We start from the raw sequence: 56,932 nt of genomic DNA, 5'->3' as shown, positions 1-56,932 counted from the left end.
TCGTCCGCAGATCCCGGCGCCCTGTCACGGGCACGGATCATTCAGAGAAAGAACGACATGTCCGGACGACTCACGCTCAGCCGCCCGTCGAACCTCCGATCCCACCGACGAGCCCACCGCCAGGCCGGCCGGCTGCGCCTCGCCGCCCTCGGCACCACGCTCGTCACCGTGCTCGTCCCGTCCCTCGCCGCGTGCGGCGGTGACGCCGCCGGCTCGGGCGGGGCCGCCACGCTCAAGTGGACCTCCTCCTACTTCCCGACCCACTGGGACCCGGTGGTCGGCGGCAGCGGCGCCCAGTTCCGCGAACTCGCCCTGGTCTACGCCTCGTTGACACGCACCGACGAGAGCGGCAAAGCGGTCCCGGATCTCGCCGAGAGCTGGGAGTACAACGGCAAGGGCGACCGCATCACCTTCCATCTCCGTCCCGGCCTGAAGTTCAGCGACGGCGAACCCCTGGACGCCACCGCGGTCAAGGCCGCGGTCGAACGGGCCAAGGAGCAGCAGGACTCGGCCCTCTTCGGCGACCTGACCTCGATCGAGTCGGTGGAGGCCGACGGGCTGGACGCGGTCGTGAAGCTCAGTCAGGTCGACTACCAGATACCGCAGTTGCTCGGTCAGCGGGTGCTCCAGATCGCCAGCCCCAAGGCGGCCGGGTCCCCGAAGGAGCTGGACCGCGCCCCGGTCGGCGCCGGGCCCTTCGTCGTCACGCAGTTGGTACCGGGCACCAAGGCGGTGCTGAAGAAGAATCCGGACTACTGGGACGCGAAGAACATTCACATCGACAACGTCGAGCTGACGTCCGCGCCCGACGCCTCCACCGTCGTGTCCGGCCTCCAGACCGGCGTCTACAACTTCGCGGACATCGAGCCCAGCCAGGCGGACGCCGCCAAGAAGGCCGGTCTGGACGTCTTCGTCCAACCCGGCTTCAACGCCTCGAACATCAGCCTGAACGTCAACAAGGCCCCGTTCGACGACAGCAGGGTGGTCGACGCCGTCCGCCATGCGGTCAACCGCCAGGAGTTCGTCGACAAGATGACGTTCGGCTACGGCGAGGTGACCAACCAGCCGTTCCCGGAGAGTTACGTCGCCTACGATCCGGGGTCCCGCGACGCGTACCCGTACGACCCCGCGAAGTCGAAGAAGCTCCTCGCCGACGCGGGTCACCGGCCCGGTGACATCAAGCTCGACCTGGTCATCCCCGCGGAAGACCCACAGGCCGAGATCGTCCAGTCGCAGTTGGCCAAGGTCGGTATCACCGTCAACATCAAGATCGACAAGAACTGGGCAACCCCGTTCTTCGCCAAGGACCTCACCTTCTCGCTCTACGGCACCACGGGACGTGACTCCGCCGCGCAGACCCTCACCGCCCACTTCGGTCCCGACGGCCCGCTGAATCTCAGCTCGCCCTACGAGCCGGCCGGCTTCGACGCGGCCATCGCCAAGGTGCGCCAGACGCCACTGGAGGCACCGGAGTACCCGAAGGTCCTCCAGGCGGCGACCCGGGCCGGTCTGAAGAGCGAGGCGCTGGTCTTCACGTACTCCTCGCCGAACCTGATCGCGAAGAGCAAGTCGATCTCGGACCTGCCGCGGAATCCGGCCCATATCGACTGGACCGGCGTGACCGTCTCCGGCTCCAACTGACCTCTGTCCGCAGCGGATCAGCCCCATCACAGAAAGGAGGCAGACCCATGACGAAGACCGCGGTCGAGCCGGCGCCCGACCGGCCGCACGAGGTCGCCGCCGCCAGGACGCGGCACGCGCTGCGCCGCGTCGTCGGCGTCGTCGCCCGGTCGGTCGCGATCTTCGTGCCGGTCTTCCTGGTCGCGACGTTCGTGACGTTCGCGCTGCGCTCGCTGAGCGGGCTCAGCCCGGCCCGTATCCAACTGGGCGAGAAGGCGACGCCCGAGGCGATCGCCAGGGTCGAGGCCCAATGGGGCCTCGACCGGCCCTTCCTGGTCCAGTACGGGGACTGGCTCGGCGGTGTTCTCCACGGTGAGCTGGGCACCAGCTGGACCAACGGCGCGGACATCTCCACACTCATCGGCCTCGGTCTGGGCGTGAGCCTGTCGATCGCGACGTTCGCGCTGGTCATCGGTGTGGCCGCCGGCTTTCTCCTCGGTACGCTGGCGGCCCTGCGACGCACCACCTGGATCGACCGGGCGATCACGGGCTTCGTCACCGTCATCTCGGTGATGCCCGCGTTCGTGGTCGGCATCGTGCTGGTCGCGGTCCTCGCTGTCGGGCTCCATCTCTTCCCGGCCGCCGGCTATGTCCCGGCCGAGCAGGGCGTCGGGCCGTGGCTCGCGCACATCACCCTGCCCGCCGTCGCGCTGAGCTTCGACGTCATCGCGGACGTCGCCCGCCAGTTGCGTACGAGTCTGATCGCCGCCTACTCCGAGAACTATGTGACGGGCGCGGTGGTACGGGGGCTGAGCCCCCGCCGGATCTTCTTCGGCCATGTGCTGCGCAACGGTCTGGGCCCGACGCTCGCCACCCTGGGTCTGAAGTTCCCGTCCCTGGTGGGCGCCTCCGTCGTGACGGAGTGGATCTTCGGTCTCCAGGGCTTCGGGCGATTCGCCAACGACTCCGCGCAGGCCGGTGACGTACCCGCCGTCCAGGGAGTTCTCGTGGTGTCGATCGTCCTTGTCGTCGGCTTCAACCTGATCGTCAACCTGATGCTGGCGCGCGTGACGCCCGCGTCCCAGCGGGGAGTGTGAACCATGGTGCGCCGCGTCCTCTCACTCACCTCCGGCCGGATCGCCGTGGTCATCCTCACCGTGATCGCCCTGCTCGCCGTACTCGGGCCGTTCCTCGCTCCGCAGGACCCGCTGGCCACCAGCGACAACACGCTCGCCGCCACGTCCGGTGCCCACTGGCTGGGCACGGACTACCTCGGCCGTGACGTGTTCAGCAGGCTGCTCGACGGATCGCGCGTCAGTGTGCTCGGCTCGCTCGAAGTGGCCCTGGTGGCACTGGTGGTGGGCGCTGTCCCCGGCATCCTGTCCGTCTATCTGGGCCGGGTCTTCGAGTGGCTCACGCTGCGGCTGGCCGACACCCTGGTCGCCCTGCCGTTCCTGTTGTTCGCCGTCGCCGTGATCGCGCTGCTCGGCAACGGGATCACCCAGGCCATGCTGGTCACGGGCGCGCTGGTGTCCCCGCTGTTCTACCGGGTGGCCCGCGCGGCCACCCTCTCCGTGGCCCGCTCGCACTACGTGGAGGCGGCGCTCATCTCGGGGGCGTCGCTGGGCTGGGTCGTACGCCGCCATGTCTGGGCCAAGGTGCTGCCGCCGATAGCGGTCGCGCTCGCCCAGACGATCGGCGTCGGCTTCGTGATCGTCGCGAGCCTCACGTTCCTCGGCATCGGCGTCCAGCCGCCAGCGCCCACCTGGGGCGGGCTGCTCGCCTCCGACCTCGGCTATCTCAGCCACCGGCCGTGGGCGCCGCTGCCTCCCGCACTGCTGATCATGGCCACCGTATGGGCCGCCAATCTGCTCGCCGACGCCATCCGTGACGTGTCCGGCGAGGCCGGCCGCGCGCTGGTCAACAACCGCGAGGCCCGCGCCGGCCGCATCGACAAGGCCGGCCCCGCGCCCGCCGGAGGTACGTCATGACGACGCTGTCCGAGAACTTCGCCCCGAGGGGTCGGCAGAGCCCGCGGGCCCCGGAGAACACCGCGAGGGCCAACTCACCCGACACGGCCGGTCCCACGGCCCCGCCGGTGCTCGCCCTGCGCGACGTACGCGTCGGCGACCGGGCCGGCCACCGCGAGATCGTCCACGGGGTGAGCTTCGAACTCACGGCGGGCAGCACGGTCGGGATCGTCGGCGAGTCCGGCAGCGGCAAGACCCTCACCTGCCGCGCCGCGCTGGGCATCCTGCCCCCGCACTTCGAGGTCACCGGCGGATCGATCGCGATCAACGGCACCGACATCAGCACGCTGACGCCGCGTCGGTGGACGGCTCTGCGGGGCGGCACGATCAGCGCCGTCTTCCAGGATCCGGCGTCCTACCTCAACCCCTCGATCCGTATGGGCGCGCAGATCGCCGAGGTGATCCGGGTCAAGAAGGGGCTGAAGCGGCGCGCGGCCCGGCGGCTCGCCCTGGATCTGCTGCGGGCCGTCCAACTGCGTGACCCGGAGCTGGTCTACGGCCAGTACACCTACGAGCTGTCCGGCGGCATGCTCCAGCGCGTGCTGATCGCGGCGGCCATCGCGGCCGACCCGCAGCTGCTGATCGCCGACGAGGCCACCACGGCACTCGACGTCACCGTCCAGGCCGAGATCCTCGATCTCCTCGCCGACCTGCGCGAACAAGCCGGTCTGGCCCTCGTCGTCGTCTCCCACGACCTGGCCGTCGTTGCCCAGATGTGCGACGAGGTCCTGGTGATGAGGGAGGGAGAGGTCGTGGAGCACGGTCCCACGCGTGCGGTGCTCCACGATCCGCGGCACGAGTACACCCGGCTGCTCATCGCCGGGCACGAGGAGTACGGCCTGGAGAAGTTCCTCGCTCCGCGGACCCCCGCGCTGTCCAAGGAGGCGTCGTGATCACCGGATCGCCGGCCTGGGAGCCGGTCCTGGAGGTCACCGGCCTGGAGGTCCACTACGGTTCACGTCGCCGGCGCCGGCGCGCCCTGGCCGGAATTTCGCTGAGCGTCGCACCCGGCGAGACCGTCGGCGTCATCGGCGAGACGGGATCAGGCAAGTCCACCTTCGCGCGGGCCGTACTCGGCCTCGTCCGCCCCACGGCGGGTTCGGTCGTCATCGGCGGTGAGGACGTGAGCGCGTACGGCAAACGGCAGTGGCGCGACCTGCGCCGGCGCGGGGTGATCCAGTACGTCTTCCAGGATCCGCTGCGCAGTCTCGACCCGGACCTCACCGTCGAGGACTCGCTGACCGAGCCGCTGCTCGTCCAGGGTGTCCCGGGCCGGGAAGCGGCCGGGCGCGCCCGTGCTTTCCTCGCCCGGGTACGCCTCACGGAAGAGCTTCTCGGCAGGCTGCCGGGAGAGTTGTCCGGCGGACAGCGCCAACGCGTCGCGGTAGCACGCGCGTTGATCACCGAACCCCGGCTGGTCATCCTCGACGAGCCCGTCAGCGCCCTGGACTCCGCCAACCGCGTCCAGATCCTCGGGATCCTCAAGGAACTGCGCGCCACCGGGGTCTCCCTCGTCTTCATCTCCCACGACCTCGGCTCCGTCGCCGGGACCGCCGACCGTATCGCCGTCCTCCACCAGGGCGAACTCGTCGAGGTCGGAGAAGCCCGCGACGTCGTCAACCAGCCGCGACACCCGTACACGCGGCTGCTCGTCCGCTCCGCTCCCACCCTGCGCACCGCTCCGGCGGACAGGGCCGAGCGCCAAGCCCTGCGCGCGCTGCTGAACCCCTGAGCCCACGACAGACAGGAAGAGCCATGTCCCGCACGATCCATCTCGCGCTGCACCCCTACGGCGTCGGCGGCCCCGGCCAGCATGGTCTCTGGAAGGACCCGCGCGTCGCCAAGAACGCCAGCATCGACATCAATTACTACATCCGGCAGGCCCAGGCGGCCGAACACGCGCTCTTCGACGCGCTGTTCGTGGTCGACAGCCAGTTCATCAACGCCACCTACCCGGCGCACTACCTCAACCGGCTGGAGCCGCTGACCCTGTTGTCCGCGGTGGCAACCCACACCCGGCACATCGGGCTGGTGGGCACGGCGAGTTCGACGTACAACTCACCGTTCAACCTCGCCCGCCGCTTCGCCTCGCTCGACCACATCAGCGGCGGACGAGCCGGCTGGAACGTGGTGACCAGCTTCGACACAGGCACGTCCAGGAACTTCGGGCTCGACGAACACCTCGACTACACCACCCGCTACGGCCGCGCCCTGGAGTTCGTGCAGGTCGCCCGCGGTCTGTGGGACTCCTACGAGGACGACGCCTTCCCGGCCGACGTGGCGGGCAACGTCTTCCTCGACCCGGCCAAGCTGCACGCGCTCGACCACATCGGTGAGCACTTCGAGATCGCGGGCCCGCTCAACCTCTCCCGCTCGCCGCAGGGCCAGCCGGTGATCTTCCAGGCCGGGGTCTCCGAGGAGGGCCGCGATCTCGCCGCGCGGGTCGCCGAGGGCATCTACGCGCCGGGCGGCCCGCTGGAACAGGCACGCGCGTACTACGACGACATCAAGCGTCGCACCGCGGCGTACGGGCGCGACCCCGACCACATCAAGATCTTCATCCACGGCGGTCCGGTCGTCGCCGGTACCGACGAGGCGGCCCGGCGCCGCGAGCGGGAGATCTTCGACGAGGACAACGACTTCGACCGCAATCTCGCGCTTCTGGGCCGCTCCTTCGGGGCGTACGACTTCAGCCGGCACGATCTGGACGCGGCGTTCCCCGACGTGGCCCATCTCGCCGAGAAGGGCGGCCGTACGGGCGCCGCGAGAATCATCGAGCGGGCCCGGACCGAGAATCTGACGCTGCGTCAAGTGACCGATTCGCTCGGGGAGTTCCGCCGGTCGCCGTTCGTCGGCGCGCCCGAGACCGTCGCCGCCACCATCGAGGAGTGGTTCGACGCCGGCACCTTCGACGGCATCAACCTCGCGTTCCGCACCGACGACGACCTCGCTCTCTTCGTCGACGGTGTCGTCCCGATCCTCCAGAAGCGCGGTCTGTTCCGCACCGAGTACGCCTCCGACACCCTGCGCGGCAACCTCGGCCTGCCGGTTCCCGCCAACCGCCACACCCACGAGCCCCAGCTCGCCAACGACTGAGCCGCCACTCCCCCGGCCCAGTCCGGTCTCCGAAAGGCACTCGCCATGACCACCGAGACAGCGCGCTTCAGACTCGGCTTCCTCACCCACGTCCAGGGCCGCGGCAGCGACCAGGCCCGGATCTACCGCAACGCGCAGGACCTCTTCGTCGCCGCCGACGAACTCGGCTTCGACGTCGGCTGGGTCGCCCAGCACCATGTCCCCGCCGGCGGGGGCGGTCTCTCCTCACCGTGGACGTTCCTCGCCCACGCGGCGGCGAGGACCACCCGGATCCGGCTCGGCACCGCCATCACCGTCCTGCCGCTGGAGGACCCGGTCCGCCTCGCCGAGGACGTCGCCACCGTGGACGCCCTCAGCGGCGGGCGCGTCGAGATCGGGGTGGGCAGCGGCTACAACGCGCAGGAGTACGCCGCGTTCGGCCAGGACGTCGCCCGTAAACGCGAGTTGACCAGCCAGAACCTCGATGTGCTGCGCCACGCCCTGGCAGGCGACGAGGTGCGTACGCCCGGCTTCCGCATCCAGCCGGCGTCCACCGGGTTCTCGGACCGGATCTGGCAGGGTGTCTTCGGCGAGAGCGGGGCGGCCTACGCCGCGGCCGGTGGCTCGAACCTGCTGCTCAACCGTGCGGCGTACGGATTCGACGCCCCCACCGACGAGGTGCAGCGCCCCTGGGCGGACGCGTACCTGGCCGCCTGGGACCGGCCCCGGCGCCCGCGGATCGGGCTGTCCCGGTTCGTGTTCCCCGCGAAGGACAGGCGCACGGCGCTCCGGCAGATCAGCGACGACGTCCACGGGGCGGCGCTGCGTATGTCGGAGGGCGGCGCCTTTCCGAAGGGCCTGTCCGTGGACGAGGCGCTGCGTCGCTTCCACTCCTTCTACGGCGCGCCCGAGGACATCGTCGAGGCGCTCCGGCGGGAGCGGGTCCTGCCTGTCGCGACCGACCTGATCACCCAGTTCAACCCCGCCGTCCCGGACCAGGACGCCGCGCTCCGGGCGCTCGAACTCATCGCGACCGAGGTGGCACCCGCCCTGGGCTGGCAGCCCGCGCCCGCCGCCGGAGCTGTCCCCGAACCCGCAGGAGTGTGAGATGACCGAGTACACCGATCATTACGGCCCCGAGGGCCTGCGCACGCGTGCCACCGTCATCGTGGTGCCCGGCCGTGGCGAGACCCGCGCGACCTACGCCAGGCTCGGCAGGCGGCTCGCCGCCGACGCGTACCGCGTGCGTGTCGTCGACGCCCCGGCCATCGACACTCGCGACCTGGCGGGCTCGCTGGACCGCTTCGGCGGCCGGCTCGCCGAGACCGTCGCCGGCACCACGGACTCCGCCGACTCCGCTGTCGTGCGGCCCGTCGTACTGGTGGGGGCAGACACCGGAGCCGTCGCCGTCGCCGCGCTCCTCGGTAGGGACGAGGCCCTGGCCGCTCTCCGGCCGGACGCCGTCGTTCTCGCGGGGCTTCCGGGCGGCGCCGTCGCCACCGCCGGTACCTGGGACGAGGAACTCGACGTACGCACCTCGTGCCCGGCCCATCGAGGCACGCTCACCGACGACTCACAGGTGCGCAGGGGCTCGCTCGGCGACGCGGTGCCGGACGTACTGCTCAGGGCCGCGTTCGACAGCGAGGCCGACGTCCCGGCGCTGTTCCTCGTCGGCGACAGCGACCCGCTCGCGGACCTGGACGCTGTCGTCCGCACGGCCAAGTCCCGTGCCCGTGCCCGCCTTTCGGTGGTCCGCGGTGCCCACCACGACGTCCTGAACGACGTACAGCACCGGTCGGTGGCGGCCGAGATCGTCACCTTCCTGGAGACGCTGCGCAACGAGCTGGTGCCGGTGGTCGCGGTGGAATCCAGCGCCTGGTGACAACCGCCGTCCGACAGTCGCGTCGCCGGCCTGACCGAACCGGCCGGTCCCCCGGCATCTCCGAACCCTCAACCCCGGAAGGGTCCTCATATGGCCGCCATCCTGTCCGTCTCCGGTAGTCCCTCCGCCACCTCCCGCACCGCGCGGCTCCTGCGCCATCTGAACGACCGGCTCCGCCGCCAGGGCCACGACGTGATCGCGCTGGACGTACGCACCCTGCCCGCCGATGCCCTGCTCGGCGCCGACTTCCGTCACCCGGCCATCATCGAGGCCACGGCACTGTTCGCGCGGGCGGACGGGGTGGTGATAGGCACGCCCGTCTACAAGGCGGCCTACTCGGGACTGCTGAAGTCGCTGCTCGACCTGCTGCCGCAGTACGCGCTGACCGACAAGACGGTGCTGCCGCTGGCCACCGGCGGCACCACGGCCCACGTCCTGGCGATCGACTACGCGCTGCGCCCGGTCCTCAGCTCCATGGGTGCCGGGCACATCACCCCCGGCTGGTTCACGCTCGACAAGGAGATCACCGTCGGCGACGACGGCACGCTGACGATCGCGCCGACCGCCGCCGAGGCCCTGACCGAGGTCACCGACAGGTTCTCCGCCCTGCTGGGGGGCTCAGATCCCGCTGCCGGACCGGGCCTCAGGTTGTCCACCGCGGACGCCGAACTCGAACCACGTAGTCTTGCCTCGCCCTGAGGGCGAGCTTCCCCAGGTCCGAGAGAGTGCCTCGACGATCAGGAGTCGTCGTCCGGACTCGGTGTTTTCGCTCGGTTCATAACCGGCCTCCATGAGCGGGCTGTTGCTTCGTTCGAGGACAGCGGCAGGAGCGCGCCCCTCCGCTTCGGGCAGATACGGAAGGCCGCGTGGCAGCAGACCGTGCTGGAGGGTGCGCAGCGGCGGAAACCCTGACCGTTGACAGACACATTCCCCCTGGTTAGATTGCGCCGGAACGATCCGGCACGCAGGGTGCGGAGCCGGGTCAGGCGCTCGGAGGGGAGCAGAATGGGGTTCTCGGCTGCGGACTGGCAGGTGCCGTCCATGGTTCCCGTCGACGACGCCACGGTGGCGGGCGTGCTGCGCGAACGGTTCGGGGTACGGGGGACCGTCCGCGATCTCGGCAGTCAGCAGGACCGCAACTACCGCGTACGCACGGAGTCCGGCGGCGACCACGTCCTGAAGATCGCGAACCCGGTCTCCGACCCCGCCACGCTGAGCGCCCAGGTCACCGCCTGCGAACATCTCGCCGACGCCCACCCCGCGCTCCGGCTGCCCCGGGCACGGGCGGGTGTCGACGGCGCCTTCGTCCAGCCCGTCACCGTCGACGGAGTCAGGCTGCACTGCCGGCTCTTCGACTACGTACCTGGCGAGCCGATCATGGACAGCCGCTATCTCTCGCCCCATGTCGTCGCCCGGCTCGGTGAACTCGCCGGGCGTACGGCCTCCTCCCTGGCCGCGCTCACCGTGCCGGAAACGGACCGGCCCCGGCTGTGGGACCTGCGCAACGCGGCCGACGTGGTCGAGGCGCTGGCCCCCTTCATGACCGACCGGGAGCGGGCCGCCCGGGTGGTGAGCGAGGCACACGCCGCCCAGGCCCGGCTGCGCTCCCTCGAAGGGGAACTGCCGGTCCAGCTGATCCACGGCGACCTCACCGACAACAACGTGGTGTGCGAGAAGAGCCAGGACGGCCGGCCCATGCCCGTGGGCGTGATCGACTTCGGTGACCTCGGGTACGGCTGGGCGGTCGCCGAACTCGCCGTGACCTGCGCGTCCGTGCTCCACCACCACGGCTGCACCCCGGCGTCGGTCCTGCCCGCGGTGCGGGCCTTCCACCAACTGCGCCCGCTGGACGGCCCGGAGACCGACGCGTTGTGGCCGCTCGTCGTCCTGCGGACCGCGGTCCTGGTCGTGAGCGGGCAGTACGACATCCTCCAGGACCCCGGCAACGAGTACGCGGGGACGGCCCTGGAACGCGAGTGGGCGATGTTCGAGGCCGCCGTGTCCGTTCCTGCGGAGGTCATGGCGGCCCAACTGCGCGCTGTCCTGAGCCACTTCGCCCCGCCGCTCGCCCCGCCGCCCGGCCCGCCGATGGCCGGGCACCCGCTCCTGCCCGACCTGACCGCAGACGTCGGGACACTGGACCTGTCGGTGGAGGGCGACGCCCTGCACGCCGGGCGCTGGCTGGACACCGGGGTCGAATCGGCCCTGGCGGCACGGGTGTTGGACGACGGCGTCACGGCCGTACGGACCCGGCACGGCGAGTACCGGCTGACCCGCTCCCGGCCGGACGCCCCGGACGCCCCCACCCTCGCACTCGGTGTCGAGCTGTGGGTCGCGGCGCCGACCCCGCTCCGGGCACCCTGGGCCGGGACGCTCGTACGGCACGCGCCGGACGGGGTGACCCTGCGCACCGACGGCGGGTGGAGCCTGGTGCTCGACGGCATCGAGGTCGTCGACGGCGCGTACGGCACCGCCAGCGGCGACAGCACCGACGGGTCCGAGAGCGCCGACGGCACCGTCCCCGCCGGGGCACTCCTCGGTACCGTCGCCGCCCGGCCGGACGGTACCGCCGCACATGTCCAGCTCTCCCGTCTGACCGGCCGCCCCGCGCCCCGCACCGTTCCCCCGGGACTGGCCGACGGCTGGCTCGCGGTCTGCCCCGATCCCGCCGCGCTGTTCGCGCCCGCCGGGACGGCCACCACGCCCGGTACCGGAGCCGAAGGCGCCCCGGCTCTTCTGGAGCGCCGTGACCGTTCCTTCGCCACCGTGCAGGAGCACTACTTCGACGCGCCGCCGCGCATCGAACGGGGCTGGCGTGAGCACCTCGTCGACACCGAGGGCCGCTGCTATGTGGACATGCTCAACAACGTGACGATCCTCGGTCACGGCCACCCGGCACTGAGCGAGGCCGTCCACCGGCAGTGGCAGCGCCTCAACACCAACTCCCGTTTCCACTACGAGTCGGTGGTCGCCCTCTCCGAGCGGCTGGCCGGACTGCTGCCCGACGGCCTGGACACCGTGTTCCTGGTGAACAGCGGCTCGGAGGCGGTCGATCTGGCACTGCGTCTGGCCTGGGCCGCCGCCGGGCGGCAGGACGTCGTCGCGGTGGGTGAGGCGTACCACGGCTGGACGTACGCCTCCGACGCCGTCTCGACCTCGGTCGCCGACAACCCCGGCGCGCTCACCTCCCGCCCCGACTGGGTGCACGTACTGCCCGCGCCGAACTCCTACCGGGGCCTCCACCGAGGACCGGACGCCGGGCGGTACGGCCCGCTCGCGGCCGATGCGATCACAGAGCTGGCCCGTTCGGGGCGCCCGCCCGCCGCGTTCATCTGCGAGCCGTACTACGGGAACGCCGGCGGTATGGCGCTGCCCGACGGCTATCTCCGGCAGGTGTACGAGGCCACCCGCGCGGCGGGCGGTCTGTGCGTCGCCGACGAGGTGCAGGTCGGATACGGGCGGCTCGGCTCGTATTTCTGGGGCTTCGAACAGCAGGGAGTCGTACCGGACATCGTCACCGTCGCCAAGGCGATGGGAAACGGTCACCCGCTGGGCGCCGTGATCACCCGTAAGGAGACCGCCGACGCCTACCGTTCCCAGGGGTACTTCTTCTCCTCGGCCGGTGGCAGCCCCGTCAGTTCGGTCGTCGGGCTCATCGTGCTCGACGCGCTGCGCGACGAGGGACTCCAGGAGAACGCCAGGACCGTGGGCGGCCATCTGCGCGACCGGCTGCTGGCACTGGCGGACCGGCATAAGCTGATCGGCGCGGTGCACGGGACGGGGCTCTACCTCGGGGTGGAGTTCGTGAGGGACCGGACGACCCTGGAGCCGGCCCCCGAGGAGACCGCGGCGATCTGTGAGCGGCTGCGCGAACTGGGAGTCGTCGTACAGCCGACCTCGGACCGGCAGTGCGTCCTCAAGATCAAGCCCCCGCTCTGTCTGACCCGTGAGAGCGCGGACCGTTTCGTCGCCGCGCTCGACGACACCCTGACCCACGGATGGTGAACCGGATGCCCCGTACGACACCGAGCCGGTCCGACGTCCCGGACGGGCACCGGGAGCCGGTCCCCAGCGCCCGGCCCCGCTCCGACGAAGCCCCGCCGCCGACCATCGCGGACGTGGCGCGGGAGGCGGCGGTCTCCAAGACGACGGCGTCGGACGCGTTGCGCGGGCACGGCCGGGTCTCCGGCGCGACCCGGGAGGCGGTCGAGGCGGCGGCCCGGCGGCTCGGCTACTCGCCCAACCGGAACGCCCGTTCGCTGCGTACGTCGGTGACCGAGACCATCGCGCTGCACATCCCGGAGTTCCTGACGAGCGCCGAGTACTACATGTCGTTCGTCTTCGGGGTGATCGAGCAGGCGACGCGCGCCAGTCTCAACGTCACGATGATCTCCTCCGGCCATCTGCCGCACCGCGGGGCGCCGCCCCAGGTCGACGGGCTGGTCCTGTGCGATCCGATGGCCGGGGACCCGGTCGTCGACGCCCTGATGAACTCCGGGCTGCCGGTCGTCACCGCCGAGCGCTACGTGGGCGACAAGGAGTCCACCGGGGTCGTCTGGTCGGACCACGAGACGACGGCCGTCGAACTGCTCGACCATCTGCGGGCCGCGGGCGCCACCCGGCCCGCCTTACTCGCCTCGGACAGCACCGCGGAGTGGGCCACGACGGTCCTCGACACCTACCGCCGGTGGTGTGCGCGCAACGGCCTGCCCGTCACCGTCCACAAGGCCCCCTTCGGTTCGCCTCCCGAGGTGCTGCGTACCGAGGTGGCCAGGATGCTCGCCGGGGCGCCGGAGACCGACGCCATCGTCTGCGCCGCCGACGGGGCGGCCGTGACCGTGCTCCCCGAGATCCGGGCGGCCGGCCGTACGGTCGGCAAGGATCTGCTCCTCGCCTCGTGTGTCGACAGCACCAGAATGCGGCTCTCGGACCCTCCGATCACGGCGATCGATCTGCGCCCCCGTGACATGGGCGCGGAGTGCGCGCGCCTGCTCTGCGAAATTCTGGCCGGCCGCGCTCCGCGTGGCACGGTCAGATCACTCCCGATCAGTCTCCACACTCGCGCTTCGACCGGCCTCTGACACCGCATTCCACGGGTCTTTCCGGACGACGGATTCACGTCGCCCGGAAAGACCCGTGCCCATTTCCCCGGGCCCCGGACGGATCGGACAACGCTTCGCACCAATTCGCCGTCATCCATTGACAATCGAATTTCGGACGACGTAACTTCCCCTTCACGCCGGAACGATCCGGCACTTGTCTCGTACAAGGCTCGTACAAGGAGGGGACCACGTGCGAAGAAGTACGGTCATCGCGTGTTCTGCCGTTCTGTCGGCCGCCCTGGTTTCCTGCTCGTCCCCCGCTTCCCAGGGCGGGCAGGACCGGGCGGGCAAGCAGGAGAAGCCCGGATTTCTCACCGTCGCCGACGACAGCCTCACCGGGCGCGGCTCGCTCACCGTCCAGCTCGACTACGACTCCGTCGAGGCCGACGGACTCAATCCGCAGACGGCCTCCAGCGCCCGTTCCTGGATGCTCGGCTCGCTCGTCTACGAACCGCTGGTCACCATAGGACCGGGCTTCGAGATCAAGCCCCTGCTGGCCACGGCATGGAAGCAGCCCACCCCGACCCGTTACGTCTTCACGCTCCGCGAAGGCGCCACCTTCTCCAACGGGCGCGCCGTCACCGCCGACGACGCCGTGGGCAGCCTGCGCCGGCTCCTGAAGTCCAAGGGCCCGTACGTGGGGCAGCTCGGGCCCGTCGAATCGGTGACCGCGTCCGCGCCGGGCGAGGTCACGGTCGAACTCTCCAAGCCCTACACGCCGTTCCTCGCCGCGCTCGCCAACACCCCCGCCGCCGTCCTGCCGATGAAGGAGATCGAGGACGGGTCGCTGGACATCACCAAGGAAATGCTCGGCTCCGGCCCGTTCACCGTGCGGGAGCACCGGCAGGACCGCGACTGGACGTTCGCGAAGAACGCGAAATACCATGACGCCGACCGGGTCGACATCGGGGAACTCAAGGTCGAAATCGTGCCGCAGGAGGCCGCCCGGCTGGCCGCCGTACGCAATGGCACATCCGGGTTCGCCTTCTTCAACAATGTCGACTCCATCGACCAGTTGAGCGGAACTCGGAACGCGAAAGTAGTCAACCAGAACAACAGCGACTTCTACTACCTCATCCAGAACTCGCGGAACCCGAAATCCCCGCTGGCGGACCAGAAGATCCGTTTCGCGCTGAACTCCGCCCTGGACCGGCAGCAGATGGCCGACGTCGCCCTCGGCGGACAGGCGAGGCCGACCGGCGTCACACCCGTGGTGCTGCCCGGCGCCTGCGACCCGGCGGACCTGCCCGGCGCCCGCGCAGCGGACGACGCGAAAGCCGCGCTCAAGGCCGCGGGAGCCGAGAACCTGACACTCCGTCTCGCCGTCTACACCTCCGAGCCGGCGCTCGGCCAGATCGCCCAGGTGATCCAGCAGCAGTACGCGGCCGTCGGCGTCACCGTCGAGATCGAGAAGCTGGACGACTCGACCTACAACGAACGGGTCTTCGCCCCGAAGGCCGACTTCGACATGGCGATCGGCTGGTTCGCCGGGTACGTGGACGCCGCCATGGTCTCCCGCTGGTGGAACCCCGTCGTCGCGGGCTTCTCCGCCGGCTTCATCGGCGACGACAAGGAACTCGACAAGCTGATCGACTCGGCGTCCGCCCAGCCCGCCGGTGACGCGCGCGAGCGGACGCTGCGCGAGGTGTGCGACCGCGTCGACACCAACGCCGAGATGCTGCCCCTGGTCACCCGCCCCGGAGCGATCGGCCTGCGCACCGACAAGGTCAGCCCGACCCTGTACGCGAACGAAGGCTTCGGCAACATCCTGCGGAACGTCACCGACTTCACGCTCCCGGCGGCGAAGTAGTCGCCATGGCCTACCTCCGTTGGGTCCTCGGACGTCTCACCGCCGCCGCGCTCACCATGACCGGGGTCTCCATCCTCATCTTCGCGGCAGTCCGCGCGATGCCCGGCCGCTACTCCGACCTGGTCCTCGGCCCGCTCGCCACCTCCGCCGACAAGGCCGAGGCGGCGCGGCGGTTCGGCCTCGGCGGCTCACTGCCCGAGCAGTACGGACACTGGCTGCTCAACGCGGTCCAGGGCGACTTCGGCATCTCGATGGCCAGCCGGTCCCCGGTCAGCGCCGAGTTCGCGGCCCGGCTGCCCGTCACCCTCACCCTGACCGGCCTCGCCCTCGCCTTCACCGTGCTCATCGGCATTCCCCTCGGGGTCTGGACCGGCACCCGCGGCAAGGGCGGCGGTCGCGCCGGGCGGCTCGTCGGCAGCCTCGGGCTGAGCGTGCCGGAATTCGTCCTGGGCAGTCTCGTGGTGTTCCTGTTCACCCGCTACAGCCTCGGTCTCACCGTCGGGGAGTACGTCCCCTGGTCCGAGGGGCCCCTCCCGTCGGCGCTCTCGCTGCTCCTGCCCGCCTGCGTGCTCTCCGTGTTCTGCGTCGCCGCCGTCGCCCGCACCACCCGCGACGCCGTGCTCGGGGTCCTGGTGGAACCGCACATCGCGGCAGCGGTGGCCCGCGGCGAGTCGGTCTCCTTCATCGTCCGCCACCACATGCTGCGCAACGCGTCGATCCCGGTGCTGACCCTGACCGCCACGCTCAGCGCCTATCTGCTCGGCGGAGCGGTCATCGTGGAGCGCCTGTTCAACGCTCCCGGCCTCGGCTCGTTCCTCGTGGACGGGCTCGACCGGCGCGACTACGCGGTCGTCCAGACGGGCGTGCTGCTCTCCGCCGCCGTGTTCATCACGACCAATCTGCTGATCGACCTCGTCTGCGGGCTGGTGGATCCCCGGATCAGCGCACTCGCCGGAAAGGCCCGGTCATGACAGCCGACACCACCCGGACACCGGTGCCGCAGGCACCGCCCGAACCTCCTCCCATCGCCAAGCCCCGTACCGGGGGCCGGACTTGGACCGGGCGGCTGCGCGGAGTCCTCGCGATGAGCGGCTTCGACGTGCTGTTCCGGATCGCCGCGTGGACGCTGGTGGTCCTCGTCGCGGCCACCCTGCTCAGCCATCTCACCGGCCTCGGCGGCGCTCCCGACGCGACCGTCGGCCGGCGTCTGACCCCGCCCGGCGAGGACGGACTCCTCGGCACCGACAACCTCGGCCGCTCCCTGCTGCCGCGACTCCTCCAAGGCATCGGCACCACCCTGCTGCTCTCCTCGGCCGCCGTACTGCTCGCGGCCCTGATCAGCACCGCCCTGGGCATCGTCGCGGGATACCGGGGCGGCCGAACGGCCGAAGTGATCACCCGGCTCGGCGACGTCCTCTACTCCTTCCCCACCATCGTGCTGGCCGTCCTGGTCTCCGCCGTCCTGAACCCCGGTCAGCCCGCCGCCCTCACCAGCATCGTGCTCGTCACGGTGCCCCTGATGACCCGCATGATCGCCACCGCGGCCCGGACGGTCGCCCGGCGGGACTTCGTCACCGCCGCCCGGATCAGCGGCGTACGCGCCACGACGATCATGCGCAGGCACATCCTGCCGAACGTCTCCGGGACCATCGCCGTCCAGGGCACCTACGCCCTGTCGGTCGGCATCCTGGTCGAAGGCGGGCTGGGCTTCCTCGGCTACGGCGTCCAACTCCCCGACGCCTCCCTCGGACTGCTGATCCAGGAAGGCAGCCTCTACATGGTCAACGCCCCCTGGCTGATCGTGGCGCCGGGTGTGGTGCTCGTGGCCGCCATCGTGTCGATCAACCTCATCGGCGACAGCATGCGCGACCGGTGGGAACCCAGAGAAGCGAGAGCACTGAAATGACCCCGCTGATCCAAGTCGACGACATCGTGGCCGAGTACCACACCGCACGGCAGACCGTACGGGCGCTGGACGGAGCCAGTCTCTCGGTCGAACGCGGCGAGCACGTGGGCATCGTGGGCGAGAGCGGCTCCGGCAAGACCACGCTCGGACTGCTGCTGGGCCGGCTGCTGCCCGCCGCCACCCGCTATCCGCGTGGCCGCGTGCTGATCGACGGTGAGTCCGTGCTGGACCTTCCGGCGGACCGCGTGGCCCGACTGCGCCGGGAACGGCTGGGCTTCATCCCGCAGGACCCGGTCGGCGCCCTCGATCCGACCCTCCGGGTCGGACGGCAACTCGCCCTGGCCCTGCGGGGAACCGGGGCCGCCACCGACCGGGCCGGGCTCCTGGCCCGGCTCGGCCAAGTCCGGATCCCCGAACCCGAACGGGTCCTGCGGCTGTATCCGCACGAGATCTCCGGCGGCATGGCCCAGCGCGTCACCATCGCGATGGCGATGGCCAGGGACCCGGACCTGCTCATCGCCGACGAGCCCACGGCCGCCCTGGACGCGCAGGTGCGGCAGGACGTCCTGCGCTTGCTGTTCTCCCTGGCCGAGGCAAACGGCACCACCGTGCTGTGGCTCAGCCACGACCTGGGCGGCGTCGCCCGGTGGTGCGGCCGGATCGCCGTCATGTACGGCGGACGCGTGGTGGAGGACGGCCCGGCTGCCGACGTGCTCGCGGCGCCCCGTCACCCCTACACCGCGGCCCTGTCCACCGCCGACCCCGCCCGCGCGGCAGCCGGCGAACGGCTGCGCGCCATCGGAGGAGTCCCGCCCGCGCTGCTCGGCTCCACGCCCGGCTGCGCTTTCGCCCCGCGCTGCGGCGCGGCGACGGACCTCTGTCACGACGAACGGCCCGCCCAGGCGGGCGAGTCGGGCCGGGTCGTGCTCTGCCACCACCCGGTGCCCCGGCCCTCCGCGCCACTGCCGCCCCAGCCGATGGAGACCCCACGATGAACGAGGAACAGGCGTACGGCGCCGGGCCCGCGCCCGGCCGACCCACCGGCGCCGCCGGCCAGCCCCCGCCCGGGGATGTCGTGCTGGAACTCGACGACGTGTCCGTGGTCTTCGCCTCCGGAGCCGGCCGTCGCCGCCGCACCCTGACCGCGGTCGACCGGGTCGGTTTCACCATCGCCGCCGGAGAGACCCTCGGCCTGGTCGGAGAGTCCGGCTCCGGCAAGTCCACCACCGGCTCCGTCGCGCTGGGCCTCCTGCGGCCCACCTCCGGCGCCGTACGCTTCCTCGGCTCGCCCCACGGCGGCAGGCGCTCCCGGGCCGGCCGGATCCAGGCCGTGCTCCAGAACCCGCACTGGTCCCTCAACCCCCGTATGTCCGTCCTGGACTGCGTGGCCGAGCCCCTCACCGCGACCGAGGGAGGTCGCCCGCGCGCCCACCACGCCGAGGCGACCCGGCTGCTCGACCAGGTGGGCCTGCCCCCGAGTTACGGCGACCGCCTCCCGCACGAACTCTCCGGCGGCCAGCGCCAGCGCGTCGCCATCGCTCGCTCCCTGATCACCCGTCCGCGCTTCATCGTCTTCGACGAAGCGATCAGCGCGCTCGACGTCTCGGTGCAGGCGCAGACCCTCAACCTCATCCACGACCTCCAGTCCCAGCACGGCTTCGGCGCCCTGTTCATCTCCCACGACCTCGCGGCGGTCCGCTATCTCGCCCACCGCATCGCCGTGATGCGCGAGGGCTCGATCGTCGAACTGGCCGACACCGCGCGCTTCTGGGCCACCCCCGAACACCCCTACTCACGAAGACTCCTGGAGACACTGTGACCAGCCCCGACCGTCCCGCGGACGACCGCGCCGCAGACGACCGCACCGCGAACGAGCGCCCGGCAGAAGACCGGCACGCGAACGACCGGCACGCGCTGGTCCCGGTCCCTTCCTTCGGCCCCTCCCTGAGCAATGACGACTACACGCTGCGGCCCGTCACCGCCCCCGGGGACCGGATCGTGGAGTTCGACTTCCCCGGCGTCGAGGTCGGCACGGCCGAGTACGCCGAGGGCCCCACCGGCGCCACCGTCGTCCATGTCCCGGCCGGTGCGCGGATGTCGATCGACGCGCGCGGAGGCGCCATCGGCCTCACGTACGGGGGCGACAACTACGCGCACGCCATCTGTCTGGCCGGCGGATCCCTGTACGGGCTCGGCGCCGCGCCGGGCGTCGCCACGGAACTGCTGCGCCGCGAGAAGAACAACGCGGGCTGGGAGCACCTCCAGTGCGTCGCCGGCGCGATCATCTACGACTTCGCCGCACGCGACAACGCCGTCTTCCCGGACGCCGCGCTCGGCCGCGCCGCGCTGCTCGCCGCGCGGCCTGGCAGGTTCCCCGTGGGCCGCCGGGGCGCCGGAGCCGCTGCGTCGGTGGGGAAGGTCGAGCACGCGCGCACCGAATTCGCCGGCCAGGGCGCCGCGTTCCGCCAGATCGGCGATGTCAAGATCCTCGCGGCCACCGTCGTCAACGCGGTGGGGGTGATCGTGGACCGGGACGGCACCGTCGTACGCGGCAACTACGACGCGGCCACCGGCACCCGGCGGCTCCCCCAGCTCGACTACGCGGACGCCTTCGCCGGGGGCGCCCCCACCACCGCGCCCGGCAACACCACCATCTCCGTCCTGATCACCAACGTCCGCCTCGGCGACCGGGAACTGGACTACTTCGGCCGCCAGGTGCACGGCTCCATGCACCGCGGCATCCAGCCCTTCCACACCAACCTCGACGGGGACACCCTCTTCACCCTCACCACCGACGAGGTGGACCTGCCCAGGAACCCGACGCGCACCGGGGAGGACTCCCTGACATCCGTCGCGCTCGGGTCCGTCGCCGCCGAGGTGATGTGGGACGCGATCCTCAGCAGCGTCCGTTGACCCCGGCCGGAAGCCTCCCCACAGACAGGTCCGAGATGCCCCTCCCCCTCTCCCGCAGCGACGAGACCGACCCCGCCCGGCGCGGTCTCGCGCTCGGCACCGCGTACGCGGTGCGTATACGGGACAACATCGCCGCCTACCGAAGACTCTTCGACGCCGTCCGGGTCCGCCCGGAGGACCTGCGCCCGTACGGGGAACAGGCCCTGTCCGAGATCGAGGGGTGGGCCCCGCACCTGGCCACCGAACTGGTCTCGGCCGCGGCCGGAGCCGGGGTGCGGGACTGGGAGCTCGCCATGGTCAACGCGCGTACCGAGATCCTGGCGACCGTCGGCGCCACCGCCGAGGGCGAATGCTCCACCGCCGTGTATGTGGGCGGGCCCGGCGCCCCCCACACCATCCAGACCTGGGACTGGCACGACGCCATGGCCGGCTCCAGGGTCCTGACCGCCTACCGTCCCTCGCCCGGCCATGGCGTCCGGGCCTTCACCGAGGCCGGTGTACTGGCCAAGATCGGCGTCAACGACGCGGGCCTGGGGGTGCACTTCAACATCCTCAGTCACCAGGACGACGGTGAGTCGATCGGCGTCCCCGTCCACACGGTCGCCCGCCGAGTCCTGGACGAGGCCCGCACCGTCGCCGAAGCGGCCGACATCGCGGACTCGGCGCGGGTCTCGGCCTCCACCGTGCTCACCGTCGTCACCTACGACGGGCGGCGGGGTGAGGCGGCGAGCATCGAACTGAGCCCACGAGGCTCGGCGTTGGTACGGCCGGACCCCGACGGCGTACTCCTGCACACCAACCACTTCCTCGACCCGGAACTCGCGCTCGGCGAGGAAGCGGCAGCCGCCGCGAGCACGCACCCCCGGTACAAGCGGCTGAGCGACCGGCGGGAGCTGATCGTCTCCGACGACCCGGCGCACTGGCTGGAGTTGATGCGCGTGCACGAGGAGGACGGCGCGCCGTTGTGCTGTCACCCCAAGCCCGGTCTGGAGTTCCAGCACCAGTGGCGGACGCTGCTGACGATCGGTATCGATCTGGACCGGCGGGGGCTGCGCTACCACGCGGGCGGGCCGTGCACCGCCACCGACGACAGCTGGAACGACCTGTGAGTCGGGCTCCCGCGCCGTCGTACGCCCCGCTCGCCCGCGCCCCGCTCGCCCGTGTCACCCGCATCGTCCGCTACCCGGTCAAGGGCATGAATGGCCAGCCGCTCGACCAGGTGACGCTCACCCCCGGCGCCGGGCTGCCCCTGGACCGGATCCTCGCGCTGCGCAACGGTTCCGTTGCCGCCGCCACAGGGGCCGAATGGGTGCCGAGCGAGGCGTTCCTGCGGCTCGTCAAGAACGCCACGCTCGCGCGCCACCGGCTGACGCTCGACGAGAGCGCGGGTGAGCTGAGGATCGGCTCCCCGCAGGGCGAGGTCGTCGTCGTACGGCTGGACGCGGGCCGGCCCCGCCCGGCCGACGTGGCGCGGGCGGGCCGGACGCTGCGCCAGTGGTTCCCGGCCGGCCCGCTCGGTCCCGTGACGGTCGAGTCGACCGGGGTGCCGCTGTGGGACTGGCCGAAGGCCGCCGTCTCGCTCGTCAATCTGGACACGCTCGACGCGCTGGCCGCTGCGGGCGGCGTGCCGCTCGACCCCCGCCGCTTCCGGGCCAATCTCTACATCGCCGGGCTCGGCGCCTGGCGGGAGCTGGACCTGGTGGGACGGCGCGTACGGCTGGGCGGCGCCGAGTTGGAGATCGTCCAGGCCACGGAACGCTGCCGGGCGACCACGGTCAACCCGGACAGCGCCGCCCGCGACCTCAACGTGCCGGTGCTGCTCGCCTCCCGCTTCGGTCATCTGTACTGCGGGGTCTACGCACGCGTGGTCGGCGGCGGACCGGTCGCCGTCGGCGACCGGCTCGCCGACACCGGCACGCGGGTCGAGCGCGCCCTGCTGCCCGCCGCAGCCCCGGACCGGCCGCGCTACGCCACCGTGGCCGCCCGGCTGCCGCGCAGCCCGAGCGTCGCCACGCTCCGGCTGCGCGATCCGGCGGAGATCACCTGCGCGCCGGGGCAGCATCTGCGCGTGCACACGAGCGACGGGCAGGGGCCGCTCTGGCGTTGCTACACGATCACCGGCGCCGCGCCGGGGGAGCTGAGCGTCAGCGTGAAGCGCCTCGACGGGGGCCGCGTCTCCGCGCTGCTGCACGAACTGCGCCCCGGTGACAAGCTGTTGATCTCCGGCCCCTACGGCACCCCGCTGATCTCGCGGGACCCGGGACGCCCCCTGTTGCTGGTGGCCGCCGGGATCGGGATCACCCCCGTCCTCCCGCTGCTGCGGTCCGTCGCGGCGACGGCTCCGGAACGGTCGGTCACGGTGGTGAACGTGGCCCGGACCGCGCGCGAGACACCACTGTGGGAGGAGATCACCGCGCTGGCGGACCGGCTCCCGAACACGCGGGTCTGTCTGTATCTCACCGCGCCCGAGGGGCCGTTGCCGCCGGGAGCCCGCCAAGGACGTCCCACCGCCGACGAGTTGGGGCGCCTGGTGGTGGACCCGCTGACCGAGGCCTACCTCTGCGGGCCCGCCCCCTTCGTACAAGCGGTGCGTACGGCGCTGCGCGAGGCCGGGCTGCCCGAGGAGTCCGTCACGGACGAGCCGTTCTTCTCACCGATGACGGCCCCGCTCACCGACCTGCCGCCGCCCTCGCCGGGCCCGTTCACCGTGCGGTTCGCCACCAGCGGTGTCGAGGCCCGTTGGACGCCCGAGGACGGAACGCTGCTGGACCTCGCCGAATCCGCCGGTCTCCGGCTGCCCGCCGCCTGCCGCGCCGGCGCGTGCGGCACCTGCCGCCAGCCGGTGAAGGGCGACACGGCGCATCTCCTCACTCCCGCCGCCTCTGTCGGTCCGGGCCAGGCACTGATGTGCTGCGCGGTCCCGGCCTCGGACATCACCCTGAACGCCTGAGACCCACAGGCAAGCCCGGCCGGATGATGCGGCGAGTTGACGAGGTGGCCAGGGCCATTGACGAAGCGTCAGAGCCGTCCTAACTTCATCGCGTCGTACTTCATACGTCGTATATGAGACGCGAGAGGTGAGAGCAGCACCCATGGCCTTCGCTCCGAGTCCGATTCCCTCCCGCACCCAGTTCGTTCTGGAAGCGGTCAAACACAGCATCCTCACCGGTGACCTGTCCCCCGGCCAGGCCCTCGTCGAGACCGAACTCGCCGCGCGGTTCGGGGTGTCGAAGACTCCGGTGCGTGAAGCGCTCAAGACGCTCGCCGGTACCGGGCTCGTCGTGATGAGCCAGTTCAAGGGTGTCACCGTGCGCGCGGTGGACGCGGCCATGGCCCATGAGGTCTACGACGTACGGCTGTTGCTGGAGCCGGAGGCGCTGCGGCGTTCGCTCGCCCGGCGCGCCCCGCTGGATGGCGCCCGGGACGCCCTGGTCAGGGCGGACGCGGCGGTGGACCGGGCCGAACGGTCCCTCGCCAACCGAAAGTTCCACCGTGAGCTGTATGTCTCGTGCGGCAACCCGCTGTTGGTCCGGATGCTCGACGAGATACGTGACCAGGCCGCTCTCGTGTCCACCGTCGCCTGGGCCGCCCAGCCGTCCTGGGAGCGGGAGGCCGGCGAGCACCGGGAGATCCTGCGTCTCGCGCGGGCCGGCGACGCCGCCGGGGCAGCGCTGGCCCTGCACGACCACATCACGTCCTTCGTACGGAGGGCGTTCCCCGAGGGAGAGCACCTATGACAGGCCCGGGTCCCGACGCGGCGCGTGACGCGCTCGCCGGCGTCGTGGCGATCCCCGTCACACCGTTCGCCGCCGACGGCGCCCTCGACACCAAGGCCCATCGCGCCCTCCTGAGGAGGCTGATCGACGGCGGCGTACACACGCTCACCCCCAACGGCAACACCGGTGAGTACTACGCCCTCACTCCCGGCGAGCGCAGGACCGTCACCGAGCTGACCGTCGAGGAGGCAGCCGGACGAGCTTCGGTCCTGGCCGGCGTCGGACTTGAGGTGCCGACCGCCGTGGCCGCGGCGCAGCACGCCCGTCGGGCCGGTGCCGCGATGGTGATGGTCCATCAGCCGGTGCATCCGTACGTCTCCCAGGGCGGCTGGATCGACTACCACCGCTCCGTCGCCGAAGCCGTGCCGGAGCTGGGAGTCGTCCCGTACGTGCGCGATCCACGGGTACGGGGTGAAACCCTCGCCGAACTGGGCGAGTTGTGCCCCAACGTCATCGGCGTGAAGTACGCCGTACCGGACGCCGCCCGCTTCGCCGCCTTCGCGCGTGACGCCGGCCTGGAGCGCTTCGTCTGGGTGGCGGGCCTCGCCGAGATGTACGCCCCCTCGTACTTCACGGGCGGCGCAACCGGCTTCACCTCGGGCCTCGTCAATGTCGCGCCCGCGCTCTCGCTGGGGATGCTGGCGGCCCTGCGCGCCGGGGACTACGGCTCCGCCATGAAGGTCTTCGAAAGGATCCGGCCCTTCGAGGAACTGCGCGCGGCGCGGCAGTCCGCCGACAACGTGACGGTCGTCAAGGAAGCGCTGGCCGCGCTGGGGCTCTGCCGGCGCGACGTACGCCCGCCGAGCCATGTACTGCCGGAGCCGGTACGCGCGGAGGTCGCCGACCTCATCGCCGGCTGGCCCGTATGACGGCCCGCGAGAACGACGCCCCCCTCGCCCCCGAGGACCTGCGCAGCCACCAGTGGTACGGCAGCGGCATCTCCTCCGGCCTGCGCTCCTTCAGCCACCGCGCCCGCACCCGCCAGCTCGGCTACCTCCCCGAGGAGCACCTCGGCAAGCCGGTCATCGCGATCCTCAACACCTGGTCCGACATCAACCCCTGCCATGTCCATTTGCGCGAACGCGCCCAGGCCGTCAAGCGCGGCGTCTGGCAGGCGGGCGGATTCCCGCTGGAATTCCCGGTGTCGACGCTCTCCGAGACGTTCCAGAAGCCGACGCCCATGCTCTACCGCAACATGCTGGCGATGGAGACCGAGGAACTGCTCCGCTCCTACCCCGTCGACGGCGCCGTCCTGATGGGCGGCTGCGACAAGACGACACCGGCGCTGCTGATGGGCGCCGCGTCCGTGGACCTGCCGGCCCTCTTCGTACCGGCCGGGCCGATGCTCCCAGGACACTGGCGCGACGAAGTCCTCGGATCCGGCACCGACATGTGGAAGTACTGGGACGACAGGCGCGCCGGACTGATCGGCGACGGCGAGCTGGCAGAACTGGAGAACGGTCTCGCCCGCTCCCCCGGCCACTGCATGACCATGGGCACCGCGTCGACCCTGACCGCCGCCGCCGAGGCGCTGGGAGTCACCGTCCCGGGAGCCTCCTCGATCCCGGCCGTCGACTCCGGCCACGAACGGATGGCGGCCGAGTCCGGACGGCGCGCCGTGGACCTCGTCAGGCGGGACCTGCGGCTCTCGAAGATCCTCACCCCCGCCGCGTACGAGGACGCCGTCGTCACGGTCCTCGCGCTCGGCGGCTCCACCAACGCCGTCATCCATCTGATCGCGATGGCCGGCCGCTCCGGTATCCCCCTCACCCTCGACGACTTCGACCGCGTGGCCCGCACCGTGCCCGTACTCGCCAACCTCCGCCCCGGCGGCAGGTACTTGATGGAGGACTTCCACTTCGCCGGCGGGCTGCCGGGCTTCCTGTCCCGGCTCACCGACGTACTGCGTCTGGATCGCCCCACCGTCGCGCACGACACCCTGCGCGAACAGCTCGCCGGTGCCCTGGTGCACAACGACGATGTCATCCGCTCGCGCGACAACCCCCTCGCCGGCGAGGGCGGTGTCGCCGTGCTGCACGGCAACCTCTGCCCGGACGGCGCCGTCATCAAGCACATAGCCGCCGAACCCCGGCTGCTCCGCCACACCGGGCCCGCTGTCGTCTTCGACGACTACCGCGAACTGCAGCGCACCATCAACGACCCGGCGCTCGCCCTCACCGCGGACCATGTGCTGGTCCTGCGCAACGCCGGTCCCAGGGGCGGCCCCGGTATGCCCGAGTACGGCATGCTCCCCCTCCCCGACTACTTGCTGAAGCAAGGCGTACGGGACATGGTCCGGCTCTCCGACGCCCGTATGAGCGGCACGAGTTACGGCGCGTGTGTGCTGCACATCGCGCCCGAGTCGTACGTCGGCGGGCCGCTCGCCCTCGTCCGTACCGGCGATCTCATCACCCTCGACGTCGAGGCGCGCAGCCTCCATCTCCATGTGGACGACGAGGAGTTGGCGCGCCGCCGCGCCGACTGGAGCCCGCCGCCCGCCCGTTACCGGCGAGGCTACGGCGCCCTCTACGAGGACCAGATCACCCAGGCCGACACGGGGTGCGACTTCGCCTTCCTCGCCCGCCCCGGCGATGTACCCGACCCGTACGCGGGCTGACACCTGCGGGAAAGGGCTGAACGGCACCGGCCTGCCGTACACCTGAACGGGTGATCACTTGATGGGGTATCCGGCGCGTGCCGGCGCCGGCTGCCGGGCACTCTGCTGTCAGGGGCGGGCACGCACGTGACCTGCCACGGGCAGAGGGGTGGGGACCGTGCGCGTACCGAAAGACGTCCATGAGGTCCGTCAGGAGGACGGCCGGCAGGAAGGCGACAGCGACGGCCATCCGGTCCTCCTGCTGGCCGGCCTGGCGGATCTGGCGCTCAGCACCTGCGGTTCCGCGCTGAAGGCCGTACACGCTCTGGTGGGCCGCTCGGACGTCGGCTCGCTCGCGGCGCAGGGCCGGCGGGACCTCCAGGCACGCGGCCGGCTGGCCGTCGACCGCCTCGGCACGGGCGGAACAGGCACCGGCTTCCCAGACGGCCTCTTCGGCAGCGGGCGCGAGGCGCACATGGAAGTCCTCGCCCGTCACGCACAGCTCCGGGCCGCCGCCGGCGGCACCGGTGTCTGAGCCCTCCGGACAGCCGGCGCTCAAGTCCCGCGTCGACCGGGAACTGACACGGTTCGTGGCGCAGGAGACCGAGTCTCTCCTCGCGCTCGACCCCCAACTGGCGCCCCTCGCCGACGTCCTGACGGCGGTGACCGCCCGCGGCAAACGCCTGCGCTCGGCCTTCTGCTACTGGGGCTGGCGCTCGGCGGGACAGCCGGACAGCGACGCGATGGTACGAGCGGCGGCGAGCATGGAACTCGTCCACGCCGCCGCCGTGGTCCACGACGACATCATCGACGACAGCGCTCTGCGGCACGGGCGGCCGACCGCCCACGTGTCCCTGCGCGACGCGTTCGCGGACGGACCGCGCGGCAGGGAGCGGGCCAGGTCGCTGGCGATACTGGCCGGAGACCTGCTGATGTCGTGGGCCGGCCAGATGTTCACCGGCTGCGGGCTGCCCGCGGCGTATCTGGCCCAGGCCCGTGGTCTGTGGGCGGTGCTGGCACGCGAGTTGATCGCCGGGGAGGCGCTGGAACTCCTGCACACCGAGGGCGAGTCCGACGTGCGGCGATCACTGAAGGTGATCCGCTACAAGACGGCCAAGTACACCGTCGAGCATCCGCTGCACATCGGTGCCGCGGTCGGCGGCGCCGATCCCGTCCTGCGGGAGGTGTTCACCGACTACGGCCTCCCGCTGGGTGAGGCCTTCCAGCTGCGGGACGATCTCATCGGCCTGTTCGGCGACCCCGCGACCACGGGCAAGTCGAACACCGACGACGTCTCCGCCGCCCGCCCCACCGCTCTCATCGCCCTCACCAAACAGGCGGCCACACCCGCCGAGCGGCGCGAGCTGAGGAGCCTCCTCGGCCGCCGTACGCTCACCGCCGATCAGTTGGGACGCGTACGCGCGGTCGTGGAGCGCACGGGCGCGCGCGACCGCGTCGAGGACATGATCACCGAAAGGGTCGGGGCCGCCGTCGGCGCGCTGGGCGGCGCCGGGCTGCCGCGGACCGCTCACCGGTCCCTGACCGAACTGGCCACCGCGGCCACCAGCCGGCCGGACTGACCACCGTCCGCCGCCGGTTCCCGAACCCCCCACTTCTCGAAAGGTTCGTCCGTGGCCTCCACCGAACACTCCCTCGACTCCCTGCGCCTGGCGGGCGACGAGCTGGCCGACGCCACCGTCGCGACGCTCTTCGAGCGCGGCGAGGTGGGCAAGTTCAACTCCCTGATGCGGTACGTCTCCACCGTCGGGCAGGAACTCCCCGACGGGCTCCCGGAAGTGGCCCGTGAGTATCTGCACCAGACCTCCGGGCCGCCGTCCTGGGTGGACTGGGACGAGATGGAGAAGGCGCGGCTGTTCTTCATCGACAACAACGTGCACATCTCCACCGCGCTGTCCTTCGCCTCCATGCCCGCCTGTTACGTCGTCCCGCACATCGCGAAGCTGCTGTCGGCGACCCACTCGCTCAAGTACCCCTCCAAGCGGATGGCCGAGACCGGGCAGTTCACCGTCTATCTCATGCAGCCCAACGCCTTCGAGGCGGGCAGCCGTTTCATCCCAGCCGCCCAGAAGGTCCGGCTCCTGCACGCGTCCATCCGCCACCATCTCGCGCGCGAGGGGCGCTGGGACGTGGCTCGTCTGGGGACACCGATCTGCCAGGAGGACATGATCGGCGGGCAGATGATGTTCTCGATCCAGGTCCTGGACGCTCTCCACCGCCTCAACATCCATATGAGCGTGGACGGGGCGGAGTCGTACTTCTACGCCTGGCGCGTGGTGGGCGCCATGCTCGGCATCGACCAGGAGCACGCACCCGCCGATCTGGACGAGGCGCGCCGGTTCTCGGACCGCTACATGACCCGGCACATGGGCCCGAGTCCTGAAGGAGCCGATCTCACACGGCAGTTGATCGACCTGTACGAGGAAGTGGTGCCCGGCACCCTTCTCGACCCCGTCGTGTCCGCGCTCATCCGCCATCTGATCGGGGACACGAGCGCCGACTGGCTGGAGGTGCCGCGCACCCGCTGGGACACCCTCGTCAAGGCCGTGCCCGTGGTGCTGAATCTGCTGGAGACCGTCGAGGACCACTCACCGCTCGGGGCCTGGGCCCTGGACCGCCTCGGCCATCTCACCACCGTGCTCGAACTGTCCTCCCTGACGCGTGGCCGCGTCATGCACTACGCCATCCCGGAGCAGCTCAAGAAGGACTACGGCCTGTCCTCCGAGGTCCCGCGCAACCGCCGCTGGACTCCCCCGGCCCCTGTCCTCCCCGCGCGGGGAGAGGAGAAGGCGGCAGCCGACAGACCCTAGGAAACTGATCCACCTGATCATTCGTCTTGATGAGCACGGTCAAGGGGATGGGAAGCCATGGTGGAGCAGGTGCGGGACGACGCGACGTCGGCGGCGGCACGGGGGCGGCCGGCCCGGCTCCGGGAACGGCTCTCCTGGGCCCGGGACCGGTCGGCCTGGCGCCGGGGGCGGGTACTCGCCGCGCTCGCGGCGCTGACGGCCGGGCTGCTGGCGTTCCACCGGGCCGTGCCCAACTCCCCCGGCCGCCTCGGCAGTTCGCTGGAGGCGTTCCTCCCGTGGCTGGGCCTGCCGGTCGTGGTGGTGCTCGTCCTGGCGTTGCTGCGCCGTTCGGTCGTGGCGCTGGTGGCCCTGCTGCTGCCGGTGGCGGCCTGGACGTATCTCTTCGGCGGGCTGCTCCTGCCCGCCGGCGCGGCGGCCGACTCGTACGACCTGGTCGTGGTGCAGCACAACGTCAGCGACACGAACACCGACCCGGCGGGCACGGCGCGCGCCCTGGCGGACGCCGGGCCGGACCTCATCGCGCTGGAGGAGCTGGTGCCCCCGGCGCTGACGGCGTACGAGAAGACGCTCGCGCCGGACTACCCGTACCACGCGGTCCGGGGCACCGTCGGGCTCTGGTCGAAGCACCCGCTGACCGGCACCCGGCTGCTGGACATCAGGCCCCGGGGAATCCCGGAGGGGTGGAAGCGCGGACTGCGGACCGTGGTCGGCACGCCGCATGGCGAGATCGCGGTGTACGTCGCCCACCTGCCGTCGGTCCGCTTCGGGGCGGGCGGTCTCGCGTCGTCCTCCCGCGACGAGAGCGCCGGACTGCTGGGCAGGGCGCTGGCCGCCGAGAGGGTGGAGCGGGTGATCCTGCTCGGTGACCTCAACGGCACGGTGGAGGACCGCGGGCTGGCCCCGCTGACCTCACGGATGAAGGTGGCCGAACAGGGCTTCGCCCTCAGTTTCCCCACCGCGTTCCCGCTGGCCAGGATCGACCAGGTCATGGCCCGCTCGGCGACGGTCGCCCATATCCGCACCCTGCCCGCGACCGGCAGCGATCATTTGCCGGTCGTCGCCGGGATCACGGGGCTCGGCGTGGATTCCCCCGGGAGTCCTTGAAACCTTGAGAAAGTCGTCCGGGGCTTGAACACCGCGCCGCACCGGTGCGTACCCCCTTGAGAACCGGCCGCCGGAGCCGGGCACGGACAGGGAGCAGACATGACGGGAACGCAAGGCCCCGCGCGGACGGCCACGGGCCGGACGGTGGCACGCCGTACGGTCGTGGCGGCGGCGGGCGCCGTCGGCCTCGGTGCGGCACTCGTCGCCTGCGGATCGGACGACGACTCGTCGGATGCCGTCGCGGAGACACCGGCGGGCGACGGCGCCAACGGGGCGGCAGGCGGCGGTGAGGTGCTCGCCAAGACCGCCGACATCCCGGAGGGCGGCGGCAAGGTCTTCGAGGACAAGGGCGTCGTGGTCACACAGCCGACGGCCGGTGAGTTCAAGGCGTTCTCCGCGGCGTGCACCCACTCCGGATGCACGGTGGGCGACATCTCCAACGGCACCATCACCTGCCCCTGCCACGGCAGTCAGTTCGACGCGGCGGACGGCAGTGTGAAGAAGGGCCCCGCCAGCAAGCCGCTGGGCGCCGCGTCGATCACCGTCGAGGGGGACTCGATCACCCTCGCCTGAGGGGGCGGGCCGGTCAGGGCGGTCACCGTTCGGCGTCCGTCGTCTCCACGGCCTTCACCACCCGCGCCGCTTCGTCCAGCGCCTCGACCGCCGCCCTGATCGAAGGGCGGCGGTCGGCGTCGGCGCGCCACACCGCGTAGACGTGCCGGAACATCTTCTGCCGTACGGGGACGGCCACCACACCGTCGGGCAGCTGCCCGCGCCCCAGCCGCGGGGCGACGCAGACCCCCAGACCGGCGCCGACCAGCTCCAGTTGGGTGTGCTGCTCACCGGCCATGTGCTCGATGCGCGGCTCGATCCCCTTCGAGCGCAGCGTGAAGACCAGCCACTCGTGGCAGAACTCACCTGACGGCCAGGACACCCACGACTCGTCCGCGAACTCTTCCAGTTCGACCTCCCGCCGGGCCGCCAGCGGATGACCGGCCGGCATCGCCACATCGGCGGCGTCCTCCAGCAGGGAGGCCGTCGCCAGCCCGCCGGGCACCGACAGCCGCTTGTTGTTCCAGTCCAGGACGACGGCGAGATCGAGATCACCCCGCAGGACCTGGCGGATCGCGCCGTCCGGCTCCAACTCCAGCGAGCGCACCCGCAGATCGGGGTGCGCCTTGCGCAGCGAGGCGAGCGCGACGGGGAAGAGACCACGGGCCGCCGTGGGGAACGCCGAGAGCCGTACCTCGCCGACCACCTCGCCCCGCCGCGCCTCGATGTCCGACTGGGCGAGCTCCACCTGGGAGATGATCCGCGCGGCGTGGTCGGCGAGCAGCCGTCCCGCGTCGGTGAGGCGTACGCCGCGCCCGTGCCTGGTCAGCAACTGCTGGCCGACCTCCCGCTCCAGCTTGGCCATCTGCTGGGAGACGGCCGAGGTGGTCACATGGAGGCCGTCGGCGGCGCCGCTCACGGAGCCGTGGCGGGCGAGCGCGTCGAGGATCCGCAGCCTCTCCAGATTCAACATGTAAGCGATACTACGCAAACGGGTCGAGTTATTCTCGCTTGTCCTAAGAGGTCGCGGCCCTCATCGTTGGCGTATGAGCGCAGCGAACCCGCCCGGCGGCGGGCCCACCCGATCCGCCCCGACCAGCCCGGCCACCTCCACTGCTCCGGCAGCCCCGCCTCGCCGCAACGCGATCGACTGGCGTATCCGCTTCGGTGTGCTCTCGCTGATCTGGGGCTTCAGCTTTCTGCTCATCAAGGTGGGCACGGACGGCTACGCGCCGTTTCAGGTGACGTTCGGCAGACTGTTCTTCGGTACGGCGGTCCTGGCCGTCGCGATCGCCGTACGGCGCGAGCGGCTGCCCCGGGGGCTGCGTACGTGGGGCCATCTCACCGTCGCCGCGTTCATCCTCAACGCCGTGCCCTTCTCGCTCTTCTCGTACGCCGAGCTGACCATCCCGTCGACCCTGGCGGGCATCTGCAACGCCACGTCACCGCTGTGGGGCATGCTGCTGTCGCTCGTGGCGCTCTCCGAGGACCGTCCCACCCGGCGCCGGGTCGGCGGCCTGGGCATCGGCTTCATCGGCGTACTGACCGTGCTCGGCGCCTGGCAGGGTTTCTCCGGGCTGGACTTCACCGGTACGGCCATGGCGCTGCTGGCCTCGCTCAGCTACGCCGTCGGCTGGGTCTACGTACGTCGCACCCTGGCGGGCAACAGCAGCTCGCATCTCTCGCTCATCGGCGCCCAGTTGTTCATGGCGACCCTCCAACTGGCCGTGGTCACCCCGCTGTTCACCGATCTGCCGACATCCTTCCCGGTGGTGCCCCTGCTCGCGGTGGTCGCGCTCGGCAGTCTGGGAACGGGTCTGGCCCTGCTGATCCAGTACGGTCTGGTCGCCGAAGTCGGCCCCACGACCGGTCAGATGGTCACGTACTTCGTCCCCGTCATCGCCACCGCGGCAGGTGTCGCGGTCCTCGACGAGCCGCTGCACTGGAACACGCCGGTCGGCGCGGTCATCGTGCTCGTCGGCGCCGCGCTGACCCAGCACAGGGGTGGCGGCTCGCGCACCGCGCGAAAGTCCCTCCCGAAGCGTGAGCCGACTCCTGAGCCGACGCCGACGCCCGCACCGGCACAAGCACCCGCACCCGCGGCCAAAGCCCCGGTCCCCGCCGATCAGCCGTAGCTCCGCGCCGGTGCGGCCCCCGCCGCGCCGGCCACCGCGTCCGCGACCGCCTCGATGTCCTCCCCCGTCAGGCCCGACACCGTCAGCCGTACGCCGGGCCCCGCGGCCAGCCGGAAGCGCGCCCCGGGCGCGACCGCCCAGCCCGCGTGCAGCAGCCGCGCCACCGCACCGGTCTCCTCGGCCACCGGCACCCACACGTTCATCCCGCTCCGCCCGTACGCCTCGACCCCCCGCTCCGCGAGCGCCCGCACCAGGGCGTCCCGCCGCTCGCCGTACGCGCGCGCGACCGTACCGGCGTCGACCGCGTCCGTCGTCCACAGCTCCACGACGGCCCGTTGCAGCAGCCTGCTCACCCAGCCGGGGCCGAGCCGCTGACGGCCCGTCACCCGGTCGACGGTGACGGCGTCCCCGGTCAGCACGGCGAGCCGGAGATCGGGGCCGTACGCCTTCGCCGTCGAGCGGACGAGCGCCCAGCTCTCCGTGACCCCGGCCAGCGGATGGAGCGGCACATCGACGATCCGGTGCCCGTGGTCGTCCTCGATGAGGAGTACGTGGGGGTGCGCCGCCAGCACGGCACGCAGCTCCCGCGCCCGCGCCGCACCCACCACGGCCCCCGTCGGATTCTGCGCCCGGTCGGTGACGACGACCGCCCGCGCCCCGGCCCGCAGCGCCCGCTCCAGCTCGCCCGGCAGCGGACCGTCGTCGTCCAGCGCCATCGGCAGGGGCCGGAGCCCCAGGGCCGGTACGAGGTCGAGCAGGCTGCCCCAGCCCGGGTCCTCGACGGCGACGGCGTCCCCCGGCCGCAGATGCGCGGCAAGGACCCGCTCGATCGCGTCGAGCGAGCCCGAGGTGACGGCGACCGGCCCCTCGGGCACACCGTCCTTGTCCAGTCCGGCACGGGCGAGCCGGGCGAGTTCGGGGAGGACGGCCGCGTCCCCGTACCGCCCCGGCCGCTCCGCCTGGTCCCGCGCCGCCGCCACGAACGCGTCACGCAGCGGCGGCAGCAGAGCGGGATCCGGATTGCCGTCCGACACCTCCCGTACGCCGGCGGGCACATCGACCCGGATCGAGCCGCGCGCCGTGCTCGACGGCCGCGCCCGCACCCGGCTGCCCCTGCGGCCCGCCGTCTCGATGACTCCCCGGTCGCGCAGCGTGCGATACGCGGCGGCCACCGTGTTCGGGTTGACCCCCAGCTCCAGCGCCAACTCCCGCAGGGGAGGCAACGGTTGGCCGGGCGCCAGGTCTCCCGCGCCGATCCCCCGCTCCACGCTCGCGGCGATCTCGGCGGCGCGCCGCCCTTCGATCCGATACTCTCCTAGCACAAAGAAGATTATGCACTAGTACATAGGAGAACGCAATGCCGAAGCCACCCGTCTCCCCCGCCGACGCCTACCGCCCCACCGACCGCACCGTCCCCACCCGGTCCGCCGACCGCGCCTCGTACGACCGCGAACTGGTCCACGGGATACTCGACGAGACCTACCTCTGCCATCTCGGATTCGTCCGCGACGGTGCGCCCGTGGTCCTCCCCACCCTCTACGCCCGGGTCGGCGAACGGCTGTACGTCCACGGGTCGACCGGCTCCCGGCCCCTGCGGATGGCAGGCGACAGGGCGGACCCGGGGCTCGCGGTGTGTCTGACGGTCACCCACGTCGACGGTCTGGTGCTGGCGCGGTCGGCCTTCCACCACTCGATCAACTACCGCTCCGTCGTGGTGCACGGCACCGCGTACCAGGTGACCGACCTCGACGAACGGCGCGCCGCGCTCGACGCCGTGGTCGACCACGTGGTGCCCGGCCGCTCCTACGACTCACGGCCCGCCAACGCGAAGGAGCTGGCGGCCACCGCCGTACTGCGCCTCGATCTCGCCGAGGTCTCCGCCAAGGTCCGCACCGGCGGCCCGAACGACGAGCCCGAGGACCTGTCGCTCCCCCACTGGACCGGCGTGGTACCCGTCGTACGGGGATACGGCGCACCCGTCCCGGCCGACGACCTGGACCCGGCCGTCGGCCTGCCCGACTATCTCTCCGTGCTCTGAACCCGGCGCGAACCGAGCGCCGGAGTCACGCAGGAACGACCGCCTTCCGCCGGTCCGACGCGAGGCGCGCCTCGGCGGCGGCGAGTCCCACGACGGCGGCGAGCAGCAACAGCGTCCCCACCACGGTGGCGACGGTGAGCTGTTCGTCCAGCAGAACGACCGCGATGACCGCCGCGCTCACCGGCTCCAGCAGCATGATCACGGAGACCGTCGCGGCGCGTACGACCGCCGCGCCCGCGAAGTACAGGGCGTACGCGAGAGCGGTGGGTACGGCGGCGACGTACAGCAACAGCCAGAGCACCTGGGCCGGTTCGCTCATGTGCGGCAGCAGTCCTTCGCCCGCCGCGATCGGCAGGACGCACAGCGCCGCGACGGCGAAGGCCCAGGCCGTGGTGGCGAGCGCGTCGGCCTTGCCGCCGTCACGGCCGAGCTTGCGGGTGAGCAGGGTGATCGCGGCGTAACCGGCCGCCGCCAGCAGGGCGTAGGCGATCCCCACGGGACGGACCGTCGCCCCGTCACCGCCGAGCACCAGCACGGCCAGGCCGGCGAGAGCGCCGACGACGGCGAGCAGCCCGCTGCCGCCGAGCCGTTCGCCCATGGTCAGCCGCGCGCCGAGCGCGATGAGCACAGGTCCGGCGCCGAGGGTGACCACGGTGCCGACGGCGAGTCCCGTCTCATCGACGGCGGCGAAGTACGCGCTCTGGAAGACCGCGAGGCCGATGCCGGTACCGAGGATCCGGATCAGCCGGCGGCGGCGCGGCTCGGTCGCGGTCGCGGTCGCGTCCCCCGTCCCGGTCCCGGCCTGCGACGGAAGAGCCGTCGCGACGCGCCTGCGGCGCAGTGCCAGCGCGCCGAGCAGCAGCACGAGCCCGCCGACGCAGCGCCAGAACGAGAGCGAGAGCGGACCGATGTCGCTGATGCGGTAGACGAGGGAGGCGGCGGCGCCGGCGGTCCCCCAGGCGACCCCGGCGACGACGAGATAGAACAGGCTGCGGCCGACCGACGGGCCGGTGGCGGCGGGCGATGCGGAAATCGACACGTGACTTCTCCGTGTACGTAACGGGTTGGTGGTCGCTCACTCCGTCTCGCGGGCAGCGACGAACCGCTCGGGGACTGCCCGAGCCCGGTCTACGTCAGCGGATGGCCGCCCGCGCTCAGGCGGCGGGAGGCGGAAGTACGGTCTGCGGCATGATCGGCAGCCTACGTCGCGGCCCGGCCGGCGGACAACCCGTCCTCCTCGCCGACCACTTCGGACACTCCGGGCGCTTCGCCGACCACTCCGGGGCCCGCGCCCCCTCCCCCGGCCCGCGCCGACGGCGTCGACGTCTGGGCGATGAACGCACCGACGAGCACGACCAGACCGCCCAGGATCTGCGGCGCCGAGAGATGCTCGCCCAGCAGGACCCACGCCAGCACGGTCGCGATGACCGCCTCCAGACAGGCGACGACCCCCGCCACCTGCGGCGAGAGCCTTCGTACGCTGATCACACCGGTGCCGTAGGCGAGCACGGTCGCCACGAGCACGATCCACCCGAGCAGCAGCGGCGCCGCGACCGACGTCCCGTCCATGTCGGCGCTGCCGGACAGCAGCGACCAGTCCATGCCCCAGGGCCGGGCGATGACGGTGAGGACGGCCGTGCCGATGAGCAGCCCGTACGCGATGACACCCAGCGGGTCGACGGCGTCGGCCGGGTCCGCCGCCGGGTCGCCACCCTGGTCGGAGAGGAGGAAGTAGCCGACCTGGCAGCAGGCGGCGCCGAGCGCGAGCAGCAGCCCGAGCACGTCGAAGGAGAGCCCGGCCCATACCTCCACGACGCAGGCGAGTCCGCCCACGGCCAGGACGACACCGACGGCGGCGGCGCGGGTGACGGGCGTACGCCGGACGAAGCGCACCCAGAGCAGCACCAGCGCCGGCGCCAGATACTCGACAAGCAGCGCGACGCCGACGGGGATCCGGGAGAGCGAGGCGAAGTAGAAGGCCTGCACGCCCGCGACGGCGAACATGCCGTAGCCGGCGAGCAACGCGGGCTTGCGGCGGACCAGATCGCGGTGGCGCCAGGCGAGGGGCAGCATCACGAGCGCGGCTCCGGCGACCCGGAGCCAGACCACATGGAGCGGATCGAGCCCCGCCTCGATCAGCGGCTTGGCCGCGACACCTGATCCACCGAACGCGAAGGCCGACAGGAGCGCGAGCCCCAGGCCGACGCTTCTCCCCTGAGACGCGTGCATGGACACATCATGTCAGTCGGCGTCAGGAGCTTCGGCGTTTTCACACCTGTCGAGACAGGTCGTGACTCTCGACCGACGGGGCGGTCACACTCCGTAGGACGCGTCGGCGATACGGCTGGTGAGCGCTCGCGCGTCCACTCCGGCCCGCTCCAGCACCTCGACCGCGCGAGAGGCGGGGTCGGACGCGAGCGCGGTGAGCAGATCGAGACCGCCCGCCCGCCGCTCACCGCGCCGCCGGGCACGTTCGACGGCGCTCTCCATGACGGTGACGGCCGACGGCGACCAGCCGGCGACCGCGGGTGTCGACACGACGGGAACCGCGCCCGAGTCCTCCACCGTGCCCTGCCAGCGCAGCCCGTAGCCGATGCTCCGCTGGACGAGATAGCCGAGGACGCGGGCGACCTGCGGCCCGCCGTCGAACGCCGCGCGCACGTCGGAATCCGATTCGAGGAGCGAGTGGAGGAGGTGGGCGGTGTCGATGTGCCGGTCGCCGTCGCGGTGCGCCCTCCTGCGGGCTCCCGACACGACGGCCGCGAGCTCGGCGGAGAGTCCGGCGTCGATGTCCGCGCGGATCGATACGGCGGAGACAACGGTCGAATCGGACTGTTCGGGCAACCACGGGGTAGGGCTCTGCACTCTCCCACCTCATCAGCCGGCCGGCCGGGAAAACATCCCCGCCGGGGAGCATTCGAGCATCCCACCGAAGGTGGGGACGGGAGTGCGACCTCTCCTCCTTACGAATGAGATCGTGCGCCGACACACGCCCGGGGCGCGCGCCGCCTTGCCTCACGCCTCCCACGCAACCGCCGCACCGGACGGATCGTCTTCTCTGGGCAACGGCAACGATGCCGCGACGACCGCCGGGAGCTGATCCGATGTGCTGGATGGTCGCCCTGCTCGCCGCGGACGGACAGCAGTACGTGTACCGCGTGTACGCGCCCGCCGACGCCCTGCGCGGTGATGTCTTCTGGGCCGCGTTCCACTGCCACGACGAGGGCCCGCACCCCCGTGCGAGCGACCGTTTCGACTCGGCGGAGTTCTGGCAGCTGCTGCCGGTGCCCCGGGTATGAGAAAGGGCCCCGCGACGATCTCGGTGATCGTCACGGGGCCCCCGGGCCGCCGGCCGGATTCATTACGGGATACCCGGCCTCCGCCCTTCGTCCCCCGTCGCTCAGTCCTCGTCGGCGAGGATCAGATAGAGCTTCTTGCGGGCGTCGTTGATGACGGCGAGTGCCTTCTGCCGCTGGTCGGGGGAGCCGGTCTTCCAGACCTGGCCGAACGCCTCCATCAGGCCGAAGCCGGCCTGCCGGATCTCGTTCATCGTCTCCCAGTCGACACCGCGCCCGGCCTCTTCCCAGGGCGCCTCGGGCCCGGACTCGGCCTCGGTGCGACCGGCCTCGGTCAGGGTGAAGAGGTTCTTGCCGCCCTCACTCCGGCTCTCGATGAGGCCTTCGTCCTCCAGGAGCTGGAGGGTCGGGTAGACGGAACCGGGGCTGGGGCGCCAGGCGCCTCCGCTGCGCTCGCCGATCTCCTGGATCATCTCGTAGCCGTGCATCGGCCGGTCCTTCAGCAGCGCCAGGATCGACGCGCGTACATCGCCGCGCCGCGCCCTGCCCCTGCCTCCGCCGCGGCCTCGGCCGCCGCCTCCGAAGGGCCCGCCGAACGGCGGTCCGAAGTTCGGCCCGAACGGCCCGAAGGCCCCGCGCCGCCCCGCGGACTCACCCCGGCCTCGATGGCCGGGCCCGCACTGTCCATGTCCGTGTTCCTGCTCGTGTCCATGTGAACGCATCGCTACGCTCCTTCCATCGATGATCAGTCGCGAATCTATCGCGATGCCTCAACGATATATCGGAACAGTTCGTTTCGCAACAACCGTCGTGCGCGACCGCCCCGGTATCCGGGGCCGGCGGCACGGAATTGGCCTTGGCCTGCGGCTTCGGGTCTCTCCTACGGTCGGGGCATGCGAATCCGAATCGTCGACGCCTTCACCGACCGTCCCTTCGCCGGCAACCCCGCGGGGGTGCTGATCCTGGAGTCCGGCCTGTTCCCCGACGACACCTGGCTCCAGCGGATCGCCACGGAGGTGAACCTCTCGGAGACGGCCTTCGCCCATCCCCTGCCGCCCGGCGGCGAGGCGGACTGGGCGCTGCGCTGGTTCACCCCGGCGACCGAGGTCGACATGTGCGGGCACGCCACACTCGCCACCGCCCATGTCCTGCACACCGACGGGCTCGCGACCGGCCCGATCCGCTTCACGGCGCGCTGCGGCATCCTCGCGGCGACGGCGCACGAGGACGGCGCCCTGACGCTCGACTTCCCGACGTCGTCGCTGACCCCGCTCGCGCCGCCGGACGGCGTCGGGGCGGCCCTGGGCGCCGTGCCGGTCTCGGTGCACGACACCGCGGAGCACATCGGGGACCTGCTGGTGGAACTGGCCGACGAGCGGACCGTACGGGAGCTGACCCCGGACCTCCGGTCGCTCGCGGCCCTCTCGCGGCGCGGCATCATCGTCACCGCGACGGCCGAGGACCCGGAGGGCGGCTACGACTTCGTGTCGCGCGGCTTCTTCCCCGGCGTCGGCATCGACGAGGACCCGGTCACGGGCAGCGCGCACACCGCGCTCGCCCCGTTCTGGTCTGCGCGGCTCGGCCGCACCGAACTGACCGGTCTCCAGGGCTCGGCCCGTACCGGCCTCGTCGCCACGTCACTGCGCGGCGAGCGGACCCTGCTCACGGGCCACGCGGTCACCGTCATCGACGGGGAACTCCTCACGGCCCCCTGACCGCCGCGCCGCCCTCACCGGTCCGTCACGGGGTCGGCAGCCAGCTCACATGACCGGCGAGCAGCGCGTATCCGACGAACGCCACGATGTCGAGCAGCGCGTGGGCCACCACGAGCGGCCCGACCCGGCCCCAGCGGCGGTAGGCCAGGACGAACACCACGCCCATCACCATGTTCCCGATGAAGCCGCCGATGCCCTGGTACAGGTGGTACGACCCGCGCAGCACCGAACTGGCCACCAGGGCGGCCATCGGTGTCCACCCCAACTGCCCGAGTCTGCGCAGGAGATACCCGACGACGATGACCTCTTCGAGTACGGAGTTCTGCACCGCGGACAGGATCAGTACCGGGAACTTCCACCACACGTCGGGCAGCGACTCCGGTACGACGGTGAGGTTGAACCCGGCGGCGCGCGAGCCGATGTAGAAGGCGAGGCCCGCGCTGCCGATGCCCGCGGCGACCAGCGCGCCCCGGCCGAGATCGAACCACGGCCGGCGCCGGTCGAACCCCATGTCGCGCAGTCCGCTGCCCTCTCGGAGCAACAGATGAGCCACCAGTACCACCGGCACCAGTGAGCTGGCGATCCCGAACAATTGCCAGGCGAGATCCAGCCAGGGGCGCCCCGGTGCCTGCGAACCGTTGAGCGTGGCCGCCTGATCGCTCAGTCCGCCGGGCCTGGTGACCGACCCGACAAAGCTGATCAGCGCGGAGACTCCGCTCGCCCCCAGCGAGAGCGCCAGGACGATCAGTACCTCGGACCGCAGCATCCTGCGCGACAGGCCTTCTTGGGGAAGGGAATCGGCCACGCGGCCCGCCTCCGTCTGCACAGTTGCCTCCAGTTGACCAATCGCGCCTCAACCCCCTTCCCGTCCCGCTAGGGTCTCGAATGCGGGTACGAGGACCGCACGCGACAGGCCGGGGGGCTGGCGTCATTCAGCGGGCCGAGCCCCCCATTTTCCTTGTTCAGGTCAAGGAGGGGCACCACCGTCATGGAACGTCACAGCTTGCCCGACGGCGAAACGTCGGACAGCACCAGGGGCCACCGTCCACGCCGTCGCAATGTCCTGATCGCCACAGCGGTCCTGCTGAGCCTCGCCGCGGGGACCGGCATCGCGGCGGCGAGCGGGATCCTGTCCTTCGCCGACGGCTGCGCGGGCTCCCCGGTGCGGATCGATCTGGCGGCCTCGCCGGACATCGCCCCCGCCGTGACGGCCGTCGCCGACAGCGCCCGGCGCGACGACATCACCTCCGACGGCCGCTGCATCGACGTCCGGGTCGACTCCCGCGAGAACCACGAGATCGCCGACGACCTCGCCACCGGCACGGCCGCGGACGACTACGAGGCCTGGCTGCCGGACTCCGACGTCTGGGTCGAGCGCGCGCTGACCGCCGACGCCAACATCGCGCTGACACCCGCGGGCAGCGCGGCCACCACACCGGTGGCCCTGGCCGTGGTCCCCTCCGCCGGCACGAGGCTCGGCTGGCCCGGGAAGACGTACACCTGGGCCGAGTTGACGACCGTCACCACCGGCAAGAACGGGGTGCGGCTCGGCGCGGCCGACCCGGCGCGCAGCGCCACCGGGCTGCTCGCGTTCAGCAGCGTCGTCACGTCCGCGCGCAAGGCGGACCAGGACAGCGGCACCCTGATCGCGGCAACCGCCGAGGCGCTGGCCGCGCGGGTGTCGGACTCCGACGGCCAGGTGATCCCGTCCCTGGCACTGGCGGACGTGGCCAGGGGCAACGAGGCGGTCTTCCTCACCGAGCAGGCCGCGTTCACCCACAACTCCACCGACGGCGGCGTCTCCGACCTCCAGCTGTTCTATCCGACGGACGCGAGCCCGGTCCTGGACTACCCGCTGAACCTCGTCAACGAGCCGGAGCTGACCACGGAAGAGAGCCGCGCCGTGACCCGCTTCATGTCCCTCCTCAACGGGGAGGAGGCACAGCGCACCATGGCGGAGCACGGCTTCCGTACGGCACACTCCGCCGTGGCGGACGACCTGGTCCGGGCGGCGGGCGGGCGCGCGCCCCAGCCGTACGCCCTGTCGGAGGCCCGGCCGCCGACCACCGACCTGGTCCGGGAGACGCTCGGCATGTGGACGGTGATCCTCCAGCACGCCAGGCTGACCGTGGTCGTCGACACCTCGGGCTCGATGGCGCAGCCCGTACTGGGCAGCGGCGGCGAGTCCCGGCTGGAGGTCACGAAGGCCTCGGTGCTCCAGACACTCGCCGGGTTCACGCCGGACGACGAGGTCGGCCTCTGGGATTTCGCCGCCGGTCGCGACGGCGGCAAGGATTTCCGCAAGCTGGCCGAGACCGCGCCGCTGGGCGAGCGCGCCAAGGCCGGCGCCACCCACCGCGACAGCCTCTCGGACGCCGTCACGGCTCTGTCGCCGGTGGGGACGGCATCGGCGACCGGGATGTACGACACGACGCTGGCCGCCTTCAAAGAGGCCCAGTCGTCGTACGTGAGCGGCAAGTGCAACGCGGTCGTCGTCCTCACCGGCGGGACGGACCCGGACGGCGCGGCGCGTACGGCCCTCATGGACGAGCTGCGGAAGCTCGCCGACCCCAGGCGCCCGGTCCCGCTGATCACGATCGCCGTGGGCCCGGACGCGGACCCCGGGGCGCTGGACGAGATCGCGCGGATCACCGGCGGCGCGGGTTACGAGGTGAGTGACCCGGCCGACATCCGGTCGGTGATGACCGAGGCGATCCTGTCGGTGGGGGCAAGGAGGTAGGGCACGTCCGGAGCCGGCCGGGACCCGCGTCAGACGGAGAGGTCCGGCATCCGCGCGGGAGCGGGGAAGCCCACCGGCCAGGTGTGCACCGGCTCCCCCAGGTGCATCAGCTCGGCGTACCGCCGGGTCGTGGCGGCGAGCGCGGCCTCCCTGCGGAGCCCCGCCTCCCGCGCCCGGTGGAAGGTGTCCACCTGCCACGAGGCCCCGTTCACCCGGCTCCGGCAGCGCCCCTCGATCACCCCGAGGTAGAAGTCGCGGTCGGCCGGCTCCACGTTCCACGCGTCGAGTCCGGCGGCAGCGAGCGGCAGCAGTTCGTCGCGTACAAGCCGGACCGCCGACACCTCGGTGACGCCGCCGCTCGCCCGGCCGTTACGGGGCCAGCTGAGCCGGGCGTCGATGCCGTCGCGGCACGCGGTCTCGAAGTTCCGCGCGGCGGTGTCGAACGGCAGCCGGGTCCAGACGGGTCTGGAGTCCTCGGCGAGCGCGCGCACGAGCCCGTAGTAGAAGGCGGCGTTGGCGACGACGTCGGTGACGGTCGGCCCGGCGGGCAGCACGCGATTCTCGACCCGAAGATGGGGCTGTCCGTCGGCGACGTCGTACACGGGTCTGTTCCATCGGTAGACGGTGCCGTTGTGGAGGACCAGCTCCGACAGGCGGGGTGTACCGCCCTCGTCCAGGACCTGGTGCGGATCCTGGTCGTCACTCATCTGCAGAAGTGGCGGGAAATAGCGCAGATTCTCCTCGAAGAGGTCGTACACGGAGTCGATCCAGCGCTCGCCGAACCAGGTCCGGGGCCGTACGCCCTGTGCCTGGAGCTCAGGGGGCCGGGTGTCGGTCGCCTGAAGGAAGAGCGGCGGCCGGGACTCGCGCCACAACTCCTTTCCGAACAGGAAAGGCGCGTTGGCGCCGATGGCGATCTGTACGGCGGCGACGCACTGCGCGGCGTTCCACACATCGGCGAAGCGGTCGGGCGTGACCTGGAGGTGCAACTGCACGGACGTGCAGGCCGCTTCGGGCGCGATCGAGGGAGAACTGCAGGTGAGACGCTCGACACCGTCGATGTCGAGGGCGAAGTCCTCGCCCCGCGCCGCCACCATCCGGTCGTTGAGAAGGGTGTAGCGGTCCGCGTCCGAGAGGTTCGTGGAGACCACGTCGTCGAGGGAGAGCGTCGGCAGAATTCCGATCATCACGATGCCGGCGTCGACCTCATTCGCTTTGCGATGGGCATATCCGAGACCCGTGCGCAGTTCTTCGGCGAGCTGGTCGAGAACGCGTCCGTCAAGTCGGTGCGGGGCGATATTCACTTCCAGGTTGAACATTCCGAGTTCGGTCTGGAAATCGCGGCTCGCGATCCTTTCAAGAACTTCCCCATTCATCATCCGGGGCATCCCGTCGGATCCGGCGAGATTCAGCTCGATCTCCAGACCCATCAGATTCCTGGGCCGGTCGAACCGCTTCTCCCCCAGGAGCCTCCCCAGCACCGCCAGGCACTGCTGGAGCCTCCTGCGGTATTCCTGTCGATCGGACACGCCGGTACCGTCCGATTCGACCTTCTCCCCCATCGGAGGTTCCCTCCTTCGCCTCGGCCGCCCGGCGGCGCCGGGCATCGCTTCACGATCGATAGTGCCCAGACTCAGTGATCCATAACGCTCCGTTTCCGCGGAGCGCCGGGTAAGCTGGACCGATCGGCCTCGGGCACATTCCTTCGGCATGCGGTGGTGAGCGATTTCACTTTCCGCCCGGTGGACGAAAACGCCGACGGGTTTCGGCCTACCGCGCCGGCCCGGATAACCCCAGGCCACGCGCCTCTGTTCACCGTTCATCCGACGGTTCGCCGAAGGCGATTCCGCACAAGATGGACCGGATATCGCCTTGACGCAATAAGGGCGACAGACGGAAGAAACATTCTGTGAACACACATCGTATAAACTCTGTGCGAACGAGGCAGAGAGTTGAAGCCCGGCCATGGCCCGGGGCCATCCTCTGACCACGCACGCCGACAGCGACGTCCGCACCCGCACCTTCGACGCTCCACTGTGCCTACTGAGCGAGAGGCAACCCACCATGCCGCTGCATGTCTCCCCGGCTCCAGCGCCCGCCCTGCGCAGCGTCCTCGCGGCACTCGGTTCTCCCACCGCCGTGCGCGAGGCCCGTACGCCCGCTCTCCGGTCCGTCCAGGGACCGCTGAGCCCCGAACTGCCCCTTCCGGTACACGTACTGGAACAGATCGCCCCGAGCAGCGACGCGCCACAGACCAGGCTGGCCGGCTGGCGTTTCCTGATCCGCAGCGGCGACCGAGCCGTCGCGGCGGCGGACACGATGCTCACCCCGGACGGCTGGGCGTTCTCGCGCTTCTTCGAGGGCCCCTACATCTCCGCCACGGAACGGGCCGTGCGCCAGGCCGAGACGGTGAAGGCGCCGTACCAGCCGCGGCTGCTCTCGGTCCCGGGCCTGTACATGCTCACCCTCTGGCTGCACCAGGACATCGAGGCCGACGCCTCTGTCGGCGCTCCCGCCCCGGCCGACCTGCTGATCCCGCTCGCTCCCGCCCCGCCCGGCATCGTGGCCCACCGGCCGCACCGCGCCGCCGACCTGCTCCCGATGATGGGTCCCCGGCTCACCTCGATGCTCTCCGCGGCCCCGGCGAAGGCGTCCACCGCCGCGTCCGCGCCGCTGCTGACCACCGGCTGAGCGGCACCGGCCGGCCGCCTCCGGACTGCTCGCTCGCGTCCCGGCCGTCTCCCAACCGCCCCGCGCGCCCCTACACTGCCCCGTGGCCCCTCAACGGTCACGGGGCTCTGTGCTGGTTACGGGGCACCGTGCCGCGCCCGTCCGGAGTAGTCCGGACGGGTCACCCCGAACCACCCGAAAGGACAGCCCAGTTGGGCTGAACCGTCCGGGCGGGTGACACGTCCTTAAGCAGAGACAAGCGCTGCCGCGAAATCCCTGCGGATCGACGTCCGTGGGGCAACACTGGGGTACGGACCAAGAGAAACCGGGGGGCGGCCATGACCACGTCGAGCCGCAGGACACACACCACGACGCAGCGAAAGAATCCACTCATGTGCCAGCACCAGCCAGCCTGTCCGACAGCCGACTCAGCCGACCGGGAAGCCGCCCGTCACGCGGCCCACCACCCGGAGCAGGGCTGGAGCCTGCTGTGCAACGGCGTCCTGCTCTTCGAGGACACCGGGGAGCTGCTGCCCGACGGCCAGATCATCGCTCCGCACCGGCCGGCCGGCAGCGAACAGGTCATGACGGCAGCCTGAAGCCGTCCGTAAAAGGGGGCCGGCCCGGAGAGTTCACTCCGAACCGGCCCCGACGCATGTGCTTGACGCGTGCGCCGCGGGCGACCCGCGTACGCCTTCCGTCCGCGCACAGCACGGCCCGACGGCCGTGCGCCGTCCGTCAGTTGTCGTACTCGTCCAGCGGCGGGCACGAACACACGAGATTGCGGTCACCGAACGCACCGTCGATCCGGCGGACCGGTGGCCAGTACTTGTCGGCCGCCGAGACCCCGGCCGGGAAGACCGCCTCCTGACGGCTGTACGCGTGCTCCCACTCCCCGCCCAGCGCGGCTGCCGTGTGCGGGGCGTTGCGCAGCGGGTTGTCGTCCGTCGGCCACTGGCCCGACGCGACCTTCTCGATCTCGGCGCGGATCGCGATCATCGTCTCGCAGAACCGGTCGAGTTCGGCCAGGTCCTCACTCTCGGTGGGCTCGATCATCAGCGTGCCGGCCACCGGGAACGACATCGTGGGCGCGTGGAACCCGTAGTCGATGAGCCGCTTGGCGATGTCGTCGACGCTGACGCCGGTCGACTTCGACAGCGGACGCAAGTCCACGATGCACTCGTGCGCCACCAGTCCGTGCGGACCCGTGTAGAGAACCGGGAAGTGCGGCTCAAGCCGCTTGGCGATGTAGTTCGCGGCCAGTACGGCGACCTGCGTGGCGCGCTTGAGGCCCTCACCGCCCATCAGCCGGACATAGGCCCAGGAGATCGGCAGTATCCCCGCCGAGCCCCAGGGGGCCGCCGAGATCGGCCCGACGCCCGTCTCGGGGCCCGCGGCGGGCTGGAGCGGGTGGTTGGGCAGGTACGGGGCGAGGTGGGCGCGTACGCCGACCGGGCCGACGCCGGGGCCGCCGCCGCCGTGCGGGATGCAGAAGGTCTTGTGCAGGTTCAGGTGCGACACGTCCGAGCCGAACCGGCCCGGCTTCGCCAGCCCCACCAGCGCGTTGAGGTTCGCGCCGTCGACGTACACCTGACCGCCCGCGTCGTGCACGGCCGCGCAGACGTCGCTGATGTGCTCCTCGAACACACCGTGCGTGGACGGGTAGGTGACCATCAGGACGGCCAGTTCGTCGCCGTGGCGCTCGATTTTGGCGTGCAGGTCGTCGACGTCGACGTCACCGTCATCGCGGGTCTTCACGACGACGACCTTCATCCCGGCCATGACCGCGCTCGCGGCGTTCGTGCCGTGCGCGGAGGACGGGATGAGGCAGACGGTACGGCCGGTGTCGCCGTTCGCGCGGTGGTACGCCCGTACGGCCAGCAGCCCGGCGAGTTCGCCCTGGGAGCCGGCGTTGGGCTGGAGGGACACCGCGTCGTAGCCGGTGACCTCCGCCAGGCGCTCCTCCAGCTCACGGATCAGCGTGAGATAGCCCTGCGCCTGCCCGGCGGGCGCGAAGGGGTGCAGTGCGGCGAACTCCGGCCAGGTCACCGGCTCCATCTCGGTGGTGGCGTTGAGCTTCATGGTGCAGGAGCCGAGGGGGATCATGCCGCGGTCCAGCGCGTAGTCACGGTCGGCGAGCCTGCGCAGGTAGCGCAGCATCGCGGTCTCCGAGCGGTGCTGGTGGAAAACCGGGTGCGTGAGGTACTCGTCGGTGCGCACCAGGGTCTCCGGCAGCGCGTCGGCGGACGCGGCGTCCAGGGCCTCGATGTCGCCGGTGACGCCGAAGGCGGCCCATACTGCGGCGAGTTGGGCGCGCCCGGTCGTCTCGTCGCAGGCCAGTGAGACATGGTCGGCGTCGACGGGGTGGAGGTTGACCCCGCCCTCGCGGGCGGCGGCCACGACCTCGGCGGCGCGGCCCGGGACCCGTACGGTCAGCGTGTCGAAGTACGCCTCGTGCACGATCTCGACCCCGCCCGCGCGCAGGCCGCCGGCGAGGACTGTCGCGTAGCGGTGGGTGCGTTCGGCGATGGCGCGCAGCCCGTCGGGGCCGTGGTAGACCGCGTACATCCCGGCCATCACGGCCAGCAGCACCTGCGCGGTGCAGATGTTGCTGGTGGCCTTCTCGCGCCGGATGTGCTGCTCGCGGGTCTGGAGCGCCAGCCGGTACGCCTTGTTCCCGTCGGCGTCCACGGAGACCCCGACAAGCCGTCCGGGCAGGTTGCGGGCGAACTTCTCGCGTACGGCCATGTATCCGGCGTGCGGTCCGCCGAAGCCCATGGGGACGCCGAACCGCTGGGTGGTGCCGACGGCGATGTCCGCGCCGAGTTCACCGGGCGAGGTGAGCAGCGTGAGGGCCAGCAGGTCGGCGGCGACGGTGACGACGGCGCCCAGTTCGTGCGCCTGCTCGATGACGGGCTTGATGTCCCGTACGGCGCCCGAGGCGCCCGGGTACTGCACGAGCACGCCGAAGACCCCGCGCTCGGCGGCCTCGGCGGGAATGCCGTCGGCCAGGTCGGCGACGAGGACGTCGACGCCCGCGGGTTCGGCCCGGGTGCGGATCACCGCGACGGTCTGCGGCAGGGCGTCGGCGTCGACCAGGAAGACGCCGTCCTTCACCTTGCCGACGCGCCGGGCGAGCGCCATGGCCTCGGCGGCGGCCGTGCCCTCGTCCAGCAGGGAGGCGCCGGAGGTCGGCAGGCCGGTCAGATCGGCCACCATGGTCTGGAAGTTGAGCAGCGCCTCCAGACGGCCCTGCGAGATCTCGGGCTGGTACGGCGTGTACGCGGTGTACCAGGCGGGATTCTCCATCACGTTGCGGAGGATCACCGGCGGCGTGAACGTGCCGTAGTAGCCGAGACCGATCATCGGCGCGAGGACCTGATTGCGGTCCGCGAGGGACCGCAGCTCGGCGAGGACCTCGGCCTCGGTCCGCGCGGCGGGCAGCCGCAGGGCCTCGGCGCTCTTGATCACGTCGGGCACCGCGGCGGCGGTCAGCTCGTCCAGCGAGCCGTAACCGACCTGCGCGAGCATCTTGGCCTGCGCGGCGGTGTCGGGGCCGACATGGCGCTGCTCGAAGGGGATTCCCCGCTCCAGCTGCGAGAGCGGCGTGCGATGAGATGTCATACGGGAGGCCTCCTGGTCTGGCGCGACCTGCGAGGGGCACCGATACACAGGTGCCCGGACGGCCTCCCCCTCTGTCACATCAACCTGAGAGTTTCACCGGACCGCCGCGAGGCGGGCCGATTTTCACCGTCGGTGAGAGCGGATGCCGTCCGACACCTGCCCTGCTTTCCAGAGTGACCTCGTCCATGCGGTACGGGGGCCTGAGAGTTTCCGGGGAGGATTTGCTCCTTCGGCGCCTCCGGCAGTCTCACCGGACGGCTCTCCCGCATGGGGTCTACAGCCACTGGCCAGCCTACCAGCGAGTTCCCGCCAGGGCCTTCGAGTGGCCGATACCCCGAATGTGCCCTTTCGTAGAGCGAGGGAGCATTTGCGACCAGTTGGAGGGACCGTGCAGACCGACATCGATCCGCGCAGCCTGATCGGCCGCAAGGCGTACGACCGCGACGGGCACAAGATCGGCACCGTCGACGAGGTGTATCTGGACGATGCCACCGGTGTGCCGGAGTGGGCGGCGGTACGGACCGGACTGTTCAGCCGGGACGCGTTCGTGCCCCTGGCCCCCAGCACCTACCGCGACGAGTCCCTGCACGTCCCCTACGAACGCGGGCTGATCAAGGACGCCCCGGACTTCGGGGTCGGCCGCCATCTCTCCCCCGACCAGGAGATCCAGCTCTACCACCATTACGAACTGGCCCTGCCGGAACCCGCGGCCCCGGAACGCCCGGCCGCCGACCGGGACTTCGGCCATGTGGCGGGCCGCGACACCGCCGCCCGCCCCGGCGAACGGGAGCGGGACCGGCCGCAGCGCTAAGGCTTCTCCGGCGGGTGCGCGACCAGGGGCAGCGGCTCGGAGAGCGCCAGGTCGGGATCGTCCGTACGGAACGTCCGCACCCGCCCGGGAACGGCCGACGTGGGCTCCTCGAACCGTACGGTGACCCGCCCCACCCCGCTCCCCTGCACCCACCCCGCGCCGAACTCGGCATGACGCACGTCGTGCCCCGCCGGCCAGTGCCGCTCGGTGACGGCCACCGCGATCGCGTCCGCGTCCGCCCCGGGCGGCAGCGACAGCGGCGGCCCGGAGCCGGGCTCGTCCGCCACCGTCCCCGCGTCCGGCTCAGCCTCTGTCGCAGGCTCCGCCTCCGCCGCGGCCTGCGCGAACAGGTCCTCCTGCGTGTAGTCGGTCAGCCCCGTCACGCCCACCCCCAGCAGCCGCACCCCGCCGGTGGTGTCCAGGGACTCCAGCAGCCTCCCCGCCGCCTCACGCACCACCACCGGGTCGTCCGTGGGCCCGCGGAGCGTCTCGGAGCGGGTGAGCGTCGAGAAGTCGTACCGCCGCACCTTGAGGACGATCGTCCGCCCCGAGTGCCCGGACTCCCGCAGCCGCCGCACACACCGCTCCGCCAGCCGGTCCACCTCCGTCCTGACCCGCACCCGGTCGTGCAGATCGACGTCGAAGGTGTCCTCGACGGACACGGACTTGGTCTCACGCTCGGCCACCACCGGCCGGTCGTCGTGCCCGGACGCCATCCGGTACAGCGACGTGCCGTGAGCCTTCCCCACGAGCCGTACGAGCTCGTCCTCCCCGGCCTCCGTCAGATCGGCGATGGTCAGCATTCCGGCCCGGCGCAGATGCTCGCCGGTCGCCGGCCCGACCCCGGGCAGCGTCCGTACGGTCATCGGCCCCAGCAGCTCGCGCTCCGTGCCCGGCTCGATGAGCACCAGACCGTCGGGCTTGGCCTGCTCGGAGGCGATCTTCGCCAGCATCTTGGACCCGGCGAGCCCGGCCGAACCCGTCAGACCGGTCACCGCCCTGATGTCCCGCCGCAGCCGCTCGCCCGTCGCACGCGCCGACGGCGAGTCGGACGCCGACCCGCCCGCCTCCAGATCGACGAACGCCTCGTCCAGACTCAGCGGCTCCACCAGCGGTGACAGCCGGCCGAGCAGCTCCATGACCTGCTCGCTGACCGTGCGGTAGAGGGCGAAGCGCGGCACCAGATACGCCGCGTTCGGCGCGAGCCGTCTGGCCTGGGCCATCGGCATGGCCGAGTGGATCCCGAACCGCCGCGCCTCGTACGACGCCGTGGAGACCACCCCGCGCGGACCGAGACCCCCGACGACCACCGGTTTTCCGCGCAGGCTCGGCTTCGCCGCCTGCTCGGCGGCGGCGAAGAAGGCATCCATGTCCAGATGCAGGATGGTCGGTGCGGATCTCACCCCACCGATGCTCCCTTACCCCACTGACAATCGCCCCGGGGCCGACACGGCCCCGGGAGTCAGACGGCCCGGTCGCGGCGCCTGCGGGCGAGTTCGTCGGCGGGATTGTGCCCGATCAGGGTCTCGCCGGTGTCCACGCGCTCGCCGTGCAGCTGCGACAGCGCCGCTTCGACGTCCCGCCACACCACCCCGACGGCGATCCCGAAGATGCCCTGCCCGCCCTGGAGAAGGCCGACGACCTCGTCCGGCGACGAGCACTCGTACACCGTCGAGCCGTCGCTCATGAGCGTCATGCGCTCCAGGTCCCGCGCCTGGCGCCCGCGTAGATGCTGGACGGCCGTCCGGATGTTCTGGAGGGCGACACCCGTGTCCAGGAAGCGCTTGACGATCTTCAGGAAGACGACGTCGCGCAGGCTGTAGAGCCGCTGGGTGCCCGATCCCCTGGCGGGGCGCACACTCGGCTCGACAAGCCCGGTGCGCGCCCAGTAGTCCAGCTGGCGGTAGGTGATGCCCGCCGCCGCGCACGCTGTCGGTCCCCGGTAGCCGACCGTGTCGGTCGTCGGGTCGGACGTACTGCCGTGAAGCGGGTACGGGTCGTTAGCCGTACCGTCGCCGCTGCTGCTCACACCGACCTCCGTCCTTGACCTGCCCCGTCGACGGTAGGCAGTGCCCCCGGGTGCGTCAACGATCGCCACGCTGGGCACGCCGAGTGATAATCACCCTGAGAGTGGTTTGCCGTGCCCCGTCACCGGGAAAGGCTGGCCGAATGCGCGGACGGAGTCCGGTATGACGGTCCTGGACCGTTCAGCGCTCACTGGCTGTTTGTCCCGAAATCCTCCGGAGAGATCTGGTCGAGGAATTCACGGAACTTCTCCACCTCGTCCTCCTGCTCGTCAGGGATCGCGATACCCGCGTCGTCCAGCACCCCGTCGCTGCCGAAGATGGGCGTGCCGGTGCGCAGGGCCAGCGCTATGGCGTCGGACGGCCTGGCGCTCACCTCGACACCGCTCGCGAAGACCAGCTCCGCGTAGAAGACTCCTTCGCGCAGGTCGGTGATGCGCACCTGCGTGAGTTCCTGGCCCACTGCCTCCAGCACGTCCTTGAAGAGGTCATGAGTCAGTGGTCGGGCCGGTGCCATGCCCTGCTGGGCAAAGGCAATAGCGGTAGCTTCCCCAGGCCCGATCCAGATGGGAAGGTACCGGTCGCCTCCCACTTCACGCAGGAGCACGATCGGTTGGTTGGAGGGCATTTCCACCCGGACACCCACGACGTCGAGCTCGTTCACACAGCAACCCTAGGACGTGCCCGGTCGGTTTGGGTAGTCGGACTCCCCCAAGATCAGGTAAGCCGGACTCCGAGAGCCGTCTGTACCAGTGCCGCGTGCAGCCGTACAGACAGCGCCGCCAGCTCCCTCGTGGCGGCCTCCGCATGGGCCCTGGTCTGCGGATTCCGGTGCCGGCGCAGGGGTGCGACGACCTGCTCGACGAGGCCCGCCTCACGGTCGGCGGCGGCTTTCACTGCTCGGAGATGCCGTGGTTCCAGACCGAATCTTCCGAGCTCCGCGACAAGTTTCGCCACGGTCACGGTCTCGGAGTCGTACCCGCCGTCCGCCATCGGGGCGACGAGGCCGTACGCCTCCCACTCGTCCAGCTCGCTCTCGGCCGCCTCCGTGGCCGCCAGCAGCTCGGCGCGGCCGATCTTCGGTGCGGTGGGCGGCGCGGGCTCCGCGTCCCACGTGGAGCCGAGGAGCTCCCGCTGAGGGCCCTGGGAGGCCTGTACGGGCAGTGGGAGCCGTTCACCTCGCGCGACGGCGTCGAGGTGCTCCCTGATGACCTTCAGGGGCAGATAGTGGTCCCGCTGCATACGCAGGACCTGGGCGAGGCGCTCGACGTCCTCGGGGCTGAACTTCCGATACCCGGAGGGGGTCCGCCGGGGCTCGACGAGGCCCTCGGACTCCAGGAACCGGATTTTGGAGATGGTCACCTCGGGGAACTCGTCCCTGAGCTGGTTCAGCACCATGCCGATGCTGACCAGTGGTTCACCCGTGGGGGCGGTGCCGTGGCCGGCACCGCCCGTCGGTGGTCGCAGCATGGACCTTCCCTGAGGGGTCACACGCCCCGCTGGCTCGCGTAGAAGACCAGCCGGTACTTGCCGATCTGGACCTCGTCCCCGTTGGACACCGCGACCGAGTCGATCCGCTCCCGGTTGACGTACGTACCGTTGAGACTGCCGACGTCGGAGACCGTGAAGTGGCCCTCCGGGCTCCTGCGGAACTCGACGTGCCGCCGGGACACGGTGACGTCGTCGAGGAAGATGTCGCTCTGCGGGTGCCTTCCGGCCGTCGTCAGATCGCCGTCCAGCAGGAACCGGCTGCCCGAGTTCGGACCGCGACGTACGACCAGCAGCGCGGAGCCGATGGGCAGCGCGTCCACCGCGGCCTGTGCCTCCGGCGAGAGCGAGGGAACGGCCGTCTGACCGGTCGCCTCCGCCTCGTACGCCTCAAGGCCCGAGATCGAGATGGTGGAGGTCGTCTCCGAGGGGCGCTCCGCGGGGGCCCCCGCCCTCAGCGGCGCACCACAGTTGGAGCAGAAACGGCTGTCCTGCGTGTTGCGGTGCCCGCACCTCGTGCAAACCATGGACGGACCCTCCTGACCGGGGGGAAACCCTCCACCCGTACTTGAGGTTGATGGTCCACCGAAACCTATGCCGCCAGAACTCGCGGGGTCAACAGACGACGCGCTGTGACCGCCCGCATCGCCCCCTCCGGGGCCGCCGACCTCGTCACGGAAGAGCGGACGCTCGCCGCCCTGCTCCTCTTCCTGGCCATGGCGCGGTGCGCGATGGCGGGCGTTACCGCCGTCCTCGCGTGCACTCCTGCCGAACAACTTCCCAAACAACTTCACGGGCGATTCCCCTTGACCTGAACAGACCCGCCCGTGGGGCAGGACGAACCCTGAATGAACACACCTGCCGACTCGGACATCTTCACAACGTCCGTAACCATCAGACAGTTTCCACCACGCACCATGCGGAATGTGCGCCGACCCCCCGGAACCTTCTGCCCTGGTCCCCGGGTCCGCATGCGCCCCCGCCCCACTACGACGACGACCGAGCGTAGTCAGGCCGCCGAGCCGGTCGCAAGGCGTCCACGACGATCTCGTCCGACGCCGCCACTGTGGCCGTGGCCTGCTCTCTTTCCAATGTCTGCACCACACCTCCGGGGATGTTGAGCGCGGGTTCCAGATCCTGCGGCTTGCCGATCACCCTGAAACGGTACGGCGCACTGATCTGCTTCCCGTCCACCTCGATGTCACCGTCGCTACCGGAGAAATATGTCGCGGCGACGACCCGGACCCCGTTCACCTGGATCGCCTCGGCCCCGGCCGCCCGCAGCTCCTGGATCGCGTCGAGCAGCATGTCGGAGTCGACGGAGCCGCCGTCGTCCCGGACGGTCAGCGTGATCCCGGGGCCCCGGGCGGCGACCGTACCGGCCAGGATGCCGAGCTGCTGCGCCTTCTCCCGCGTCTGCTTACGCGCCTCCTCGGCCTGGTCGGAGCTGGTCTCCAGCTCCGTCTGCTGGTCGTCCAGACGCTGCTTCTCGTCCTCCAGCCGCTGGGTACGGCCGTCGAGCTCGTCCAGGATCCGTACGAGGTCCTCCTGGCGCGCACCGCGCAGGGCACTGTCGTCGTTGGTCGAGCGGACCTGAATGGCCAGCCCCAGCCCCAGCACGAACAGCAGTACGGCGACGATGAGTTGGGCCCGGGTGACGCGCGGGGGCCAGAGGCCGGCCGCCAGCCGCTGACGGCCCGTCATCTGCCGCCGCGCCTCGGGGGGCTGTGGTGGCTGCTGTGGCTGCGACGGCTGCTCGTCCCGCGGGGGCTCTTCGCTGTTCATCGGCCTCACGCCCGGAACACGTGCCGGCGGATCGCGGCAGCGTTGGAGAAGATCCGGATACCGAACACGACGACCACACCGGTGGACAACTGCGCGCCCACGCCGAGCTTGTCACCGAGGAACACGATGAGCGCGGCCACCACCACGTTCGACAGGAACGACACCACGAACACCTTGTCGACGAAGATCCCGTCGAGCATGGCCCGCAGCCCCCCGAAGACCGCGTCGAGAGCGGCGACGACGGCGATCGGCAGATAGGGCTCGACCACCGCCGGCACCTCGGGTCGAACCAACAGTCCGACCACGACTCCCACGACGAGGCCAAGTACCGCGATCACGATGTGCCCTTCCCTGTTTCTGCCGTGGCCTCTCCGTCGCCCTTCCCCGGGTCGGCGGCCTTCGGCTCTGCTGTACGTACGATCAGGCTCGGCGCGGCAGGAAGACGTACCGTCTCCTGGGCGGAAATGCTGGTGCGGACACCGAAGTTCTCCTGCAACGAGTGCAGGTACTGGCCGTCGGCACTGTCCTGGAACGCGGTGCTCAGGTTGTTCCCGTCCCCCACGGCCAGCACCGTGTACGGCGGCACCAGCGGCTTGTTGTCGACCAGTATGGCCTCACCGGCGGCCCTGATCGCCGAAAGGGCCGTCAGACGCTGGCCGTTGATGGACACCGCCTCGGCCCCCGACTCCCAGAGGCCGTTGACGATCTGCTGCATGTCCCGGTCCCTGACCCGCCCCGTGTCCGAGAAGTTGCTGCTCTCCCGGGGCCCGCCCGCGCTCTCACCGGCGGACTTGGCGTCGTCGACGACGAGCTTCACACCCGGCCCCTCGACCTCGGTGGAGCCCGACAACAGGGCCACGAGTTCGCCCTGTTCGCCGCCGTGTTCCCGCAGCGCCTCACGCTGCCGGACACCCACCTCGTCACGGAGCTTGTCCACCGTGCGTTCGAGGGCGTCCGCGGAGGACGTCTCCGCGTCGATCCGCTCGATGAGCTCCTCGCGCTCCTTGGCGACGACCGGGGCGTCGATCCGCGCCTCGGCGGCGCCCACGGTGACGACCAGCGCGGCCAGTACGAGCCCCGCCGCCAGACCGAGCTTCGCCCGGAGCGTACGGGGCATTCCCCCGTCCTCGGCGTCCCTGCGAGCCGCCGCCTCGGCGTAACCGTCGTCCAGGCTGTGGTCCATCACATTGTTCAGCAGCGACATGGACGCGTCAGGACGCGGGGGTGGCGAGGGTGTGCTCCGAATGGGGGGGTGCTGCGGCATGCCGCACATCGTCGCACGGCACGGTCACTACCGCCGAATGGCCCCACCAGTGTGGCGGGGGGCGGCGGGCCGCCCCCCCGCCGCGCCCCCCCCCCTCATGCACAACCGACGCGGGTGGCAGGGCGGGGGAGAAAAACAAGAAAAGGGC

At 71.3% G+C, this 56,932-nt stretch carries 52 protein-coding genes and 1 riboswitch; of the genes, 35 read left to right on the top strand and 17 right to left on the bottom strand.

What is annotated here, in order from left to right; translation table 11 throughout:
* Positions 1-57: 57 nt before the first annotated feature.
* The 27 genes from ACFWV8_RS19485 to ACFWV8_RS19355 all read left to right on the top strand — a co-directional run bounded on the left by ACFWV8_RS19485 (position 58) and on the right by ACFWV8_RS19355 (position 31,215).
* Positions 58-1,641, top strand: coding sequence for an ABC transporter substrate-binding protein (locus ACFWV8_RS19485; protein ID WP_384203414.1), 1,584 nt, complete (start codon positions 58-60; stop codon positions 1,639-1,641).
* 47 nt (positions 1,642-1,688) lie between these two features.
* Positions 1,689-2,717 (top strand): ABC transporter permease, encoded by a 1,029-nt coding sequence (locus tag ACFWV8_RS19480; protein ID WP_384203411.1) that lies wholly within the window; start codon positions 1,689-1,691, stop codon positions 2,715-2,717.
* Positions 2,718-2,720: 3 nt separating this feature from the next.
* On the top strand, positions 2,721-3,611 hold the full coding sequence (locus ACFWV8_RS19475) for an ABC transporter permease (protein ID WP_384203408.1): 891 nt from the start codon (positions 2,721-2,723) through the stop codon (positions 3,609-3,611).
* Positions 3,608-4,543 (top strand): ABC transporter ATP-binding protein, encoded by a 936-nt coding sequence (locus ACFWV8_RS19470; RefSeq protein ID WP_384203405.1) that lies wholly within the window; start codon positions 3,608-3,610, stop codon positions 4,541-4,543. Before ACFWV8_RS19475 ends, ACFWV8_RS19470 begins: the two co-directional genes overlap by 4 nt.
* The gene (locus ACFWV8_RS19465) at positions 4,540-5,382 is read left to right on the top strand and encodes an ABC transporter ATP-binding protein (protein WP_384203402.1); all 843 of its coding nucleotides are present in this window, start codon (positions 4,540-4,542) and stop codon (positions 5,380-5,382) included. Before ACFWV8_RS19470 ends, ACFWV8_RS19465 begins: the two co-directional genes overlap by 4 nt.
* A gap of 23 nt (positions 5,383-5,405) precedes the next feature.
* On the top strand, positions 5,406-6,746 hold the full coding sequence (locus tag ACFWV8_RS19460; RefSeq protein WP_384203399.1) for an LLM class flavin-dependent oxidoreductase: 1,341 nt from the start codon (positions 5,406-5,408) through the stop codon (positions 6,744-6,746).
* Positions 6,747-6,791: 45 nt separating this feature from the next.
* Complete coding sequence (locus tag ACFWV8_RS19455; RefSeq protein WP_384203396.1) at positions 6,792-7,832, top strand: LLM class flavin-dependent oxidoreductase; 1,041 nt, start codon at positions 6,792-6,794, stop codon at positions 7,830-7,832.
* A 1-nt stretch (position 7,833) separates the two neighbouring features.
* A complete protein-coding gene (locus ACFWV8_RS19450; RefSeq protein WP_384203393.1) occupies positions 7,834-8,607 on the top strand; it encodes an alpha/beta hydrolase in 774 nt (257 codons plus the stop codon).
* Positions 8,608-8,697: 90 nt separating this feature from the next.
* On the top strand, positions 8,698-9,306 hold the full coding sequence (gene ssuE / locus ACFWV8_RS19445) for an NADPH-dependent FMN reductase (RefSeq protein WP_384203390.1): 609 nt from the start codon (positions 8,698-8,700) through the stop codon (positions 9,304-9,306).
* Between the two features lie 306 nt (positions 9,307-9,612).
* Positions 9,613-12,612, top strand: coding sequence for an aminotransferase (locus ACFWV8_RS19440; protein WP_384203387.1), 3,000 nt, complete (start codon positions 9,613-9,615; stop codon positions 12,610-12,612).
* 5 nt (positions 12,613-12,617) lie between these two features.
* Positions 12,618-13,688, top strand: a complete 1,071-nt coding sequence (locus ACFWV8_RS19435) for a LacI family DNA-binding transcriptional regulator (protein ID WP_384203385.1) — start codon at positions 12,618-12,620, stop codon at positions 13,686-13,688.
* Between the two features lie 211 nt (positions 13,689-13,899).
* On the top strand, positions 13,900-15,519 hold the full coding sequence (locus ACFWV8_RS19430; protein ID WP_384203382.1) for an ABC transporter substrate-binding protein: 1,620 nt from the start codon (positions 13,900-13,902) through the stop codon (positions 15,517-15,519).
* A 5-nt stretch (positions 15,520-15,524) separates the two neighbouring features.
* Positions 15,525-16,490: an ABC transporter permease gene (locus ACFWV8_RS19425; protein ID WP_384203380.1), complete on the top strand. Its 966-nt coding sequence runs from the start codon at positions 15,525-15,527 to the stop codon at positions 16,488-16,490.
* On the top strand, positions 16,487-17,425 hold the full coding sequence (locus tag ACFWV8_RS19420; protein ID WP_384203377.1) for an ABC transporter permease: 939 nt from the start codon (positions 16,487-16,489) through the stop codon (positions 17,423-17,425). The genes ACFWV8_RS19425 and ACFWV8_RS19420 overlap by 4 nt, the downstream gene beginning before the upstream one ends.
* Positions 17,422-18,420 (top strand): ABC transporter ATP-binding protein, encoded by a 999-nt coding sequence (locus tag ACFWV8_RS19415; RefSeq protein ID WP_384203374.1) that lies wholly within the window; start codon positions 17,422-17,424, stop codon positions 18,418-18,420. The genes ACFWV8_RS19420 and ACFWV8_RS19415 overlap by 4 nt, the downstream gene beginning before the upstream one ends.
* Positions 18,417-19,244 (top strand): ABC transporter ATP-binding protein, encoded by an 828-nt coding sequence (locus ACFWV8_RS19410; RefSeq protein WP_384203371.1) that lies wholly within the window; start codon positions 18,417-18,419, stop codon positions 19,242-19,244. Before ACFWV8_RS19415 ends, ACFWV8_RS19410 begins: the two co-directional genes overlap by 4 nt.
* Positions 19,241-20,338: a P1 family peptidase gene (locus ACFWV8_RS19405; protein ID WP_384203368.1), complete on the top strand. Its 1,098-nt coding sequence runs from the start codon at positions 19,241-19,243 to the stop codon at positions 20,336-20,338. The genes ACFWV8_RS19410 and ACFWV8_RS19405 overlap by 4 nt, the downstream gene beginning before the upstream one ends.
* Positions 20,339-20,373: 35 nt before the next feature.
* Positions 20,374-21,447 carry a C45 family autoproteolytic acyltransferase/hydolase gene (locus tag ACFWV8_RS19400; protein WP_384203365.1) on the top strand — a complete coding sequence of 358 codons (1,074 nt, stop codon included), beginning with the start codon at positions 20,374-20,376 and terminating at the stop codon, positions 21,445-21,447.
* Positions 21,444-23,288, top strand: a complete 1,845-nt coding sequence (locus ACFWV8_RS19395) for an MOSC domain-containing protein (RefSeq protein ID WP_384203363.1) — start codon at positions 21,444-21,446, stop codon at positions 23,286-23,288. The genes ACFWV8_RS19400 and ACFWV8_RS19395 overlap by 4 nt, the downstream gene beginning before the upstream one ends.
* A 142-nt stretch (positions 23,289-23,430) precedes the next feature.
* Positions 23,431-24,075, top strand: a complete 645-nt coding sequence (locus ACFWV8_RS19390; RefSeq protein WP_384203361.1) for a GntR family transcriptional regulator — start codon at positions 23,431-23,433, stop codon at positions 24,073-24,075.
* On the top strand, positions 24,072-24,983 hold the full coding sequence (locus ACFWV8_RS19385) for a dihydrodipicolinate synthase family protein (RefSeq protein ID WP_384203358.1): 912 nt from the start codon (positions 24,072-24,074) through the stop codon (positions 24,981-24,983). Before ACFWV8_RS19390 ends, ACFWV8_RS19385 begins: the two co-directional genes overlap by 4 nt.
* Positions 24,980-26,731 (top strand): L-arabinonate dehydratase, encoded by a 1,752-nt coding sequence (gene araD / locus ACFWV8_RS19380; protein ID WP_384203355.1) that lies wholly within the window; start codon positions 24,980-24,982, stop codon positions 26,729-26,731. The genes ACFWV8_RS19385 and araD overlap by 4 nt, the downstream gene beginning before the upstream one ends.
* 157 nt (positions 26,732-26,888) lie before the next feature.
* A complete protein-coding gene (locus ACFWV8_RS19375; protein ID WP_384203353.1) occupies positions 26,889-27,245 on the top strand; it encodes a hypothetical protein in 357 nt (118 codons plus the stop codon).
* Positions 27,238-28,290 (top strand): polyprenyl synthetase family protein, encoded by a 1,053-nt coding sequence (locus tag ACFWV8_RS19370; protein ID WP_384203350.1) that lies wholly within the window; start codon positions 27,238-27,240, stop codon positions 28,288-28,290. The genes ACFWV8_RS19375 and ACFWV8_RS19370 overlap by 8 nt, the downstream gene beginning before the upstream one ends.
* Before the next feature lie 51 nt (positions 28,291-28,341).
* Complete coding sequence (locus ACFWV8_RS19365) at positions 28,342-29,538, top strand: oxygenase MpaB family protein (RefSeq protein WP_384203347.1); 1,197 nt, start codon at positions 28,342-28,344, stop codon at positions 29,536-29,538.
* A 57-nt stretch (positions 29,539-29,595) separates the two neighbouring features.
* Positions 29,596-30,642: an endonuclease/exonuclease/phosphatase family protein gene (locus ACFWV8_RS19360; RefSeq protein WP_384203345.1), complete on the top strand. Its 1,047-nt coding sequence runs from the start codon at positions 29,596-29,598 to the stop codon at positions 30,640-30,642.
* A gap of 99 nt (positions 30,643-30,741) precedes the next feature.
* Positions 30,742-31,215: a Rieske (2Fe-2S) protein gene (locus ACFWV8_RS19355; RefSeq protein ID WP_384203343.1), complete on the top strand. Its 474-nt coding sequence runs from the start codon at positions 30,742-30,744 to the stop codon at positions 31,213-31,215.
* Between the two features lie 22 nt (positions 31,216-31,237).
* On the opposite strand, the gene ACFWV8_RS19350 is transcribed toward ACFWV8_RS19355, so the two are convergent.
* Complete coding sequence (locus ACFWV8_RS19350; protein WP_384203340.1) at positions 31,238-32,167, bottom strand: LysR substrate-binding domain-containing protein; 930 nt, start codon at positions 32,165-32,167, stop codon at positions 31,238-31,240.
* A gap of 73 nt (positions 32,168-32,240) precedes the next feature.
* Between ACFWV8_RS19350 and ACFWV8_RS19345 the strand changes: the two genes are divergently transcribed.
* Complete coding sequence (locus ACFWV8_RS19345; protein WP_384203337.1) at positions 32,241-33,329, top strand: DMT family transporter; 1,089 nt, start codon at positions 32,241-32,243, stop codon at positions 33,327-33,329.
* Here ACFWV8_RS19345 and ACFWV8_RS19340 read toward each other — a convergent pair.
* Positions 33,320-34,651, bottom strand: coding sequence for an aminotransferase class I/II-fold pyridoxal phosphate-dependent enzyme (locus ACFWV8_RS19340; RefSeq protein ID WP_384203334.1), 1,332 nt, complete (start codon positions 34,649-34,651; stop codon positions 33,320-33,322). The two genes, ACFWV8_RS19345 and ACFWV8_RS19340, sit on opposite strands and share 10 nt — an antisense overlap.
* A 35-nt stretch (positions 34,652-34,686) precedes the next feature.
* Between ACFWV8_RS19340 and ACFWV8_RS19335 the strand changes: the two genes are divergently transcribed.
* Positions 34,687-35,367 (top strand): pyridoxamine 5'-phosphate oxidase family protein, encoded by a 681-nt coding sequence (locus ACFWV8_RS19335; protein ID WP_384203331.1) that lies wholly within the window; start codon positions 34,687-34,689, stop codon positions 35,365-35,367.
* A gap of 25 nt (positions 35,368-35,392) precedes the next feature.
* On the opposite strand, the gene ACFWV8_RS19330 is transcribed toward ACFWV8_RS19335, so the two are convergent.
* From ACFWV8_RS19330 to ACFWV8_RS19320, 3 genes are all read right to left on the bottom strand, one after another.
* Entirely contained in the window at positions 35,393-36,406 is a 1,014-nt protein-coding gene (locus ACFWV8_RS19330) for a DMT family transporter (RefSeq protein ID WP_384203328.1), read from the bottom strand.
* Between the two features lie 161 nt (positions 36,407-36,567).
* Positions 36,568-37,596 (bottom strand): DMT family transporter, encoded by a 1,029-nt coding sequence (locus ACFWV8_RS19325; RefSeq protein ID WP_384203325.1) that lies wholly within the window; start codon positions 37,594-37,596, stop codon positions 36,568-36,570.
* Between the two features lie 84 nt (positions 37,597-37,680).
* Entirely contained in the window at positions 37,681-38,232 is a 552-nt protein-coding gene (locus ACFWV8_RS19320; protein ID WP_384203322.1) for a Clp protease N-terminal domain-containing protein, read from the bottom strand.
* A gap of 239 nt (positions 38,233-38,471) precedes the next feature.
* Between ACFWV8_RS19320 and ACFWV8_RS19315 the strand changes: the two genes are divergently transcribed.
* The gene (locus ACFWV8_RS19315) at positions 38,472-38,666 is read left to right on the top strand and encodes a hypothetical protein (protein WP_384203320.1); all 195 of its coding nucleotides are present in this window, start codon (positions 38,472-38,474) and stop codon (positions 38,664-38,666) included.
* Positions 38,667-38,767: 101 nt separating this feature from the next.
* On the opposite strand, the gene ACFWV8_RS19310 is transcribed toward ACFWV8_RS19315, so the two are convergent.
* Positions 38,768-39,385, bottom strand: a complete 618-nt coding sequence (locus ACFWV8_RS19310) for a PadR family transcriptional regulator (protein WP_329390436.1) — start codon at positions 39,383-39,385, stop codon at positions 38,768-38,770.
* A gap of 171 nt (positions 39,386-39,556) precedes the next feature.
* On the opposite strand from ACFWV8_RS19310, the gene ACFWV8_RS19305 reads away from it, so the two are divergent.
* A complete protein-coding gene (locus ACFWV8_RS19305) occupies positions 39,557-40,378 on the top strand; it encodes a PhzF family phenazine biosynthesis protein (RefSeq protein WP_384203317.1) in 822 nt (273 codons plus the stop codon).
* Between the two features lie 25 nt (positions 40,379-40,403).
* On the opposite strand, the gene ACFWV8_RS19300 is transcribed toward ACFWV8_RS19305, so the two are convergent.
* Positions 40,404-41,183, bottom strand: a complete 780-nt coding sequence (locus ACFWV8_RS19300) for a CPBP family intramembrane glutamic endopeptidase (RefSeq protein WP_329390432.1) — start codon at positions 41,181-41,183, stop codon at positions 40,404-40,406.
* 183 nt (positions 41,184-41,366) lie between these two features.
* Here ACFWV8_RS19300 and ACFWV8_RS19295 point away from each other — a divergent pair, with 183 nt between their 5' ends.
* Entirely contained in the window at positions 41,367-43,118 is a 1,752-nt protein-coding gene (locus ACFWV8_RS19295; protein ID WP_384203314.1) for a substrate-binding domain-containing protein, read from the top strand.
* Positions 43,119-43,147: 29 nt separating this feature from the next.
* On the opposite strand, the gene ACFWV8_RS19290 is transcribed toward ACFWV8_RS19295, so the two are convergent.
* A complete protein-coding gene (locus ACFWV8_RS19290) occupies positions 43,148-44,680 on the bottom strand; it encodes a glutamate--cysteine ligase (RefSeq protein ID WP_384203311.1) in 1,533 nt (510 codons plus the stop codon).
* 502 nt (positions 44,681-45,182) lie between these two features.
* Between ACFWV8_RS19290 and ACFWV8_RS19285 the strand changes: the two genes are divergently transcribed.
* Together ACFWV8_RS19285 and ACFWV8_RS19280 are read left to right on the top strand one after the other, a co-directional pair.
* A complete protein-coding gene (locus tag ACFWV8_RS19285; RefSeq protein WP_384203308.1) occupies positions 45,183-45,809 on the top strand; it encodes a hypothetical protein in 627 nt (208 codons plus the stop codon).
* A gap of 371 nt (positions 45,810-46,180) precedes the next feature.
* On the top strand, positions 46,181-46,387 hold the full coding sequence (locus tag ACFWV8_RS19280; protein ID WP_329390424.1) for a DUF5999 family protein: 207 nt from the start codon (positions 46,181-46,183) through the stop codon (positions 46,385-46,387).
* Between the two features lie 139 nt (positions 46,388-46,526).
* Here the strand turns inward: ACFWV8_RS19280 and gcvP are convergent, their stop codons facing one another.
* Positions 46,527-49,412 (bottom strand): aminomethyl-transferring glycine dehydrogenase, encoded by a 2,886-nt coding sequence (gcvP, locus tag ACFWV8_RS19275; protein WP_384203305.1) that lies wholly within the window; start codon positions 49,410-49,412, stop codon positions 46,527-46,529.
* Positions 49,413-49,590: 178 nt separating this feature from the next.
* Positions 49,591-49,688, bottom strand: a riboswitch (glycine riboswitch).
* Between the two features lie 112 nt (positions 49,689-49,800).
* Here gcvP and ACFWV8_RS19270 point away from each other — a divergent pair.
* Positions 49,801-50,223: a PRC-barrel domain-containing protein gene (locus ACFWV8_RS19270; protein ID WP_384203303.1), complete on the top strand. Its 423-nt coding sequence runs from the start codon at positions 49,801-49,803 to the stop codon at positions 50,221-50,223.
* Here the strand turns inward: ACFWV8_RS19270 and ACFWV8_RS19265 are convergent.
* The 8 genes from ACFWV8_RS19265 to ACFWV8_RS19230 all read right to left on the bottom strand — a co-directional run bounded on the left by ACFWV8_RS19265 (position 50,220) and on the right by ACFWV8_RS19230 (position 56,784).
* Positions 50,220-51,626, bottom strand: coding sequence for a DNA polymerase IV (locus ACFWV8_RS19265; protein WP_384203300.1), 1,407 nt, complete (start codon positions 51,624-51,626; stop codon positions 50,220-50,222). The genes ACFWV8_RS19270 and ACFWV8_RS19265 overlap by 4 nt on opposite strands.
* A gap of 59 nt (positions 51,627-51,685) precedes the next feature.
* Entirely contained in the window at positions 51,686-52,252 is a 567-nt protein-coding gene (locus tag ACFWV8_RS19260) for a MerR family transcriptional regulator (RefSeq protein WP_384203296.1), read from the bottom strand.
* A 185-nt stretch (positions 52,253-52,437) separates the two neighbouring features.
* Positions 52,438-52,911, bottom strand: a complete 474-nt coding sequence (locus ACFWV8_RS19255; RefSeq protein ID WP_329390415.1) for a bifunctional nuclease family protein — start codon at positions 52,909-52,911, stop codon at positions 52,438-52,440.
* Between the two features lie 53 nt (positions 52,912-52,964).
* Positions 52,965-53,717, bottom strand: a complete 753-nt coding sequence (locus tag ACFWV8_RS19250) for a MerR family transcriptional regulator (protein WP_384203293.1) — start codon at positions 53,715-53,717, stop codon at positions 52,965-52,967.
* 17 nt (positions 53,718-53,734) lie between these two features.
* Positions 53,735-54,529 (bottom strand): FHA domain-containing protein, encoded by a 795-nt coding sequence (locus ACFWV8_RS19245; protein WP_384203290.1) that lies wholly within the window; start codon positions 54,527-54,529, stop codon positions 53,735-53,737.
* A gap of 193 nt (positions 54,530-54,722) precedes the next feature.
* The gene (locus ACFWV8_RS19240) at positions 54,723-55,520 is read right to left on the bottom strand and encodes a DUF881 domain-containing protein (RefSeq protein WP_384203287.1); all 798 of its coding nucleotides are present in this window, start codon (positions 55,518-55,520) and stop codon (positions 54,723-54,725) included.
* Between the two features lie 5 nt (positions 55,521-55,525).
* Positions 55,526-55,858 (bottom strand): small basic family protein, encoded by a 333-nt coding sequence (locus ACFWV8_RS19235; RefSeq protein ID WP_023543062.1) that lies wholly within the window; start codon positions 55,856-55,858, stop codon positions 55,526-55,528.
* On the bottom strand, positions 55,855-56,784 hold the full coding sequence (locus ACFWV8_RS19230) for a DUF881 domain-containing protein (protein WP_329390407.1): 930 nt from the start codon (positions 56,782-56,784) through the stop codon (positions 55,855-55,857). Before ACFWV8_RS19230 ends, ACFWV8_RS19235 begins: the two co-directional genes overlap by 4 nt.
* Positions 56,785-56,932: the final 148 nt, after the last annotated feature.

Origin of the sequence: Streptomyces sp. NPDC058665 (genome assembly GCF_042714995.1) — a bacterium.
Lineage (GTDB): Bacteria > Actinomycetota > Actinomycetes > Streptomycetales > Streptomycetaceae > Streptomyces.
This window is presented reverse-complemented; position numbering and strand designations above follow the sequence as displayed.

What these genes read in the sequence shown, in the direction of transcription:
- ACFWV8_RS19485 (WP_384203414.1), top strand. Translation starts at nt 58, where the DNA reads ATGTCCGGACGACTCACGCTCAGCCGCCCGTCGAACCTCCGATCCCAC.
- ACFWV8_RS19480 (WP_384203411.1), top strand. Translation starts at nt 1,689, where the DNA reads ATGACGAAGACCGCGGTCGAGCCGGCGCCCGACCGGCCGCACGAGGTC.
- ACFWV8_RS19475 (WP_384203408.1), top strand. Translation starts at nt 2,721, where the DNA reads ATGGTGCGCCGCGTCCTCTCACTCACCTCCGGCCGGATCGCCGTGGTC.
- ACFWV8_RS19470 (WP_384203405.1), top strand. Translation starts at nt 3,608, where the DNA reads ATGACGACGCTGTCCGAGAACTTCGCCCCGAGGGGTCGGCAGAGCCCG.
- ACFWV8_RS19460 (WP_384203399.1), top strand. Translation starts at nt 5,406, where the DNA reads ATGTCCCGCACGATCCATCTCGCGCTGCACCCCTACGGCGTCGGCGGC.
- ACFWV8_RS19455 (WP_384203396.1), top strand. Translation starts at nt 6,792, where the DNA reads ATGACCACCGAGACAGCGCGCTTCAGACTCGGCTTCCTCACCCACGTC.
- ACFWV8_RS19450 (WP_384203393.1), top strand. Translation starts at nt 7,834, where the DNA reads ATGACCGAGTACACCGATCATTACGGCCCCGAGGGCCTGCGCACGCGT.
- ssuE (WP_384203390.1), top strand. Translation starts at nt 8,698, where the DNA reads ATGGCCGCCATCCTGTCCGTCTCCGGTAGTCCCTCCGCCACCTCCCGC.
- ACFWV8_RS19440 (WP_384203387.1), top strand. Translation starts at nt 9,613, where the DNA reads ATGGGGTTCTCGGCTGCGGACTGGCAGGTGCCGTCCATGGTTCCCGTC.
- ACFWV8_RS19435 (WP_384203385.1), top strand. Translation starts at nt 12,618, where the DNA reads ATGCCCCGTACGACACCGAGCCGGTCCGACGTCCCGGACGGGCACCGG.
- ACFWV8_RS19425 (WP_384203380.1), top strand. Translation starts at nt 15,525, where the DNA reads ATGGCCTACCTCCGTTGGGTCCTCGGACGTCTCACCGCCGCCGCGCTC.
- ACFWV8_RS19420 (WP_384203377.1), top strand. Translation starts at nt 16,487, where the DNA reads ATGACAGCCGACACCACCCGGACACCGGTGCCGCAGGCACCGCCCGAA.
- ACFWV8_RS19415 (WP_384203374.1), top strand. Translation starts at nt 17,422, where the DNA reads ATGACCCCGCTGATCCAAGTCGACGACATCGTGGCCGAGTACCACACC.
- ACFWV8_RS19410 (WP_384203371.1), top strand. Translation starts at nt 18,417, where the DNA reads ATGAACGAGGAACAGGCGTACGGCGCCGGGCCCGCGCCCGGCCGACCC.
- ACFWV8_RS19400 (WP_384203365.1), top strand. Translation starts at nt 20,374, where the DNA reads ATGCCCCTCCCCCTCTCCCGCAGCGACGAGACCGACCCCGCCCGGCGC.
- ACFWV8_RS19390 (WP_384203361.1), top strand. Translation starts at nt 23,431, where the DNA reads ATGGCCTTCGCTCCGAGTCCGATTCCCTCCCGCACCCAGTTCGTTCTG.
- ACFWV8_RS19385 (WP_384203358.1), top strand. Translation starts at nt 24,072, where the DNA reads ATGACAGGCCCGGGTCCCGACGCGGCGCGTGACGCGCTCGCCGGCGTC.
- araD (WP_384203355.1), top strand. Translation starts at nt 24,980, where the DNA reads ATGACGGCCCGCGAGAACGACGCCCCCCTCGCCCCCGAGGACCTGCGC.
- ACFWV8_RS19360 (WP_384203345.1), top strand. Translation starts at nt 29,596, where the DNA reads ATGGTGGAGCAGGTGCGGGACGACGCGACGTCGGCGGCGGCACGGGGG.
- ACFWV8_RS19355 (WP_384203343.1), top strand. Translation starts at nt 30,742, where the DNA reads ATGACGGGAACGCAAGGCCCCGCGCGGACGGCCACGGGCCGGACGGTG.
- ACFWV8_RS19350 (WP_384203340.1), bottom strand. Translation starts at nt 32,167, where the DNA reads ATGTTGAATCTGGAGAGGCTGCGGATCCTCGACGCGCTCGCCCGCCAC.
- ACFWV8_RS19345 (WP_384203337.1), top strand. Translation starts at nt 32,241, where the DNA reads ATGAGCGCAGCGAACCCGCCCGGCGGCGGGCCCACCCGATCCGCCCCG.
- ACFWV8_RS19335 (WP_384203331.1), top strand. Translation starts at nt 34,687, where the DNA reads ATGCCGAAGCCACCCGTCTCCCCCGCCGACGCCTACCGCCCCACCGAC.
- ACFWV8_RS19325 (WP_384203325.1), bottom strand. Translation starts at nt 37,596, where the DNA reads ATGCACGCGTCTCAGGGGAGAAGCGTCGGCCTGGGGCTCGCGCTCCTG.
- ACFWV8_RS19315 (WP_384203320.1), top strand. Translation starts at nt 38,472, where the DNA reads ATGTGCTGGATGGTCGCCCTGCTCGCCGCGGACGGACAGCAGTACGTG.
- ACFWV8_RS19310 (WP_329390436.1), bottom strand. Translation starts at nt 39,385, where the DNA reads ATGCGTTCACATGGACACGAGCAGGAACACGGACATGGACAGTGCGGG.
- ACFWV8_RS19305 (WP_384203317.1), top strand. Translation starts at nt 39,557, where the DNA reads ATGCGAATCCGAATCGTCGACGCCTTCACCGACCGTCCCTTCGCCGGC.
- ACFWV8_RS19295 (WP_384203314.1), top strand. Translation starts at nt 41,367, where the DNA reads ATGGAACGTCACAGCTTGCCCGACGGCGAAACGTCGGACAGCACCAGG.
- ACFWV8_RS19290 (WP_384203311.1), bottom strand. Translation starts at nt 44,680, where the DNA reads ATGGGGGAGAAGGTCGAATCGGACGGTACCGGCGTGTCCGATCGACAG.
- ACFWV8_RS19285 (WP_384203308.1), top strand. Translation starts at nt 45,183, where the DNA reads ATGCCGCTGCATGTCTCCCCGGCTCCAGCGCCCGCCCTGCGCAGCGTC.
- ACFWV8_RS19280 (WP_329390424.1), top strand. Translation starts at nt 46,181, where the DNA reads ATGTGCCAGCACCAGCCAGCCTGTCCGACAGCCGACTCAGCCGACCGG.
- gcvP (WP_384203305.1), bottom strand. Translation starts at nt 49,412, where the DNA reads ATGACATCTCATCGCACGCCGCTCTCGCAGCTGGAGCGGGGAATCCCC.
- ACFWV8_RS19250 (WP_384203293.1), bottom strand. Translation starts at nt 53,717, where the DNA reads ATGCTGCGACCACCGACGGGCGGTGCCGGCCACGGCACCGCCCCCACG.
- ACFWV8_RS19240 (WP_384203287.1), bottom strand. Translation starts at nt 55,520, where the DNA reads ATGAACAGCGAAGAGCCCCCGCGGGACGAGCAGCCGTCGCAGCCACAG.
- ACFWV8_RS19230 (WP_329390407.1), bottom strand. Translation starts at nt 56,784, where the DNA reads ATGCCGCAGCACCCCCCCATTCGGAGCACACCCTCGCCACCCCCGCGT.